Source organism: Xanthomonas sp. 60, assembly GCF_011761925.1.
Genome location: NZ_JAASQW010000001.1, coordinates 682,056 through 739,726, shown reverse-complemented (window position 1 = coordinate 739,726; position 57,671 = coordinate 682,056). Strand labels below are relative to the sequence as shown.

The window sequence follows — 57,671 nt, the reverse complement described above, 5'->3', positions numbered from 1 at the left end:
ATCACCGATGGCATAGTCCTGCATGACATCCACCATGTGGAACTGAACGTCCACGTGCGAACCCACCAGCGTATTGGTGGCCACGGCCATGCGGCCGAAATCGCCGGGGAAGGCCTCGGCGGGCATGCGGTAGCTGATCGCCCCGGCCTCGTGGCGGGCGGCCATGTCCAGCTGTGCGCCGATCACCGCCTGCACGTTCTCGCGCACGCTGGCCATCGCGTGCCCGAGCTGGGTCAGCTCGTCCTTTCCACCCAGGCGGAAGTCCTGGTCAAGCTGGCCCTTGGCCATGCGTTCGGCCAGCAGCACCGCACGTGCCAAGGGCCCGGTCAGGCTGCGGGCGATCAGCAGCGAGGCCGCCACGCCGATCACCAGCGCCACCGTGCCTAGAGCGAGCAGCTGCCACAGGCTCCGCTCGCCGAGCGCGATGGCCGCCGCAGCGGCCTGCTGGCTTGCTGTCTGTTCGTGGGCCACCGCGTCGGACAGGGCCTTGTTCCAGCCGGTCGCGGCCTGCAGCACTTCGCCCAGGGTGAGCGTCACGGCGGCAGGGTAATCCCCCGCTTCCATCAGCGCGGCGGTCTGTCTGTTCAGCGGTCGGGCCAGCGCACGGCGCGCGGCGATGGCTTCGCCGAGCGCCCTGCTCGCCGCATCAGCCGGGAGCGCCTGGTACGCCGCCCAGCCGGCCTCGTACCGTGTGACCAGCTCGGCGATGCGCTGCTCGTCCGTCTCTCGACCTTCGCCCTGGCGGATCAGCATTTCGCGGCGGACCACCAGCATCTGGTTGTTGGCATCCAACAGGTCCGACAACAGGCGGACCTTGGCCACGTGCACGTTGACGACCTGTTCCATCGCCCGCTTCTGCACTGCAGTGGCCACGCCTCCGATCGCCACCACAGCCGCCACGAGCAGCAGCAGCAGGCCGAAGCCCAGACTCAGGCGCCAGACGACGCGGACGTTCCTCAACAGATTCATGGCGGGCACTACCTAGGGAAGGCCTGCTGTATCGGCGGCGTTGACGCCGTCTTTACATCTGCACGGGATTGCGCCGTCGAACCGTTCAGCTTGCTGGACCGGGTTGCCGGCCAGGCGAGGCGAGGCGTACGGGTCTGCGTCAGTGCTTACCGCGCGCGTGGCGCCTGCTCTTTCCGTTCACGCCCTGTGCGCCATGGTGAGCTTCGGCCTTTCCGGAGCTCTCCATGCACTCATCGCTCACCCTGCCCCGCTGCCTGCTGGGTCTGGCCCTGGCCGCTTCATGGCCTGCACTGGCGCAGACGTCGACGCCTGCACCCGTTGCCTCTGCGGCCTCTGATGCGGACACGGTCGATACCGCCGCCCGCTCGCTCCTGCATGCACAGGTGCTGCTCGACCGGGCCAACTTCTCGCCTGGCCAGATCGATGGCGAGGCCGGTTCCAACCAGCGCCGCGCGGTCTCGGGCTTCCAGGCCGCGCATTCAATCAAGGTGACCTGCGAGCTCGACGAGACCACCTGGCAGGCCTTGCTGAAAGACGACGCGGCGCCGCTGGCAACGCACGTCCTGACCGCGGAGGATGTGGCCGGCCCGTTCCGGCCGATCCCGGCCACACCCGCCGCGCAGGCCGCACAGGAGGCACTCGGCTTCACGTCCGTGGAAGAGAAACTCGGCGAGAAGTTCCACGCCTCTCCGGCGCTGCTCAAGGCCCTGAATCCCGGCGTCGATCTGTCCACAGCCGGCACCTCGATCCAGGTGCCGAACATCAGCACCACCGCATTGCCCAAGGCCGCCAGGATCGTTGTGGACAAATCCGACTCCACGCTGCAGCTGCTTGATGAAGGTGGAAAGGTCATTGCGCAGGTACCGGTCTCGTCAGGGAGCCAGCACGACCCCCTGCCCATCGGCGAATGGAAGGTCCTGGGCGTGGCGCGCAACCCCACCTTCCACTACAACCCGAAACTGTTCTGGGATGCAAAGAAGGGTGACAGCAAGGCAACGCTGCCGCCGGGCCCGAACAATCCCGTCGGCGCGGTCTGGATCGACCTCTCCAAGGCGCATTACGGCCTGCACGGTACGCCCGAGCCCGGCCACGTGGGCAAGACCGAATCGCATGGGTGCGTACGCATGACCAACTGGGATGCCGCACGCGTGGTCGACGCGGTCGGCCCGTCCACCCCGGTGCGGATGCAGGAGTGAACGCATGCGCATGATGCCCGTGGTGGCGGTGGGACTGGTTACGGGACTCGCCGTGGGCTGGTGGTTGTTCGGCAGCCACGGCCGTGCCGTGGATATCGCGCCGGTGGATCCCGCCGTGGCGCTGGCCGAATCGGCGAGCACCCCGGCGGTGGCGCCCACCGGTGCACCGCAGCGCGAGCAGGTGACGGTGCCCCCGGCTGCGGCCGCGGCCGCGGCACCCGGTGCGGTGCCTGCACCTGCTGCGCTCTCCGCCCCGACGACACGTGCAGCCGAGGGCAGTGGCCTGCTGCTGCCCGTGCAGGGCGTACAGCCCTCCGAGCTGCGGGATACCTTCACAGACGCGCGCAGCGAAGGCCGCGTGCACGATGCCATCGACATCCTGGCCCCGGCGGGCACGCCCGTGCTGGCCGTGGCCGATGGGCACGTGGAGAAACTCTTCGACAGCGAAAAAGGCGGACTGACGCTCTACCAGTTCACGCCCGACGGCGTGCACTGCTACTACTACGCCCACCTGCAGCGGTACGCCGAGGGGATCGTGGAAGGCAGGCAGATCCGCCGCGGCGAGGTGATCGGATACGTGGGCAGCACGGGCAACGCCGACCCCTCGGCGCCGCACCTGCATTTCGAGGTGCACGTGCTGGGGCCGGAAAAACAGTGGTGGAAAGGCGAGTCGATCAACCCCTATCCGCTGCTGAAAGCCCCGTAACGCGGCAGCAACCGCGCGTCCGGCATTGCCTGCTGCGCCTGCCGGCCACGCGCAGCTGCACGTGGCCGGACACGATGTTCAGGCCGGACGATCGGCGCGGTCCTGGACCCGCAGTTCGCCATTGTCTTCGCCGTCCCACCAGGTCACGCGGGACGCGCGTACGTGCAGCAGCACGATCCCCGGCGTTTCAATGCCCTGCGGGAACCAGCGCTCCAGATCGTCCACCCAGTGCTCGGCCAAAGCGGCCTTGTCGGTGTGCACGTGGCACCGTCCCTGCACCGCCACGAACAGCGGCGGCTTGCCGAGCAGCGACTTCGCACCGGTGAAGGAAAGGCTTACCTTCGGGTCGCGGCGCACGTCGGCCACCATGCGGGTGCTTTCATAGGTGTAGAACCAGCTGTCGCCGTCATACTCCACATCGCCGTTGTTGCTCATCGGCCGGGCCGCGAGCTCGCCGCCGTCGGTGAGGGTCTGGAACATGACGAAGTCGATCTCGGCCATCTTCTTGGCGAGGCTTTCGAGGGTGTGCGTGGTCATCAGTGAGGTCCGTTGGGCAGTGTCCACCGAGCATGGGCTGCGCATCGTGATTCCGCCGTGACATCGGCCGCCACCATCAAAAAAGCCCCGCTTTCGCGGGGCTTTTTCTTTGCATCAACCGTTCAGCCTCAGGCGAAGGGATCCTGCAGGATCATCGTGTGGTCGCGGTCCGGACCGGTGGACACGATGCTGATCGGGCAACCGGCCAGCTCTTCCAGCGAACGCAGGTAGGCGCGCGCAGCCGGCGGCAGGTTCTCCCACTCGGTGATCCCGTGGGTGTTCTCGGTCCAGCCCGGGAACTCCAGGTACACCGGCGTGCACTCCTCCCAGCCCTGGCCGTCCAGCGGCGCGTACTCGGTGCGCTTGCCGCGGTATTCGTAGGCGATGCAGATCTTCAGCTTTTCCATGCCGTCGAGCACGTCGAGCTTGGTGATGCACAGGCCGCTGATGCCGTTGATCGCCACCGCGCGCTTGAGCGCGACGATGTCCATCCAGCCGCAGCGACGCGGGCGGCCGGTCGATGCGCCGTACTCGGCACCGCGGTCACGGATGCCCTGGCCGATCTCATCGTCCAGCTCGGTCGGGAACGGGCCACCGCCCACGCGCGTGGCGTAGGCCTTGGCGATACCCAGCACATAGTCGATGGAATCGGCCCCCACGCCGGCACCGGCGAGTGCGCCGCCGACCGTGGTGTTGGAGCTGGTGACGTACGGATAGGTGCCGTGGTCGATGTCCAGCAGCGCACCCTGCGCACCTTCGAACAGCACGCGCTTGCCCTGCCTGCGCAGGTCATGGAGGATGCCGGCGACATCGGATTTCATCGGCTGCACGTACTCGCCGAAGGCCAGCGCCTCGTCGAAGGTCTTCTGGAAATCGACCGCGTCGGTGCCCAGGTACTTGGTCAGCACGAAGTTGTGGTAATCCATCGCCGTGCGCAGCAGCTCTTCCAGCTGGGCCGGATAGTGCAGATCGGCGATGCGGATGCCGCGGCGCGCGACCTTGTCTTCGTACGCCGGGCCGATGCCGCGGCCGGTGGTGCCGATGGCCTTGCCGCCGGCCGCGCGTTCGCGCGCCTGGTCCAGGGCGATGTGGTACGGCATGATCAGCGGCGCGGCCGGGGAGATCTTCAGGCGCGAACGGACTTCCACGCCGGAGGTTTCCAGCTCGGCGATTTCCTTCTGCAGCGCCGCCGGGGAGATCACCACGCCATTGCCGATCAGGCACAGCGCGTCTTCGCGCAGGATGCCCGAGGGAATCAGGTGCAGCACGGTCTTCTTGCCATTGATGACCAGCGTGTGGCCCGCGTTGTGGCCTCCTTGGAAACGCACTACGGCACCGATTTCCTCGGTCAGCAGATCAACGATCTTGCCCTTGCCTTCATCGCCCCACTGGGCACCGATTACTACGACAGACTGACCCATGACGGGCTCCTCGGATTGTGTGCGGCCATCGGGGCCGCGGACGGGTAGACCATGCCAGCAACAGGACGCCGCGAAATGGCAGCTCCAGCGGGGAGCAACCGGCGCCGCCCTGCCCGGACATGGAAAAAGCCGAACGGGAGGCCCGTCCGGCTTTTGTGCATTATCCGGGTTTCACCGGTCTGGTGCCACCCTGTGCGGCAGGCGGCTGAACGACCACGGCAGGCGCTCCGCAGCACGTCAGTGCCGCGCCCACCACAGCAGGCTCAGCCCTGACAACAGCACCAGTCCGCCGAAGGTCCGCAGGGCCGCGCCCGGCAGGTCCAGCAGGCGCAGTGCCATGCGCCTCCATGCCAGCGGTGCGACGAACAGCAGCAGGCCTTCCAGCACGGCCACCAGGCACAACGCCGCGAACAGGTCTTTCATGAAAGGCTCCGGAAAAGCACGGGGCCCGGACATGCCGGGCCCCGTGGAAGCACCGCCGCGTGGATCAGCGGTCGCTCTTGAGGTACTGCAGGAAGGGATCGTTCTTGTCCAGCACGATCACGCCGTTGCCATCGGTCATCGAGGCACGGTACGCCTCCAGGCTGCGGGTGAAGGCATAGAACGAAGGATCCGCCGAGCCGGCACGACCGTAGATGCGGGTCGCCTCGGCATCGCCCTCACCGCGCAGGCGCTGCGCATCGCGCTCGGCCTCGGCCACCAGCACCGTCGCCTCGCGGTCGGCCTGGGCGCGGATGGTCAACGACTGCTCCTCGCCTTCGGCGCGCAGCTTGGCGGCCTCCTGCTTACGCTGTGCGCGCATGCGCTCGTAGACATCGTTGATCACCTGGCTGTCGGTCGGCAGGTCGATCTGCTTGATGCGCAGGTCGATGATCTGCATGCCCAGGCCCTGCACGGCTTCGTTGATGCCGGTCAGCTGGTCGGCGATCAGCTCGCTGCGGTCGCCGGAGACCAGCTCGGTCAGCGAACGCGAGTTGATCTGGTTGCGCAGCGAATCGGTGATGATCGGGGCCAGGCGTGCATTGGCCACGCGCGGATCGCCGCCGGTGGCACGGAAGTAGTCACGCACGTTGGAGATGTACCCGATGGCGAAGAAGTCGACGCTGACGTCCTTCTGCTCGGCCGTGAAATACCGCGCCGGCGCGGTATCGAGCACCTGGAAGCGGCGATCGAACACCCGCACCGATTCCACCAGCGGCACCTTGAAGTGCAGGCCGGGCTTGATGTCGGCCCGCACCACTTTGCCCAGGTTGAGCACCATCGCGGTCTGGTCTTCGCGCACCACATACACCGAGCCCAGAAGGCCCAGCAGTACGGCCACGGCCAGCCCGATCCAAAGAGAATTCCTCATCGTGCGCCCTCCTCACGGCCGCTTGCTCGCCCGGTCGGGCGGCCTGTTGGCCGGCCCGGATCGGTGGTGACTGGGGACGCCGAACCGCTGCTGGAAGCCGGCAGCACCACGTCCGGCGTGGTCAGCGGCACCTGTGCGGCGTTGCCAGCGCGGCCGTCGCTGCCCAGCGGGACATACAGCACGTTGCGGCCATCGCCGCCGATGATCTTGCGGTTCTCCGAAAGCACCTGCTCGACCGTCTCCAGCCACAGGCGCTTGCGGGTCACCTCCGGCGCGCTCTGGTACTGCTGCTGCAGCAGGGTGAAGCGCTCGGCGTCACCCTCGGCACGCGAGACGACGGCCTGCTTGTAGCCTTCGGCCGTGGTGCGCGTGCGTGCCGACTGGCCGCGTGCTTCCGGCACGATCTTGGCCGCATAGGCCTGGGCTTCGTTGATCAGCCGCTCCTTGACCTGCTGCGCACCGTTGACCTCGTCGAAGGCAGGCTTCACCTCCTCCGGCGGACGCGCATCGGGCAGAGTGAGTCCGGTCACGGTCACGCCAGTGCGGTAGGCGCCGAGCAGTGTCTGCAGGCGCGTCTCGGCGGCGGTGGCCAGCGGGCCGCGGTTGTTGAGCACCGAGTTCAGATCGGCACGGCCGACCTCCTCGCGCACGGCACTCTGCGCGGACTGCTCCAGTACCTGGTTGGCATCGAAGGTGCCGAACAGGTACAGGCGCGGGTCATCGACGCGGTACTGCACGTTGATGGAGACGTTGACGATGTTCTCGTCGCGGGTCAGCACCGGGACCTGTGCGGAGAAGGTCTTGATCTCGGTGGCGTTGACCTTGGTGACCGATTCGATCGGCCACGGCAGCTTGAAGTTCGGGCCGGGCTGCAGGATTCGCGAGAACTGGCCGAAACGCAGGACGACGCCGCGCTGCTGCTCGCCGATCAGCTGGAAGCTGGAGAACAGCACCAGCAGCACCAAGGCGATCACCACCCAGCGGACGATTCCACCCTCGAAAAGGTCTTTCAGCGGTCCGGGAAATCCACCCCAGCCGCCACCGAAACCGCCGCCACCGCGAGGCTTGGACGGCCTGCGCTGGTTATCGTCGGAACCCTGTCCGCCCCTGTTCCCGCCGGGTGTATTCCAGGCCATGCACGCTCCATCAAGAAAGGGCCGCGCCGCAGGGTGCCTGCGACGCCGGCCGTAAACCGGTCCGGTGATTCTACAAGATGGGGCAGACGTTCACGATTGAAAGGGCTACCGTGTGGTTTTCTCCGTCAGCGAGCGTTCCCGATGACCCCGCCAGCCACGTTCACCGCGTTCCGCATCCACCAGGACGAGGGCGGCCATCGCAGCGGGCTTGAACCGCTGCGGGTGGATGATCTTTCTCCCGGCCAGGTGCTGGTGCGTGCGCAGTGGTCCTCGGTGAACTACAAAGATGCCCTCGCCGGCACCGGCAAGGGACGGATCCTGCGCCGGTTTCCGCTGGTCGGCGGCATCGATGTGGCGGGCACCGTGGTCGCCTCCACCGACCCGGCATGGCGCGAGGGCGACGCCGTGCTGGCCACCGGCTGCGGGCTGAGCGAGACCCGTGACGGGGGCTACAGCCCCTATGTCCGCCTGGAATCGAGTGCGGTCATCGCCCAGCCTTCGGCACTGACCGCGCGCGAAGCGATGGTGATCGGCACGGCCGGCTTCACGGCGGCGCTTGCGCTGCTGCGCATGCACGACAACCGGCTCACGCCCGGGCACGGTCCGCTCGCGGTGACCGGCGCCACCGGCGGCGTGGGCAGCCTGGCCATCGCCATCTTCAGCCGCGCCGGTCACGAGGTGCATGCCATCAGTGGCAAGCCGGCGCAGGCGGGCTGGCTGCGCTCGATCGGTGCATCGGAAGTGTTGCCGCGCGAAGCGCTCGGCGATACCCGTCCCTTGCAGACCGCGCGCTTTGCCGGCGGACTGGACAACGCCGGCGGCCCGATGCTGGCCAGCCTGCTGGCCCAGACCGTGCCCTACGGCAGCGTGGTCAGCGCCGGACTGGCCGCCGGGTCTTCGCTGGACATGACAGTCATGCCGTTCATCCTGCGCGGTGTGTCCCTGCTTGGTGTGTCGTCCTCCAATGCGCCGCGCGCGCTGCGCGAACAGGTGTGGACGCAGCTGGGCGGCGACTGGAAGCCGGACCACCTCGACCGCATCTGCACCGGCGAAGTGGACCTGCAGGGCCTTCCTGCGGTGTTCGAACGGATGCTCGGTGGCGGCTCGCAGGGTCGCACCGTCGTGCGGATCGACTGAGCGTCGCAGGGAAGCGACGGACGGTCGGCTGCGCGCTCGCCGGTGACATGATGCGCGCCGTACACTTCCGGCATCACCTGGGGACCGACATGGCACGCATCCTGATCGTCGATGATTCGCCTTCGCAGCTGCTGGGCATCCAGCGCATCGTCGAAAAACTGGGCCATGACATCCTGACCGCCACCGACGGCGCGGCCGGCGTGGCCGCCGCGCGCGCCGAGCTGCCCGACCTGGTCCTGATGGACGTGGTGATGCCCAATCTCAACGGATTCCAGGCCACCCGCACGCTGGCCCGAGACGAAGCCACGAGGCACATTCCGGTGATCCTGGTCACCACCAAGGACCAGGACACCGACCGCATGTGGGGCATGCGCCAGGGCGCCAAGGCCTACATCACCAAGCCATTTTCGGAAGACGAACTGTCCGAAGTACTGGAGCGCGTCTTCCTGCGCTGAGCGGGCGGGCGCCGGCGGTGGACCACGCCGGCGCGGCGCCGCAGCCCTCAGATCGACTCACCGAATGCCTGGGCAAGGGCGCGGTAGGCGTCCTTCTGCGTTTCCTCGGTGGCCGCCGGGGCGATGATCTCCAGCTCCACGATCTGATCGCCCTCCGGCGTCCCCGGCAGGCCGCGGCCGCGCAGGCGCAGCCGGCGACCGGCATCGGACCCGGCCGGAATGCGCAGCTCCACCGCGCCACCGAGCGTAGGGACGCTGATGCTGGTCCCGAGCGCGGCCTGCCACGGCGTGACCTGCAGCGTATGCAGGATGTTGCGCCCATCCACCTCGAACTGCGGGTGCGCGGCGTACTCCACTTCCAGCAGCAGGTTGCCGCCGTCGTTGCCCTGCCCGCCCAGCCGGATCACCTGCCCCGGCCGGATCCCCTTGGGCACGCGCACGTCCAGCTGCCGCCCATTGACGGTGATGCGCAGCGAGTCCCCTTTGTAGGCGGCCTCCAGCGGTACCGACAGGCGAGCGCGCGTATCGCGCGTCGGGGCCTGACCGCCGTGCCCGAATCCGGGCCCTCGGCCGCCACCGGCCGCACCCCGCTGGCGTGCGAACAGGCTCTCGAAGAAATCGCTGAAGCCGCCGCCGGCCCCGCTGTTGCCACCAAACACTTCCTCGAAGTTGAAGCCACCGCCGCCGCCGAAATCCGGCGGCACGTCGAAGTTGTCGCCCGGCCGGTAGCCCCGCGCGCGCAGCTGATCGTAGGCCGCGCGCTTCTGCGGATCGCGCAGGGCCTCGTACGCCTCGTTGACCGCCTTGAACTGCTCCTCGGCACCGGCCTCCTTGCTGACATCCGGATGGTACTTCCGTGCCAGCCGCCGGTAGGCCGTCTTGATCTCGGCATCGCCCGCGCCGGGTTCGACTCCCAGCGTGGCGTAGTAATCCTTGAACTCCATATGGCACCTCGACATGTTGCTGCCCCGCCTGACGCAGGGCTCTGGCGGCATTCTACCGCCGCCACGCGCAGGGGCCGTGCAGGAAGGTGGCAGGCGTGCGCTGTGCGGTTCAGCGCACGACGCTGAAACGCACGCGCGTCCAGGCACCATCAGCGGCGAGGGCGGTCAGGGTGTGCTCGCCCGGCTGCACGAACTCCTGCTGGAACGACTGCGCGCCGAGCGTGCGACCGATCAATCGGCCGTCCAGCAGCCAGTCGATCTCCTGCTCGCTGCCAAGCGCACGCAGCTGCAGCCGGGCACCGTGCGTGGCATTGGGCGCGCGCGCCAGGCGCGCGCCGTCGGCAAGGCCATCGATGTGCAGCGCGAGGCTGGCCTCGCGTCCGTCGTCGCGGCAGTCCGGTGCCAGCGGGGGCAGCCTCGACGCCTGCCGTGCCGCGTGCGACAGCCACGGCGACACCAGCGCCGGCCAGCGTGCCACTTCGGCGTCCACCTCCTGGTGCGCGCCGCTGCAGTCCGCCGACAGCCGCAGGCCCGTGCGCCCATCGGCGCGGTAGCGCTGGCGCCCGGCCTGCCAGCGCCGTGCATCGCGCTCGGCGAAGGTCGGCGGCACGTTGCCGTCCAGCACGAACGCATCCAGTCGACGCTGGCAGAGTGCCGGCGGCAATGCCGCGGCGGCTTCGCCGGTGGGCCAGCACACGGTTTCGGCCTGCACGGTCGGCGGGGCGGCCGCCGCGCTCGCATCGCCACGGTGCCGCGGCAGGCTGTCGACCACTTCGAACATCAGCGGCAGCGCGGTCACCGCACCGTACTGGCCAGGCAGCGGTGTGCCATCGGGCCGGCCCACCCACACACCGACAGTGTAGTGCCGCGTGCCGCCGATCGCCCACGCATCGCGGAAGCCATAACTGGTACCGGTTTTCCACGCCACGCGCGGGCGCGAGCTGACATCGAAGGCACCCATCGCATCGCCCGGGCGCGGGTTGCTCTCCAGCATCTCGCGCACGATCCACGCAGCGCCCGGGGACACCAGCCTGCGCTCCACCGTCGGGTCGTCCGGACGGTAGCGCACATGGCCGGCGATGCCATCGCGGTTGAGCGCGGCGAACGCACCGACCAGGTCTTCCAGCCGCGCACCGGTTCCGCCGAGGATCAGCGACAGGTTGGGCGTGGCCCCGCGCGGAAACTGCAGCGTGATCCCGGCGTGTGCCAGGCGCGCCGCGAAACGCGCGGGGCCGACCCGCTCGAGCAGGTCCACGGCCGGCACGTTGAGCGACAACCGCAGGGCCGTGGCCGCACTCACCGGCCCGTTGAACGCCGAGTCGAAGTTGCCGGGCCGGTAGCCGCCAAAACTCTGCGGCGCATCCACCAGCAGGCTCTCCGAATGGATCAACCCGTCATCAAGCGCCATGCCATAGAGGAATGGCTTGAGGGTGGAGCCCGGCGACCGCCACGCCTGCACCATGTCCACGTGCCCCAGCCGCTGGCGGTCGCCGAAGGCCAGCGTGCCCACATAGGCGCGTGCCTCCAGCGTGCGGTTGTCCACCACCAGCAGTGCGGCGGACGTGCGTTCGGGCAGCGTGGAGAAGTAGCTGGCCACGCGCTCTTCCAGCGTGCGCTGCAGCTGGATATCGATGCTGCTGCGGATCCGTGGCTCATCCCGGTGGGCGGCCTGCAGGCGTTGCGCCAGCAGCGCGGCATGCAGGGGCGGCCGCAGCGAGCGCGTCACCACCGTTTCCACACGCGCATCTTCGACCTGCCCGGCGCTCCAGGTACCCTGCTGCTGCAAGCGCACCAGCAGCTTGTCACGCGCGCGCTGCGCGGCCTCCGGATGACGGTCCGGACGCAGCCGGCTGGGCGCCTGTGGCAGCACCGCCAGCAATGCCGCCTCGGCATGCGAGAGCTGCGCCGCGGACTTGCCGAGGTAGGCCCAGCTCGCCGCTTCCACGCCTTCGATGGTGCCGCCGTAGGGTGCGCGCTCCAGGTAGAGCTGCAGGATCTGCGCCTTGGACAGGTGCGCTTCCAGCTGCACCGCGCGCAGCATCTGCTTGAGCTTGCCCCAGGGCGTGCGCGAATGCGGATCCAGGATCCGGGCGACCTGCATGCTCAGCGTGGAGCCACCCGACACGATGCGCCCGTGCCGCAGCAGCTGGCCACCGGCACGCAGCAGCGCCACGGGATTGATGCCCGGATGCCACCAGAACCAGCGGTCCTCGTAACCCAGCAGGGCCTGCAGGAACAGGGGTGATACCTGCGCGGCCGACGCCGGGTAGCGCCAGACGCCTTCGGCGTCGGCGAAGGCGCGCAGCGGCGTACCGTCGCGCGCGGTGACCAGCGTACTGGTATCACGGCGCTGCGGCAGCGGGGGCGGGAACGCTAGATCCAGCGCCAGCAGCCCCAGCAGCAACGCCGCCAGCCCCCAGCGCAGGCACACCAGGGGCGTGGGGCGAAGGCGCCCCGGACTGCTCACCAGCGCAGGTGGCCGCTGCCGGCCGCCCCTCCCGGAGCGCGCGGCCTCACGGCTGCACGACCGTGATCGTCGTTGGGGAGCTGCGTCCCACGCCACGCAGCTGCGGCCGGTACATGTCTTCGACCAGCGACGGGGGCACGGTATAGGTGCCCGGCGTCACCGCACGCACCAGGTAGAACACGGTCGCCTTGCTGCCACGCGTGAGGTTCAGCGCCGCCACGTAGCGGTCGTCGCGGAACTCTTCGTGTTTCACGTCGGCCGCATCGCGGCGGCTGCTGATGCCGATGCCATCGACCACCACATCCGCCCACTGCTTGGCATCGCCCAGATTGAAGTTCTCGATCTCCAGGCCCGCCGGCAGCAGGTCGGTCAGCAGTGCATCCGGGATGCTGCTGTCAGGCGTCACGCTCACGCGCACGATCAGCACTTCGCCTTCCTTCAGCGGCCGCGGTGTCCACGGTTTACCGTCGGTGCCGAACCAGCTGCGCTCCACGCCAATGGTGCTCGAATCGGGTGCCGGCGGGGTGCGCGGGATACCTGCCACGTCGATGCTGGCGAACATCGGCGGCTCGCCGCTGGGAGCGAAGCGCACACCACGCGACAGCTGCCCTGCATCGAAACTCTGGCCGAACAGGCGTCGTTCGGCGATCGGCTGCGACTGCCCACCGATCTCGAGCGTGCCGGCCACGCGCTTGTTCTGGCCTGCCGCCAGCGCTTTGCCGAGGCGTGCGATCGCCACCTGTTCCTGCGTGCTCAACCACAGCCAGCCGCTGTTGCGGCGTGCGTCCAGCGCGCGCCCCAGGTCCACCGAGCGTGCATCCCACGCCGGCCGCGCCAGCCCGTGCTCATGGGTGAGGGCGATCATCAACGCGTCATCGCGGATGGCGCTGCCGTAGTCACCGAAGTAACCGGGGCGTTCGCTGCTCGGCTTGGCAAAGCCCGCCGCGATCGCCGCTTCACCGCGCTTGCGATCGCCCTGCAGCGACAACGCGATCCCAAGGTGCACCAGCGGCAGTCCACCAATGGCCTTGGCGCGCTCGTTGTCGTACAGGGTGCGCAGCGTCCCCAGCGGTGCGCGGTTGACACGTGCCAGCACGTAGCCGGCATAGGCCTGGTTGGCGAACTTCAGGTTGTCCCGGCGATCCTGTCCGTAGAACGGGTTGCCGCCGGACAGCATGTCCTCGCTCAGGCGGTTGAGGGCCTTCTGCAGTACCGCATCGGGGACGGCGAAACCGGCTTCGCGGGCATCGAGCAGGAAGCCGGTGATATAGGGCGTGAGCCACGGATTGACGTAGCCGTCGTCGTCCCACATCGAGAAGTTGCCGTTGGCGACCTGCATCGAAGCCAGCCGCCCGAAAGCACCTTCCATGCGTTCGCGCCGGGTCTTCGCATCCAGCCCGTCGGCTCCCAGCATCGTCGAGGTCGCCTGGTCCAGGATCAGCGCCGCGTAGCCCTTGCTGGTGGTCTGCTCGGCGCAGCCATAGGGGTAGTTCAATGCCCCCTGCAGCGCGCTGGCGAACGGGATCGGCGGCAACGGGCTGACCAGCAGCCGTGCGGTGACCGACGCCGGCATCAGCCCGTCCAGCAGGCCGGCATCCAGGCTGACCGGCGCCAGCGGATCGAGCGTGCGCACCTGCGAGCGCAGCACCTGCGGCCAGGCCGCACGAACCGGCAGATCGTAGCGGCGGTCGGCCTTGAAGCCATTGCCCTCCACCCGCACGCGCACCTGGGCCACCTGGTGTCCCTCGCGCGCGCTCAGCGGGAAGTTCAGCGTGGTCTTGGCATCGGCCGCCAGCGCCACGCTGCGCGTGCCCTCGCCCAGTGACAGCGGACCGTCGGCGTCCACCTGGACGTTGAAGTGGCCCGGCCTGCCGGTGAAGTTCTGCACATCCAGGGTCACCGTGCTGCGGTCGCCCGGGGCCAGTACGCGCGGCATGCTCGCTTCGGCCAGCAGCGGGGCGCGTACCACCGTCTCCACGTCGCGTCGACCGTACTGGTCATCGCTGTAGACCAGCGCGGAAACCCGCAGCGTCCCGTTGAAGTCAGGCACCTTGAGGCTGATGCGCGCGTTGCCACGGGCATCGAGGCGCACTGGCCCGGCAAACAGGTCCACCGTCTGCACGCGGGCAGTGGGCCGCTTGGCCTGGGGCAAGGCCTGCAGCGCCATGTCGCCGCCGAACTTCAGCTTGCCGCTGCTGCCGTCGAAACTTTCGATCACCCGGCTGTAGATGTCATACGCATCGATGCCCAGGCGGCGCTGCGCGAAGAAATGCGCCGCTGCGTCGGGCACCGGGAAGCGGGTGATGTTGAGGATGCCCACGTCCACCGCGGACACGGTCACATGGGCCACCTTGCCGGCCAGCTGCGGCGCACTCACGGTCACCGGCAGGCCCTGCCCCGGTCGCATCTGCTTCGGTGCCACCAGCCCGACCGCCACGCTGCGCGCACGGCGGTCCATCGGCACGTGCACCACGCCCACCGCGCGCGCCGGCGTCACCTTGCTCGGGGCGCTGCCGCCGCGGAACACCAGCGCGGTGATGTACACGTCATGGCGCTCCCAGTCCGCGGTCACCGGGATCTTGAACGTGCTGCCCGGCTTGGCGTCGATGTCCTGCACGTAGATCATGCGGTCGGTCTCGACCATCAGCACGCCTCGGCCGGCATGCGGGGGCGTGACCGTGACTTCCAACGTGTCGCCGGCCTTGTAGCCGGTCTTGTCCAGCCCGAGCTTCACCTTGTCCGGACGTGCATCCAGTCCACGGTTATCGTCGCCCCAGCTCCAGCCGGCGCGGAACGGATAGCGGCTGGTGAGGCCGGTGGAGGGATCGAACACATCCACGCGGTACTCGCCCCACTCCACCGGGACATCAAAGGCCACCGCCGCGCTGCCGGCATCGAGCGTGCGCGTGTCCTTGTTCTCGAAGCGGCGGGTGAAATCGTAGTCCCAGCGGTTGTCGTTGAACGTCCAGTGGTAGTCGCGCAGTTCACGTACCAGGGTGATCTTCAGGCCTTTGGCCGGCTGCGGGCGCCCCGCCGCATCCACGCGCGTCAGCTCGAAGCGTGCCGTGCCGTTGGCATCGGCACCGTCCTCCGGATTGAACAGCGGCCGTACGCCCACCAGCGCTGCAGCCGGCCACAGCACCCGCTTCAGGGTGCGGGTGACCGTACGCCCACCGGTCTCATACAGGCTGCCGGACAACACCACCGCCACCGGCGTCTTCGCCTTGGCTGCTTCCTCGGGCAGGTCCACGTCCTGCTTCAGCACGCCGTCTGCCGGCAGCTCGGTATCCACCACGTCCTTGGCTTCGCGCGGCAGCGCCACGGTGGCATCGCCGAAGAAGTACCCCGGAAGCCCCTCCACCGGATGCTGTTCCACGGCCACCCCCAGACGCGCGGTGAACCGGTTGCCATCGGCCGGCGCACCATACAGGTACGCGCCACTGGCCTGCAGGCGCAGCGCATCCCCTGGAGCCAGCTGCTTCTGCGGGCTGTCCAGGTCCAGCTTCATGCGCTCGGGGAGGAACTCCTCGATCCGCAGCGTCATGCCCTGGATGGCGTCCCTGCTGGCCGGATCGGTGCGGAACTCGACCTGCCAGCGGCCGGTCGGCGCATCGGCGGGAATGCGCTGTTCGAAACTGAAGTAGCCCTGTTCGCCGGGCTGCAGGCGGGTCTCGCGGAACACCTTGCCGTCGGGCTGTTTCAGGCGCAGGAACACCGGCTGGGCCTTGCCCTCCCTGCTGGCCACCGGCTTGCCATCGTTGTCGCGCAGCAGCGCCGACAGCCGCACCGTTTCGCCAGGGCGATACAGGTCGCGTCCTGACCAGGCGAAAACATCGAACCAGGCGTTGTCACGCCCGGCCACGGCGAACTCGCTCAGGTCCAGCGCCGGCTGGTTGAAAGGCAGGAAGCTGGTGTCCTTGCCACTGCCCGCCACCAGCACGTGGCTGGCGTCGAGCGTGTAATCCAGCAGCGCGTTGCCGTTGGCATCGGTGCTGCCCTTCAGCACCACCTCGCCCTTGCCATCCAGCACGCGCAGGTCCACCTTCTTGAGCGGCACGCCGTCCTTCAACGATGCGGCATGGACGAACAGCGTGTCCTTGTAGGCGCGCGTGTGCAGGCCGATGTCGCTGACACTGAAGAAAGCGGTATCGAACTCGCCATCGAACGCGCCGGTGCGCTTGAGCACCGCGAAATAAAGTCCGGGTTCCTGCAGCTCCTTGATGTCCTGCGTCGGCAGGTAGGTCAGCACGCGCTCGTTCTGCTTGCCGCCGAGGATGAAGCGGTTGACGTACACCGGCTCGGCCAGCGTGCTGATCGGCGTGCGTTCGTCGTAATCGCTGTCGAGCTCCCAGCTGCCGCGCCGTCCCCCGCGCTGGTACTGGCTGAAGAACATCGGCAGCGATTTCTCGCGCACGCGCAGGAACTCCACGTCCACTTCGGGCACGTTGACCGAGACCACGGGCAGGCCGCGGCTGTCGCGCGCCGGCAGCACGCTGCCCTGCGAGGCAAAGCCCGCCACCGGCTTGAGCTCGCCGCTGAAGACCTTCTGCCGCAGCTCCTTGCCAAGGCGGCTGCCATCGGCGGCCAGCAGATCGGCCGAAACCACCAGCGAATAGTCCTTGGCCGGTTCCACGAACGGGTAACGCAGGGTGCGGCCGTCGTCGGACAGCGTCCAGCTGCTTTCGTCGTTGCCGACCTTCTCCTCGAAGCGCAGCAGCGTGTCGAAATCCTGCGTGCCGACCAGCGGACGCGAGAATTCCAGTGCGAGCGAAAGCCCGTCGTTCTTCTGGTCGGGCCAGGCGCGCAGCAGGGTGAAGCCGGTGACCGCCTCGGCCTTGGCCGCGATGGCCTCGCCGGTGGGGGCAGGCAGCTGGCCCGATTCGTTGCGTCCGCAGCCGGTCAGCAGGCTCAACAAGCCTCCGGTCACCAGGGCGGCTGCCCATCCCCACTGCCGAACCCGCGACGGACCACCCATGGCATCACTCCCTGATCAAGGCGCGCATTATGCGGCCAGACCCTCCGGGCATGGAAATCGCCCGGGCCGCGCGCCACGACAGGCCACCCCGGGGACTCAGGCCGGCACGCGCACCTGGCCTTCCATCAAGACCCGCGCGCTGCGGCTCATGATGGCCTTGGTCACCGTCCACTGCCCCTCATGGAGCTGCGCCTGCGCGCCCACGCGCAGGGTGCCTGACGGGTGGCCGAAGGTCACCGCTTCGCGCGCCCCCCCGCCGGCGGCGAGATTCACCAGCGTGCCCGGGATCGCCGCCGCGGTGCCGATGGCGACCGCGGCCGTGCCCATCATCGCGTGGTGCAGCTTGCCCATCGACAGCGCCCGCACATGCAGATCGATCGACGAGGCCGGGATCGCCTTGCCACTGGAGGAAACAAAATCCTGCGCAGGTGCGACGAACGCCACCTTCGGGGTGTGCTGGCGGGTCGCCGCCTGCTCCAACCGGCTGATCAGCCCCATGCGCAGCGCACCGTGCGCGCGGATCTTTTCGAACCGTTCCAGCGCGGCGGGATCTTCATTGATGGCCGGCTGCAGCTCGGTGCCCCGGTATCCCAGATCGGCCGCGTCGAGGAAGATCGTGGGAATGCCCGCGGTGATCATGGTCACCTTGAAAGTGCCCACCCCCGGCACCTCCAGATCATCGACGGGGTTGCCGGTGGGGAACAGCGCACCGGCATCGCCATCATCGGAAGGGTCGAGGAACTCCAGCTGGATCTCCGCCGCCGGGAAGGTCACGCCGTCGAGCTCGAAGTCTCCCAGCTCCTGCACCTGGCCATCGCGCATCGGCACGTGCGCGATGATCGTGCGGCCGATGTTGGCCTGCCAGATCCGCACCGTGCACAGGCCATCGCGCGGCACCCGGGCCGGATCGATGAGGCCGTTGCTGATCGCGAACGGTCCGACCGCCGTGCTGAGGTTGCCGCAGTTGCCGCTCCAGTCCACGAACGGCGTGTCGATGGACACCTGCCCGTAGAGGTAGTCGACATCATGCTCCGGGACCGACGGCGCGGCGATGATCACGCACTTGCTGGTGCTGGACGTCGCCCCGCCCATGCCGTCGGTGTGCTTGCCATAGGGATCGGGCGAGCCGATCACGCGCATCAGCAGCGCATCGCGGTCCGGGCCCGGAACCTGCGCCGCAGCGGGAAGGTCCTGCAGGCGGAAGAACACGCCCTTGCTGGTGCCACCGCGCATGTAGGTGGCTGGAATGCGTTGCTGGGGAAGCGGGATCATGCAGTAGCCTCGAACAGTTCAATGCAGGGAGCGCCGGCAGGCCGGCGCGGAAGCAGGACAGCCGGTGCGGCGTCAGACGACCTGCGTGGCCTCCAGGAAATCCTGGGCGAACCGCTGCAGCACACCGCCGGCTTCGTAGATGGAAACCTCCTCGGCGGTATCCAGCCGGCAGGTCACCGGCACCACCACCTGGCTGCCATCACGACGCTGCACCACCAGGGTCAGCTCGGCACGCGGCACGCGCTCGCCCTGCACGTCGAAGGTCTCCGTACCGTCGATGCCCAGGGTGAGGCGGTTGACGCCCTCCTTGAACTCCAGCGGCAGCACGCCCATGCCGATCAGGTTGGTGCGGTGGATGCGTTCGAAGCCCTCGGCGACGATCGCCTCCACGCCCGCCAGGCGCACGCCCTTGGCCGCCCAGTCGCGCGAGCTGCCCTGGCCGTAATCCGCACCGGCGATGATGATCAGCGGCTGGCGCCGCTGCATGTAGGTTTCGATGGCTTCCCACATCCGCATCACCTGGCCTTCCGGCTCCACCCGCGCCAGCGAGCCCTGCACCACCTGTCCGTCCACCACCGCCATCTCGTTGATCAGCTTGGGATTGGCGAACGTGGCGCGCTGCGCGGTGAGATGGTCGCCGCGATGGGTGGCGTAGGAATTGAAGTCTTCCTCGGGCAGGCCCATCCTGGCCAGGTACTCGCCGGCCGCACTGCTGGCGAGGATCGCGTTGGACGGCGAGAGATGATCTGTGGTGATGTTGTCACCGAGCACGGCCAGCGGCCGCATGCCGGTCAGTCCGCGCACGCCGGCCAGCGCACCCTCCCAGTACGGCGGGCGACGGATGTAGGTGCTCTGCGGACGCCACGCGTACAACGGGCTGACCGGTGCACCGTGCTCGACGGTGATGGTGAACATCGGATCGTAGACCTTGCGGAACTGCGCCGGCTTGACGCTCGCCTTGACCACCGCATCGATCTCCTCATCGCTGGGCCAGAGGTCCTTGAGGGTGATGGGTGCGCCGTCGGCATCCACGCCGAGCGCGTCCTTCTCGATGTCGAACCGGATCGTCCCTGCGATGGCATAGGCCACCACCAGCGCCGGCGAGGCCAGGAAGGCCTGCTTGGCGTACGGGTGGATGCGTCCGTCGAAATTGCGGTTGCCCGACAGCACGGCCGTGGCGTACAGGTCGCGGTCGATGATCTCCTGCTGGATCGCCGGGTCCAGCGCACCGCTCATGCCATTGCAGGTGGTGCAGGCGAAGCCGACGATGCCAAAGCCCATCTGCTCCAGGTCGCCCAGCAGCCCGGCCTCCTCCAGGTACAGCTGCACGGCCTTCGACCCGGGCGCCAGCGAGCTCTTCACCCACGGCTTGCGCTGCAGGCCCGCACGGTTGGCGTTGCGCGCCAGCAGGCCAGCGCCGATGACGTTGCGCGGATTGCTGGTATTGGTGCAGCTGGTGATGGCCGCGATGATCACCGCGCCATCGGGCATGTGGCCCTCGGCCTGCTCGATCCGGCCGGAGGCCAGCTTGGCCTCATCGGACACACCGCGCGCGGCCAGCTCACTGGTGGGCAGGCGACGGTGCGGGTTGGACGGACCGGCCATGTTGCGCACCACGCTGGCCAGGTCGAACTGCAGCACGCGCTCGTACTGCACCTGGGCGAGATCGTCCGACCACAGCCCGGCCTGCCGCGCGTAGGTCTCCACCAGCTGCACCTGCGCGTCCTCGCGGCCGGTCAGGCGCAGGTAGTCCAGGGTCTGTTCGTCGATGGAGAACATCGCCGCGGTGGCGCCGAACTCGGGCGTCATGTTGGAGATGGTGGCGCGGTCACCGATGCTCAGCGCCGAGGCACCTTCGCCGAAGAACTCGATCCATGCCCCGACCACGCGGGCCGCGCGCAGGAACTCGGTAAGTGCCAGCACGATGTCGGTGCAGGTGATGCCCGGCTGCGGACGACCGGTCAGCTCCACGCCGACGGTATCCGGCAGGCGCATCCACGAGGCGCGGCCAAGCATCACGCTTTCCGCCTCCAGGCCGCCCACGCCGATGGCGATCACGCCCAGCGCATCCACGTGCGGGGTGTGGCTGTCGGTGCCGACGCAGGTATCCGGGAAGGCCACCCCGTCGCGCACCTGCACCACCGGCGACATCTTCTCCAGGTTGATCTGATGCATGATGCCGTTGCCGGGCGGAATCACCTCCACGTTCCTGAACGCTTTGCGCGTCCAGTTGATGAAGTGGAAGCGGTCCTCGTTGCGGCGATCCTCGACCGCGCGGTTCTTCTCGAACGCTGCGCGATCAGAGCCGGCGTGCTCCACCGCCAGCGAGTGATCGACGATCAGCTGGGTGGGCACCACGGGGTTGATCTGCGCCGGGTCACCGCCGGCTTCGGCGATGGCATCACGCAGGCCGGCCAGATCCACCAGGGCGGTCTGGCCAAGGATGTCATGGCACACCACGCGCGCGGGAAACCAGGGGAAATCCAGGTCACGGCGGCGTTCGATCAGCTGGCGCAGCGAGGCCTCCAGCGTGGCCGGATCGCATCGGCGGACGAGGTTTTCCGCGAGCACCCGCGAGGTGTACGGCAGCGTGGCGAACGCCCCCGGCTGCAGCGCGTCCACGGCGGCGCGGGCATCGAAATAATCCAGCGAAGTGCCGGGAAGGTTCTTGCGGTATTGGCTGTTCATGGCTGGCAGAAGACTCTTGGGCGGGCCGGGCACCACGCAGCGGCGGAGCGCCGCCGGCGTGCTGCAGCGGAGCCGGGCCGGCGTGACCGGCCCGCTCCGCAACGCACCTGGATCAGGCGCGCTTGTCGATCGGGACGAAGCTCTGGTCTTCGGGACCGGTGTAGTTCGCGCTGGGGCGGATGATCTTGCCGTCGATGCGCTGTTCGATGATGTGCGCGCTCCAGCCCGAGGTGCGTGCGATGACGAACAGCGGGGTGAACATCGCCGTGGGCACGCCCATCATGTGGTAGCTGACGGCGCTGAACCAATCCAGGTTCGGGAACATCTTCTTGACGTCCCACATCACCGATTCCAGGCGCTCGGCGATGTCATACATCTTCATGCTGGACTGTTCTTCGGAGAGCTCGCGGGCCACGTCCTTGATCACCTTGTTGCGCGGATCGGAGACGGTGTAGACGGGATGCCCGAAGCCGATCACCACTTCCTTGCGCTCCACGCGCGCCCTGATGTCCGCCTCGGCGTCGTCCGGCGAGTCGTAGCGCTTCTGCACTTCGAACGCCACTTCATTGGCGCCACCGTGCTTGGGGCCGCGCAGCGCACCGATGCCACCGGCAATGGCGCTGTACATGTCGCTGCCGGTGCCGGCGATGACGCGGCAGGCGAAGGTGGAGGCGTTGAACTCGTGCTCGGCGTACAGGATCAGCGAGGTATGCATCGCCTTGACCCACGATTCCTGCGGCTTCTCGCCGTGCAGCAGGTGCAGGAAATGACCGCCGATGGAGTCGTCGTCGGTCTCCACGTCGATGGCGCGACCGTTATGGCTCCAGTGGTACCAGTACAGCAGCATCGAGCCCAGGCAGGCCATCAGCTTGTCGGCGATGTCACGCGCGCCGGGATGGTTGTGGTCGTCCTTCTCCGGCGCCACGCAGCCGAGCACCGACACGCCGGTGCGCATGACGTCCATCGGGTGCGCCGAGGGCGGCAGTTCCTCCAGCGCCGCCTTGACCGCAGCGGGAATCCCGCGCAGCGAGCGCAGCTTGGCCTTGTAGCCCTTCAGCTCGGCACGCGTGGGCAGCTTGCCGTGCACCAGCAGGTAGGCGATCTCCTCGAACTCGCTGGTCGTGGCCAGGTCCAGGATGTCATAGCCGCGGTAATGCAGGTCGTTGCCACTGCGGCCGACGGTGCACAGCGCGGTGTTGCCGGCGGCGGTGCCGGACAGGGCGACGGATTTCTTCGGCTTGAAGGCCGGTGCGGCGGTTGTATCGTTCATGGTGTTCCTCCCGGAATACGTGGTGCAGGTTACTTCCTGGCGGCGAACAGCGCATCGAGCTGCTGCTCGAAGGCGTGGTAGCCGATACGGTCGTAGAGTTCGTTGCGCGTCTGCATGGTGTCCACCACGCCGCGCTGGTGGCCGTCGCGGCGGACGGCCTCATAGACGGTCTCGGCGGCCTTGTTGGCCGCACGGAAGGCCGACAGCGGGAACAGCTGGATCGCCACGCCGGCCGAGGCCAGTTCATCGCGGCTGAACAGCGGCGTGGCGCCGAACTCGGTGATGTTGGCCAGCACCGGCACCTTCACCGCATCGACAAAGCGGCGGTAGGTCTCCAGATCGTACGCGGCCTCGGCGAAGATGCCGTCGGCACCGGCCTCGACGCAGGCGATGGCGCGCTCGATGGCCGCATCCACGCCATCAACCTGGATGGCGTCGGTGCGCGCGATCAGGAAGAACGCCGCATCGGTCTTCGCGTCCGCTGCCGCCTTGACCCGGTCCACCATCTCGCCCTGCGGCACGATTTCCTTGCCAGGACGGTGGCCGCAACGCTTGGCGCCCACCTGGTCTTCGATGTGGCAGGCGCCGGCACCTGCCTTGATCAGCGATTTGACCGTACGGGCGATGTTGAAGGCGCTCGGACCAAAGCCGGTATCGATGTCCACCATCAGCGGCAGGTCGCAGACGTCGGTGATCCGGCGCACGTCGATCAGCACGTCTTCCAGCGTGTTGATGCCCAGGTCAGGCAGCCCGAGTGACCCGGCCGCCACGCCGCCACCGGACAGGTAGATGGCGCGGTATCCGGCGCGTTTGGCGAGCAGCGCATGGTTGGCGTTGATCGCGCCGATGACCTGCAAGGGCGACTCGGCCGCGAGCGCTTCACGGAAACGGGCACCGGCGGAGGGGGCGACGTTGGGAGACATGCGGCATTCCAGAAGGGGTTCATAGAGAACGGAGCAAAAGGCGTGCCAACCGTAACGCGTTGATTTTCCGGACTCCAATGATCCCGCAATGAAACATTTGAAACACTGCAACATGATGTAACATGAAACACGTTACGAACTTGGCAGAGCTACCTTGCACCCCGCCTATCCACCGAGCGACGACCCCGGCGCGCTGCCGACCCTCTGGACCGTCAGCGTTTCGCGCCTGACCGGACTGCTGGGCGACGTCATCCCCGAGTTCGCCGACCGCGCGCGCATCGAACAGATCAATCTCGGCTTCGAGGAGGCCGTGGATGTGATCGGCAGACGGCTGCGGCGCGAGCACTGCGACGTGGTGATCGCCGGTGGCTCGAATGCCGCGTGGCTGCGCGGTCGCCTGGACATCCCGCTGGTGACCATCCAGGCCAATGGCTTCGATCTGATGGAAGCACTGGCCCGTGCACGCCGCATCGCACCGCGCATCGGACTGGTCACCCATGCATCGGATGTTCCGAGCTTCGCCGGATTCCAGAGCAGTTTCGGACTGGACATCGCGCACCGTCGGTTCGTCACCCGCGAAGATGCGCGTGACTGCATCGGCGACCTGCGTGCCAGCGGCATCGAAGTCATCGTCGGCACCGGCATGGCCATCGACCATGCCGAACAGGCCGGGCTGCCGGGCGTCCTGCTGTACTCGGCCGACTCGGTCCGGCAGGCCTTCGATCACGCCCTTGAACTCACGCGCACCCTGGCGCGTTCGGGTGCCCGCACGCATCGACCGCAGCGTCGCCCCGGCGTGCAGGCGCGTGACCCTGTCCTGCTTGGCGACAGCGCGGCGATGCTGCGCGTGCGCGAACACATCGCGTTGTACGCGCCGCACGACAGCACGGTGCTGATCAGCGGTGACACCGGTACCGGCAAGGAGCTGGTCGCCCGCCAGCTGCACGTGGCGAGCGGCCGCAAGGGGCGGCTGGTGGCCCTCAACTGCGGTGCCCTGAGCGAATCCCTCCTGGAGGCCGAACTCTTCGGCCATACCGATGGTGCCTTCACCGGCGCGCGCCGTGGCGGCCGCATGGGCCTGGTCGAGGCGGCCGACGGTGGCACGCTGTTCCTGGACGAGATCGGCGAGCTGCCGGTGCCGCTGCAGACCCGCCTGCTGCGGGTGCTGGAAGAACGCGAAGTGCTGCGGGTGGGCGCGACCGAACCGACTCCCGTGACCCTGCGCGTCGTGGCGGCCACCCTGCAGTCACTGGAGCAGCAGGTGCAGGCCGGCCAGTTCCGGCGCGATCTCTACTACCGGCTTGCCACGCTGCGCATCGAGCTGCCGCCGCTGCGCGCGCGGCGCGAGGATATCGAACCACTGGCGCGCCACTTTTTCCAGCAACGTACCGGCGCGGAGCTGCCGCTCGACGATGACGCACGGGCCACGCTGGTCAATGCACCGTGGCCGGGCAACGTGCGTGAGCTGCGCAACCTGGTCGACCGGCTGCGCATCCACTGGCAACCGGCCGAGGGCCGGCTCGATCGCGCCCGTCTGCTGGCGCTGGCCCCCGAGCTGGAAGACCGGGATGTGATGTGGCGCGGCACCGCCCAGGGCACCGGCCAACGTCCCGCTCCCGCCGAGCTGCAGCAGCTGCTCACGCGCCACCGCAATGACCGCGAGGGCATGGCACGGACACTCGGTGTTTCACGCACCACGTTGTGGCGCTGGCTGAGGGCGGCCGGGCTGGCCTGACCGGATGAAGCCGCTAGCGCCGCTGCGGCCGCGTCCAGAGCGCATCAAGCGCCAGACAGCCACTGCCGGCCTGTGCGATCCACAGCAGCAGCACGGCCAGCGGGACTTCGGACAGATAGAAGAACCAGCTCAACCAGTCCAGGACGCCCAGCCCCGCCGGAATGCGCGCAACGCCATCGGTCAGCGCGGCCACGATGCAGATCGCCGCCAGCAGCAGTGCGGAGGGCCGGCTGAGCAGGCCCAGCACCAGCAGCGCGCCGGCGATCCACTCGATGCCGCCCAGCAGCGGCGCACTGACGTCCGGCCACGGAATGCCGACCTCCTGCAAGGTGGCCACCATGCGCTCACGGCCCGGCGCGGTGAACAGCTTGTTCCATCCGGACACGCTGAACATCACCCCGGCCACGCAACGCGCTGCCAGCAGCAGCGCCCCCTCCGCGCCACGCCGCGGCGTCGCAGGGCCCATCAACATCTGCATTGGTTCCATCGGCGACGTCCATCAGGGAAAAGCGCAGCACTCTGGGAGAATAGAGCCCGCTGCAGCCTGAAGCAGGCCGCGGCGGCCCCTGCCACGGCGCGCTCAGGCAGCGACCGGCAGTCCATTCGCGTCAACCCGGCTCCTCGCCGTGTTCTCAGGGAAAGAGCATCCGCTTGCTCCACGCGCCCCCTGCACCGGGCGCTCCTGCGGCTTCGTAGCACCAGCGTTCGTGCAGGCGGAACTGCGCGCCATACCAGAACTCGATCCGCGCCGGCACCACGCGCAGCCCGCTCCAGCCCGGCGGGCGCGGCACATCGCGGTCCTGGAAGCGGGCCTCCATCTCGGCCACGCGCGCATCGAACGCCTCGCGCGATGCCAGCGTGCGTGACTGCAACGATGCCCACGCGCCGATCTGGCTCAGGCGCGGACGGCTGGCAAAATAGGCATCGGCCTCGGCCTCGTCCACCTGCTCCACGTCACCTTCGATCCGCACCTGAATGCCGGCCTCACGCAGGCTGCGCCACAGGAACAGCAGCGCAGCGCGCGGGTTGTCGTGCAGGTCGCGTCCCTTGTCACTGTCCAGATGCGTGTAGAAGACGAACCCACGGGCATCGAATGCCTTCAGCAGCACCGTCCGCGCGGAGGGCCGCCCGTGCGCATCGGCGGTGGCCACGGTCATCGCGTTGGGCTCCACCTCGGTGCTGCCCCGGGCTTCCTCGAACAAGGTGGCGAAGGTGGCGAGGGCTTCGGCGTAGAGATCACTCATGGCGGTTCTTCGATCGGCGGTTTGGCGGTATTGTGGCCGCATGGCTGCTGCTGCGTACATGCCCCCGGCAAAAGGGTTTCCCCAGGCGCTCGCCGAGCAGGCGCTGGACGAAGCGCTCGGCTGTGGCGCCGCCGTGCCCGTGCTGGCGATCAGCGGCGTCCAGGGCAGTGGCAAGTCCACCCTTGCCGCGCAGATCGTAGCCTGCGCCTCGGCACGTGGACTGCATGCAGCGGCGCTGTCCATCGATGACGTCTACCTGACCCGGGCCCAGCGCCAGCACCTGGCGCGCGATGTGCACCCCCTGCTGCTCACACGCGGCCCCCCGGGCACGCACGATCTGCCTCTGGCCCATGCCGTGCTGGATGCCGTCGCCGCCCGCCAGCCGGTCGCGTTGCCGCGCTTTGACAAACTTTCCGATGAACGTCTGCCCGCAGCCGCCTGGGCGCACCTCGACGCCCCCCTGGATCTGCTGGTCTTCGAGGGCTGGTTCCTGGGCACGCCGGCCGAACAGCGTGCTGCCCTGGAACAGCCGATCAACGCCCTGGAGCGCGAGGGCGATGCGGATGGCGGCTGGCGCCAGTGGTGCAATGAGGCGCTTGCCGCTCACTACCCGGCGTTGTGGCAGCGCTGCGACCGGCTGTGGTTCCTGCAGCCGCCGGATTTCACCGTGGTACCGCGCTGGCGCTGGCAGCAGGAGCAGCACCTGCAGGCTGTGCAGCCCGGACGTACCGGCATGAGCCGCGCACAACTGGAGCGCTTCGTGCAGTACTACGAGCGGGTCAGCCGCCAGGCGCTGCGCACGCTGCCGGCACTGGCTGACCGTAGCATTCTGCTGGATCGCCAGCGTGGCGTACTCGGCGTGCGTTAAGAGGCCCACGCCCCTTGCGTAGCGCAATCTGTCGCACCCGACCCATCTCCTTCGTGGCTTCGCGGCAGCGCACCTTTCTCTCCAGCCGTTGCGCTCAGCATTGACGAGCCGTTCGCGTCGCCAGATGACGGTTGATGCCGCTCCGTGGCGGTTGTTTCGCTAATGCGCGTTTGTATGGGGTGGACACAATTCCCGCGTCCTACTGTCGCCCGGGCCGCACTCCGTGGCGCCCTTCATGGTTGATCGTGCACATCCTGCCTCCCGGCGTCTCCTGCTCACGCATTGTCAGCGCCTTCCAGCGCGGTCGCCGGTCCTACGCGCCTGCCGCCGCGCTGCGCCTGCCCAAGGCCGTCCGCAATCTGCCGGTGGCGCCGCCGCCGCGGCAACCGACCTGCCATGGTCCGCTCCGGGACACCATCACCGCACTGGCCGCGATGGCGTTTCCCCCGTCGTCGCCCGATGCCCGGCCCTGCGCTTTCGACGCTGCCTCCCTGCGCGCACTGCGCCATGCGTGTGAGGCCCTGCTTGAAAGTCCCAAGGCGCCAGCCACCGAATTGCAGAAACGGCGCCTGCAGGCGTTGTCCGACCATGCCCGGCTGGGCCTGCGGCAGGTCCAGGTGGCCATGCGGGAACAGCAGCTGCGCGAGCGCGCGCGCGGCATCGATCGGCCGGGCGCACGCTCCGGCACTGCGATGGCGTTCTCGTTGGGAATGGAAGCTGGGCTGCCCGGGGCCGTCGCACTGGGCACCACCCTCAGCGTGGGCACCGGCGGCCTCCGCTCCTGCTTTGAAACCCTGGAGTATGCGGAGGGCAGCGAACATCGCGCGGCAGTGTCTGCACACATCGGCGCCGGTGTACCGGCCATCGGGTTGGGCCTTTCGGCGAGGGCGGCGTTCGGCGCCAGCCGCACGCACTATGACGGAGCGGTCACCGCGGACGAGTTCGCGCAGGTACGGGCACGCGAACGCGTGGCCGCGCCGCTGCGCGCGCGTCTGCTGCAGCGGCTGCGCGGCGTGTTCAATCCGCAGCGACGGGAGCCTGTCGACCGGATTGCGAAGGCGGCCCGCGCGGTGGTCCGGTGGGAGGCGCTGATGCCCGCCCTGTTGGGCAATGACGCACTGCACGCCGGGGCCACGAGAAACCTTCCCAACCAGGCCCTGCTCCCCGCGCCAACGCCGATGCTGGATGTATGGATCGACGGAACAACGCGACAGTTTTCCGCAGGCGCGCGCTTTGCAGGACTCGATGCCGGCGTGCAGTACGCGCGGACACGGCAGGCCGTGGGACTGGAGGTCCCCTGCTGGCTGCCCAGCACACCGCTCGACGAGGAGCAGCGCGTCGCGCTTGAACGCAGCCTGCATGAAAAACTGCAGGCTGAGCTTCTCGGCAAGCGCTCTCTCAGCGAGGTACTGTCCTTGCCCCCAAGCACCACGGCAACGCCCGGGGAGATGCTGCAGCAGGTCCGCCATCAGTTCGACCACCTGCAACAACTGCGCATAACCGCTGAACTCGGTCCAGGCCAGGCACGGGCGCAGGCGAAGAAGATCTGCCAAGCCATGTGTGCACAGTGGAATGCCCGGGACCTGCAGACCACACTTGCACGGATGCTTGAACTGGTGCATTGGATCGCACTCGGCACCGAAACCGCCGACACGGCCCAATGCCCGGTGCGCAAGCAAGCCGCCGCACTGGCCGACGACATCCGCAGCTCGCCGGCGATGCGGCAGGATGCCCAAGCGCTGCGCAGAACGCATGCGTGCATCCACATGTACCAGCACTTCGATACCCGCCTGGTGCAGGTGGACCTGGGTGCCGCCTTGCCGGGCATCATGCCTGGCGCTTCGCTGCAGGTCGCCCACACACGACAGCACAATTACAACCCCCTGCGGACGGGACACTACATCGAGGCCTCGCTCAGCCTCAGCGCGCCGGTCGAAGCCTCCGCGCTCTGGCAGACCCTGCAGCAGCGGATCCCACCGCTGGCGGGCTCGCACATGCCGGGCGACTTTGGCGTCCTGCTGCACGAAGCGATCGCCGACGAGTTCAGCGCCGGCGCGACGGCTACCCTCACGCTGCGCTTCTTCAAGCCGGCGTTCCAGGACGAATCCGGATTCGATGCCGCCGCCGCCGGCATGCACCTGCAGCAGGTGACGTGCCGCAGCACCGCCTCGCTGGGCTTGAGTGCCACCCTCCCCCTTCCCGGCACTGGCCTGGCAGGCGCGACGGCGGGGGCCTCCATCGTCCACGAACGGGCTCGGCCACTGCGCGAGGACGTGTTCTGCAGCGGCACGTTGACCGCGCTCCTGCTGCGATACCAGTCGCTGCTGGGCCAGGGGCTTGCGCCCGCTGCGGCTTGGCGGGTGATGCTCGACAATCACGCTGGCAGCCTGCGGCGCCTGGCCGAGGCGCTCGCTGCCCCACGCGGCAGCGCCCGTGCAGAGGCCGAATACTGGCTGGACAAGACCGGCCGCGACCCCGCGGACGTGGACTGGACCTCTCTGGATTACACGCCTGTAGACCGCACGCCTCCGGAACGCTGGCGTGCCAGGCGGTCCTCGGCGGAAAGCCTGCCAGCCGAGCCAGCCGCGAGCGAGCCCGCCCCTCCCCCGCTGCAGGTTCTGCTGGACTCGGTGCTGCTGGGCGTCAATGCGGCACAGAAACGCTCATCGATGCGCTCGCCGCTGCAGCTGCACGGCGCGCGCATGAAGATGCCGCGGTTCTGAACGGTCGCACGGCGCGGCAACCACGCCGGCACGGCCCGTGCAAGCGGGCCGGATGGTAGGATCGTGGCCGATGAATCCCGCACCGAACCTGATCCTGATCGGCCCGATGGGCGCCGGTAAAACCTGCATCGGCCGCCGTCTGGCCGAACGCTTCACGCTGGACTTCATCGACGTGGACCAGGCGATCGTGGCCGATGCCGGCGCCAGCATCGCGGACATCTTCGAGCACGCCGGCGAAGCCGGTTTCCGCCAGCAGGAGCGCGCTTCACTGGCGCGCATCCTGCGTGGCCGCGGCCAGCTGGTCTCCACCGGCGGCGGTGCGGTGCTGGATGCGGACAACCGCACGCTGATCGCCGCCAGCGGATTCGTGGTCTTCCTCCGCGTCAGCGTGCCCGCCCAGCTTGAACGGCTTGCCCGTGACCGTGCGCGCCCGCTCCTGCAGCGCCCCGACCGCGAGCAGGTCCTGCATGCCCTCGCGGCACAGCGCGATCCGCTTTACCACGCGATGGCCGATCTCACCCTCGATACCGACCTTTTCACCGCTGCCGAAGCCACTGCGCACCTGGTCGTGCGCGTGGCCGGCCAATGGCAGCGACAGGATCTTTCCGCATGACACACGCTTCCCTGCTGCAGGTCGCCGTTGCCGGCGAGCTGCCCTACACCATCACCATCGGCGCCGGCGCGCTGGCCGACGGTGCGGCGCTCGCTGCGCCCATCCGCGGGCGCCATGTGCTGCTGGTCAGCGACAGCGAGGTGGCACCGCGCTATCTCGCCCAGGTGCGCGCCACCCTGCTCGCGGCCCGGCCGGACCTGCTCATCGGCACGCACGTACTGGCCGCCGGCGAGGCGTCCAAGACGCTGGCCGAGCTTGGCCACGCCATCGACGCGCTCGCTGCGCTCGGCGCCACCCGCGATGCCTGCGTCTTCGCACTCGGCGGTGGCGTGGTGGGTGACCTGGCCGGCTTCGCCGCCGCCTGCTGGATGCGGGGCGTGGACTGCGTGCAGCTGCCCACCTCGCTGCTGGCGATGGTGGATTCTTCAGTGGGCGGCAAGACCGCCGTGGACATTCCGGCGGGCAAGAACCTGGTCGGTGCGTTTCACCCGCCCCGCGCCGTCTTCGCCGATACCCGCGTGCTCGCCACACTGCCCGCGCGCGAGCTGCGCGCCGGCCTGGCCGAAGTAGTGAAGTACGGCGCGCTGGGCGATGCCGGTTTCTTCGCCTGGCTGGAACGGCACGCCCAGGCGCTGGTCGCAGGCGACGCGCCGCTGCTGGCCGAAGCCATCGCACGCAGCTGCACGCACAAGGCTGCGATCGTTGCGCGTGATCCGCTGGAGAAGGGCGAGCGTGCCCTGCTCAACCTCGGCCACACCTTCGGCCACGCCATCGAGACCGAGCAGGGGTATTCCGCGCCGGGCCGCGATGCACTCAACCACGGCGAGGCCGTGGCGGTCGGCATGGTGCTGGCTGCCCGGCTGTCCGCCGCGCTGGGCCGCGCTCCCGGCGCCGACGCCGAGCGCCTGCAGGCGCTACTGCAGCGCCTGGAGCTGCCCGTGGCGATCCCCGCCGGCCTGCAGCCGCAGGCGCTGCTGGGGCGCATGCGGCTGGACAAGAAGAACGTGGCCGGACGACTTCGCCTGGTGCTGTGGAACGGGCTGGGCCGCGCCGAGGTCGTGCCGGACGTCGACGAGGCGGCGGTCCTGGCGGTGCTCGCCTCCGCCTGACGCCCACGGATGCGGCGTTCAGGCTTGCGCACGCCGCCGCTGGCTTGGCCCCTTACAATCGGCGCCATGCACGTTTACCTGCAACACCCTGACGCCGGGCACGAAGCTCCCCGGTTCCTGCGCCTGTCCCTGCAACCGGACCTGTTCGGCGGCTGGGAACTGCTGCGCGAAAGCGGCCGTGTGGGCGGCCGCTCGCAGCTGCGGCGCGAACTTCATCTGCAGGCCGACGAAGCCCATGCGGCCTTTGCCAAGGCACGCGATGGCGAACTGCACCGCGGCGCTGTCCTCGTTTCCAGCAGCGACTGACCGCGCTGCCTCTCCCTCTTCCAAGGATCTCCCGACGTGACCACTCCTCTCCGCAACGATCGCCTGCTGCGCGCCCTGCGCCGCGAACCGGTGGACCGCACACCCGTGTGGCTGATGCGCCAGGCCGGGCGTTACCTGCCGGAGTACCGCGCCACCCGCGCCCAGGCCGGCAGCTTCCTGGCCATGGCCAAGAACCCCGAGCTGGCCTGCGAAGTGACACTGCAGCCGCTGCGGCGCTTTCCGCTGGATGCCGCGATCCTGTTCTCCGATATCCTCACCGTTCCCGATGCCATGGGGCTGGAGCTGTACTTCGTCGAAGGCGAAGGTCCGAAGTTCCGCCACCCCGTGCGTGATGCCGCAGCCATCGCGCGGTTGGGCGTGCCGGACATGGAGCAGGACCTGGGCTATGTGATGGATGCGGTGCGGGTCATCCGCCGCGAGCTTGATGGGCAGGTGCCGCTGATCGGTTTTTCCGGCAGCCCCTGGACGCTGGCCTGCTACATGGTGGAAGGCGGTGGCAGCAAGGATTTCGCGCGCATCAAGGCAATGGCGCTGAACGACCCGCAGGCGCTGCACCGGTTGCTCGAGGTGGTCACGCAGGCGGTGATCGCCTACCTCGGCGCGCAGCGCGCGGCCGGCGCGCAGGCGCTGCAGGTATTCGATACGTGGGGTGGCGTGTTGTCGCCAGGGATGTACCGCGAGTTCTCGCTGCGTTACCTGCAGCGCATCGCCGAAGGCCTGGAACGCGGTGAAGGCAGCGAACGCACGCCGTTGATCCTGTTCGGCAAGGGCACTGGCCTGCACCTGGAAGCACTCTCGCATACCGGCGCCGACGCGCTGGGGCTGGACTGGACCCTGGACCTGGACGAGGCGGTGCGCCGCACGGGCGGACGGGTGGCGCTGCAGGGCAACCTGGATCCGACGACGCTTTACGCCGGTCCGGAGGCCATCGCCGCCGCCGCAGCACGTGTGCTGGACACCTACGCGGCGGGCAATGGGGGATCGCGCGAGGGGCATGTGTTCAACCTGGGGCACGGCATGTCGCCGGACATGGATCCACTGAGCGTGCAGGTGCTGGTGGAAGCGGTGCACCGCCACAGCGCGCGCTGACGCGCGGGGGGAGCGGCAAACGCCGCTCCCGCAGGCCTCGTCCCGGGCCCCGCACGCTCCTCCCGTCCCGCTGGCGGCAGGCGGCCGGCCGGTTGCTTTCCAGGGTTGCCCGGTTACCTGACAGGGTTAGACGGCAAACTGTTGATCGCACTGTGACCGCGGCTGCGCGATCATGGACGCCCCTGCGCCATGGTCCGCTCATGACTTCCACCTACGCTGCCATCCGACCACTGCTGTGGCTGGTTTCGCTGGCGATCTTCATGCAGATGCTGGACGCCACCATCGTCAACACGGCGCTGCCGGCGATGGCGCGCAGCCTGGGCGAGAGTCCGCTGCAGATGCAGTCGGTGGTGTTCAGCTACGCGCTGGCGGTGGCGACCTTCATTCCCGCCTCCGGTTGGATCGCCGACCGCTTCGGCACGCGGCGCGTGTTCCTGGTGGCCATCATCGTGTTCACCCTCGGTTCGCTGGCCTGCGGCCTGGCGCAGTCACTGCATCAGCTGGTCGCCGCGCGCGTGCTGCAGGGCATCGGCGGTGCGATGCTGCTCCCGGTGGGCCGCCTTGCGGTGATGCGCTCGGTTTCGCGCGAGGAGTTCCTGCGTGCCATGAGCTTCATCGCCATTCCCGCGCTCATCGGCCCGTTGATCGGGCCGACGCTGGGGGGCTGGCTGGTGGAGGTCGCCTCGTGGCACTGGGTGTTCCTGATCAACCTGCCGATCGGCGTGATCGGGTACTTCGCGGCCCTGAAGCTGATGCCCGACCACTACGCCGCCACGCGCAGCCGTTTCGATCTGCGCGGCTACGCCATGCTGGCCTTCGGCATGGTGGTGCTTTCACTGGCGCTGGATGGCATCTCCGGCCTCGGCACGCCCCACGCACTGGTAATGCTGATGACCGTGGCCGGCCTGGCCGCGCTGGTCGGCTACTGGCTGCACGCGGCCAATTCCACGGCGCCGTTGTTCTCGCTGTCGTTGTTCCGCGTGCCGAGTTACCGGATCGGAATCCTCGGCAACCTGTTCTCGCGTATCGGCAGCGGCGCGATGCCGCTGCTGATCCCCCTGCTGCTGCAGGTCGGCATGGGCATGAGCCCGATGCGCGCCGGTCTGATGATGGTCCCGGTGGCCGCCGCCGGCATGGTGGCCAAGCAGATGGCGGTGCGCCTGGTGGAACGCTTCGGTTACCGGCGCGTGCTGATGGTCAACACCGTGCTGGTCGGCCTGGCGATGGCCAGCTTCGCGCTGATGGCACCGGATCAGCCGCTGGGCTGGCGGCTGCTGCAGCTGGCACTGTTCGGTGCCGTGAACTCGCTGCAGTTCACCGTCATGAACACCGTGACACTGCGCGATCTGGACCGCGAGTTCGCCAGTCCGGGCAACAGCCTGCTTTCAATGGTGATGATGCTCGCCGCCGGCTTCGGCGCGGCCGCGGCCGGCAGCCTGCTCAGCGCCTTCGGTTCGCACCTCACCGACAACGCAACCGCTGCCCTGCATGCCACCTTCATCAGTGTCGGGGCGATCACCTTGACCTCCACGCTGATCTTCTGGCAACTGCCCGACACCGGCCCCAACCCACGCAAGGTGGAAGAAGTCGCCGAATAGGCGCAGGTTCCTGCCTGCGCGCCCGCTCGGGCTGCGTCAGGGCCCGGTGCGCGGCAACACGCGCGCGATGGCTTCGGTAAGCAGCGCGCCGGTGACTGGCTTGCGCAGGAAACCCTGCATGCCGGCGGCATGCAGGCGGTCGCCCAGATCCAGATCAGTGCGCGCGGTCACGGCGATGAGCGGCAGGGCGTGGCCTTGGTTGCGCAGGTGGCCGGCGAGCTCGACACCATCCAGTCCGGGCAGGTCCAGGTCCAGCAGGCCTACATCGAACCGCGAGGTGGCCACCTCGCGCATGGCCGCCAGCGCGTGGGGCGCGTGCACCACCTCATGACCGCGGGCAGTCATCAGGCCGCTGATGACTTCGGCAACGGTGGGATCATCCTCCACCAGCAGGATGCGCAACGCGCCCTGGCCGGCGGTGTCGAGCGCGGCGTCCTCACCCGTGTGCGCGGTGGCGTCGGGCATTGCTGCCGCCCCCGGCTGCTGCGGCAACGGCAGGTCGACCACGAAACGCGCGCCGCGTCCCAGCTGGCTCTCCACTGCGATCGAACCGCCCATGGCGACCGCAAGTTCGCGGCTGATGGCCAGACCGAGTCCACTTCCCCCGTACTGCGCCGCAGTACGGGCGCCGTCGGCCTGTTCAAAGCGCCGGAACAGACGCTGCTGATGCTCGCTGCTGATTCCCGGCCCGGTATCGATCACCTCGAAGCGCAGCCCCTGGCCATCGTCATACAACCGGGCGTTGAGCGTGATGCGGCCACGCTGGGTGAACTTCACCGCGTTACCGACCAGATTGAGCAGGATCTGCCGCACGCGCATGGCATCGCCGATCGCCACGCGCCCTTCCGGCACCTCGTTGTACACCACGAACTGCAATTGCTTCTGCCGCGCAAGCGGTTCCATCAGCGTGCGTACATCCTGCAACAGCGCATGCATCACGAACGGGCGTGACTGCAGTTCAAGCCGGCCCGATTCGATGCGCGCGAGGTCGAGCGCGTCGTTGACCAGCAGCAGCAGGTGCTCGCCCGCCATGCGGATGGATTCGGTGTAACCCTTCTGGCGCGCGTCCAGCGAGGAGGACAGCAGCAGTTCGGTCATGCCAAGCACGCCGGTCATGGGGGTCCGCACCTCATGCCCGAGGTTGGCCAGGAAGCGGGTCTTGGCCGCCGACGCCTGCTCGGCGACCTCCTGCTTGTGCAGCGCCATCTGGTAGGCATGGCGACGCTGCAGCCGGCGACGGTACAGCCAGGCGAACAGGCCCAGCAGCAGCGCCGAAGCAACCACCAGCACCAGCACCCCCGTGGCGCTGCGCCACCACGGCGGCATGACCTGGAAGCGCAGGGGTTCGATCGCCGACCACACGTGGTCCGCCGAACGTGCCTGCACCTCCAGTTCGTAGTGGCCGGGCGGCAGGCGTGAGAACACCCGTTCGCCGGTCACACCGCCATCGACCCAGTCCGGATCGTAGCCGGCGAGGCGGAAGCGGTAATAGTTCGAGGCGGCGTCGCTGAAGGACAGCAGCCGCGCCACGATGTGGAGGTCGCGGTCACCGTCGGCGACGACCACCTCAGCGTCGTGGGTGAGATCCACCACACGCTCGCCGCGACTGACCTCGACCCGCTCGATGACCAGCGGCGCCTGCACCACCGCCGGCCGCACCTGGGCGGGGTTGAACAGCACCACCCCTGCCGGGGTCCCGGCGGCCATGCGCCCGTCGCGCGCGCGTACCAGCGTGTTCTCGCGGAACTCCTGGCTCGGCAATCCATCGTGCACGCCGTAGAGGCGAACGCTGCCGGCCTTGGGATCGATGCGCATCAGCCCGCGCAGGCTGGTGGCCCACACCAGGCCCTCGGCATCCACGGCCAGCGCGTTGGCCGCCAGGGCCGGGAAGCCCTGCGCGCGACCGATCACCATGCCCCGCTGCAAGGCGCTGCCATCCCACCGCCACTGGCTGATCTGGGCGTCGCGCGCAAGCCATAGCGTGCTGTCGGCCGCCAGATGCAGGGCGTGCACGGCGCCTCCGGGGGCACCAGCAACGTCCACGAAGGCCCTGGCAGCCGGGTCCCACGCCCGCAGCCCGCGGCTGCTGGCCAGCCAGGCGCGCCCGTCAGGACCGCAGATGATCGCCGTGTTGAGCTGTCCAGCCTGGAGGCCCTGGTCGCCGGCCGCGCTCTGGAACTTCAACCGTCCCTCCTCGTCGCGCGCCTGCACGCCACTGGCGGTGAGCGTCCAGACCGTATCGCCGCACAGTGCCAGATCGATGATGGTGCCTTCCAGCACCTGGCCGCGGCTGCCGTCACGGCCCCAGCGGCGCAGCTCGCGGCTGCGCGGGTCATAGCGCAGCAGCGCGTCCAGCGAGCCTATCCACACGCGTCCGCGCCGGTCTTCGGCCACGCTGCTGAGCCAGTGATTGCCGTTGACGAAGGTCAGGTGCTGTTCCACCGCGCCGGTGGCCGGGTCGAACCGGTCCAGCGCACCGTGCGTGCCCACGGTCCAGAGGCCACCGCTGGCGCTGGCCGCCGTGCCAAGCACATAGCCGTTGCGCAGCGAGGAGGGATCGTCTTCCAGGCGCGGCAGCACGGAAAACTGCCACCAGCGCGGCAGCAGATGCCACAGCCCGGCATTGGTGCTGGCCAGCCAGATGCCCCCTTCGCGGTCCTGGAACGCGCCGCTCCAGTTCGGCCGCACCGGGCCACGCGCCAGTGCGCTGTACAGCGGCACCTGCTGGAAGCGCCCATCCACGCCCCGCCCCAGGCCCGAACGGGTATCCAGCCAATAGCTCCCCTGCGCGTCGTGGAGCACCATCCCCAGCACCTGGTCGCCCTGCGGCACTGTCCACGGCTGCGCCTCGAAGCGTCCGTCCGGGCGTCGCACCACCGCACCGGAGAGCGTGTTGATCCACAGACTGCCATCGCCATCAGCGGTCAGCCCATTGACGGTCACCTCGGCCAGCAGGGGCGTGCTGATGCGTTCGAAGCCTTCGCCGGTCCACCGCGCAATGCCCCGTTTGGTGCCGATCCACAGCGTGCCATCGGCCTGCGTGGCAAGGAACGGCACACTGCGCGACGGCAGGCTGTGCGGGTCGCCGGCTTCGGGCAGGAAGCGCTGCACATGGTCATCGTCATCGATGCGATACAGGCCGCCTTCGGCGGTACCGAACCACACCGCACCGTCAGGCGTGCCGGCCACGCTCCACACCGTGTTGCTGGTCATCAGCGGCTGCGTGGCGCGATCGTAGAAATGCAGCGTACGGCGGTCGGCGGACATCCGGATCAGCCCGGCGTTCTCGGTGCCGATCCATAGCCGGTTGCGTGTGTCTGCCAGGACCGTCCAGATTCGGTTGTCGCGCAGCCCGTCTTCTGCACGCCAGACGCGGTAGTTGCGGCCATCGAAGCGCGCCAGCCCATCGTTGGTCGCGATCCACAGGTAGCCGAGGCGGTCCTCTTCCATGCGGTTGACCGTGTTGGAAGGCAGGCCATCGAACACGGTCAGCTGGCGGGGGGTGGGCGGCACGGGCTGGGCCCATGCCACGGCCGCAGCCAGCCAACCCACCATGACCCCTGCCAACGCCCGCGACACCGTCATCCGTGGCTCTCCTCGAAACCAGGTCCGCCCACCGCATGCAGGCGCGGGCGCGGGCACCATGGTACCTGCGCCCGCGATGGCCGCCGCGCTCCCGGGCGGAATGACGACTGATCGCGTCACGTGGCAGCGCGGCGGGACCGCGCACGCGCAATCGCCTCTGCCAGCAGGTCACCCGTGACCGGCTTGCGCAGGAAACCATCGAACCCCGATGCCAGCACATGCTGCTCGGCATAGGCGTCCGAACGCGCCGTCACCGCCACCAGCGGGAAACCATGCCCGAGCGCTCGCAGCTGCTGCGCCAGCGCGATGCCATCCAGTGCGGGCAGGTCCAGGTCAAGCAGGCCGACGTCGAAGGTGGCCGCGCTGACTTCGGCCAGCGCAGCGAGCCCGTGCGGCACGTGCACCACCGCATGGCCGCGCATCCCGAGCAGGCCCACCACCACCGCCGCCACCGTGGGATCGTCCTCCACCAGCAGGATCCGCAGCGCCGAAGCGACATCGTCGCCGGGCGCCTCGTCCATCGTGGTCCAGGCACCGTCGAGTGCCCAGGGCAGCGGCAGGATGACCCTGAAGCGCGCACCATGGCCGGGCCGGCTCTCCACCTCGATGCGGCCGCCCATCGCGACAGCCAGTTCCTGGCAGATCGCCAGTCCCAGTCCGGTACCGCCGTAGCGTGACGCGGTGCGGGGCCCCTCGGCCTGCTCGAAGCGCTGGAACAGCCGCACCTGCTGATCACTGTTGATGCCCGGCCCGGTGTCGAACACCTCCAGACAAAGGCCGGCTTCGGCATCGAGGGTGCGCACGCCGAAGCCCACATGGCCGCGTTCGGTGAACTTGATCGCATTGCCCAGCAGGTTCATCAGGATCTGCCGGATGCGCATCTCGTCACCGGTCGCGCGCAGCCCCGCAGGCGTCGCGCGCTCTCGCACGAAGCCGAGGCGGTGCTGCCGGGCCAGCGGCTCCATCAGTCCCTGCACCTGGTCAAGCAGCAGTTCCAGGTCGAACACCGCGATTTCCAGCTCCAGCCGGCCCGCCTCGATGCGCGCCAGATCAAGGGTGTCGTTGACCAGCCGGAGCAGGTGCAGGCCGGCCTGGTGGATGGCCGTGGCATAACCGTTCTGGCGCTCGTCCAGCGGCGTGGCCAGCAGCAGTTCGCTCATCCCCAGCACACCGGTCATGGGCGTGCGCACCTCGTGGCCGAGGGTGGCCAGAAAGCGGCTCTTGGCTTCGGAGGCATGCTCGGCAAGCTGCTGCTTGTGCAGCGTCAGCTGCCATTGCTGGCGACGGCGCAGGCGCGTGCGCAACGACCAGGCCAATGCGGCCAGCGCCAGCACCAGGCCCAGCGCATAAAGCAGCAGTGCCGGGGTGCTGCGCCACCACGGCGGCACCACCTGCACCTTGAGCAGGACCGGCAGGGTCCAGGCGCCCTCTCCCGCCCGCGCCTGGATTTCCACGGTGTACCGTCCCGCAGGCAGGCGCGACCACGTGCGTTCGCCCTCCGTGGTGGTGACCCAGTTCGCATCGTAGCCCTGCACGCGGAACCGGTATTGCCGCGTTCCCGCACTGGCGAAGGACAGCAGGCGGGCCTCGATCTGCAGATCGCGGTCGTCCGGCCCCAGCCGCGTCGGCTGCGACGGATCGAGCGCCTGCCAGTGTCCGGCGTCCTCGCGCCTTACGCGCATCGCGCTGACCACCAGATGCGAGGTCGGCAGCCCGGTGTCCCCCTGCGCCGGATCAAATCCGACCAGGCCAGACTGTGTCACCGCAAGCACGCGTCCACCTGCGTCCACCGCCGGTGGGCGTCCGGTGAACTCACTGTCCGGCAGGCCATCGCGCTCGTCGTGGATGCGCAGCCGGCGCTGCTGTGGATCCCAGCGCAGCAGTCCGCGCGGGCTGGTGGCCCAGACCTGCCCGGCGCGCGCAACGACCAGCCCCCCCATGCTCACCGGTGGCAAGCCGTGCTCGGCGCCGATGCGCTCCACCAGCGTGAGCGCCATCCCATCCCAGCGATAGCGTTCCAGGGCCCCCATCCGGGCCAGCCAGAGGAACCCGGCGCCCTCCCAGGCCAGGTCGTAGATCGGGCCGGCGTTGACGCCGGGGACGGGCAGGAACGTGTCAGCGTGCAGACGCAGGATGCCCATGTCGCCGACGATCCACGGCTGTCCGCGGTCATCCAGGCGGATCTGTTCGATGGGCGCGCCATCGGGTGCGAGGGTGGTGCTGGCGAACTCGCGCAGCACGCGCCCGCGGCCATCGCGCTGCTGCAGGCCATGGTTCATCACTGACAGCCACACCGTGCCGTCGGGTGCCTGCCGCATCAGGTCGATGCGCTGGCGCAGATCGGCGCCACCGCGCACCAGCCAGTCCGTGTGGCGGCCGCGGCGTGGATCATAGACCGTGATGCGGCCCGCACGCCCCAGCCAGACGGTGCCGTCCGGCCGCGGCAGTACCGACCACACCGCACCGCTGCCGATGCGCGAATCGTCCACCAGCAGGGAAAGCGTGCCCTGCGCATCGAGCCGGTAGACGGCGTGGGCCGCGCCCACCAGGAAGCCCTGACCATCACTGGCCGCGCTGAGCAGATACTGGCTGTCCAGCGGCTTTCCATCCAGCTGCGACCACGTGGAAAAGCGCCGCCAGTCCGGCGGCAGGTACGCCACCCCCTGGGTCAACAGCGCGATCCACAGGCCGCCTTCGTGGTCCTGCAGCATGTCCAGCACGCCGCTGTGGGCGGTGAGGAAGCCGCTGCCCCGATCACCTTCCAGGCGCCGCAGCTGCGCCGCGTCGCCGCGCAGCAGACCATCGGAGGTGCCCAGCCAGTACCCTCCCAGCCGGTCGGCCAGCACGAAGGCCGAGCGCATGGCAGGCGTGTCCGGCCAGGGCGGCCGCTTGACCTGATCGTCGGTGCCGATCTCGAACAGACCCTCGTCCTGCGTCCCGGCCCACACCACGCCGCGCCCATCCTGGCTCAGGCGGACCACCGCGGCGGCCCCCAGCACCGCAGACCCGATGCGGTCGAAGCCGGTGCCGTTCCAGCGCGCGACACCGGCACCCGTGCCGAACCAGACGCGCCCGCGGTCATCGACCAGACTGGCGTAGACCGTGTCGTCGGGGAGGCTGGCCGCATCGTCGGCCGCATGCCGGAACGTGTGTACCCCGCCTTGCCGATCGCGCCGGCACAGTCCATTGGCATTGGTACCGATCCACAGCGCACCGGCCTGTTCGGCCAGCGTCCACACCTGGCCTTCGCACACGCGGTTGACGGCCTCCACGGTTTCGAAGCGGTCGCGCGCCGGGCCCATCGTCACCAGGCCGACCCCGTTGATCCCCAGCCACAGACGGTCGCTGGCGTCGACCAGCAGCGTCTCGATCTCGTTGCCAGGCAGCGCGCCGGGCTGCGCGGGATCATGCCGCCAGCTGTGCAGCTTCAAGCCGTCATAGCGCGCCAATCCGCCATCGGTCGCGGCCCAGATGTGCCCCTTCTGGTCCTGGGCGAGGGCCAGGACCATGCGTGAAGGCAGGCCGTCGGCCGTACCCAGTCGCTGCAGGCGCGGCGTCTCCAGCGGGGTCTGGGCCGTCACGGCCGACACGTGCAGCACCCCGAGCACGAGGGCAAGCATTACCCGCAGCCACCTTCCCTGGATCATCAACCGCCCATTCCATTCCACCCCCAGTTGACGCGATTGTCACACAGCGCAGTGGGCATGACCGCGCCGCGCAAGCGAACAGCGATGTCGCATCCACCCCGGCTCTTCACGCCCTCCGGCGCCTCTGCCACGATCTGTTGCAGCCATGGCACTGCTGGAAGCCCCGACTGCGTGCGTATGATCCGTCCATCCACTCCGGAGATCCGATGTGCTCCCGCGCTCACTGATAGTCCTGCCCCTGCTGGTGCTGCTCGGCACGCTGCCCACGGCCGCCCGTGCCGAGCCGTCTAGCTATCGCCTGGATCCTGTCCATACGCGCGTACTGTTCACGGTCGAACATGCCGGCTTCTCCAGCGCGTTGGGCACGGTGTCCGGCAGCGAAGGCACGCTGCGGTTCGATCCGGACGACTGGGCCAGCGCGTGGCTGGACGTCGAAGTGCCCCTGGCACGCCTTGATCTGGGCGACCGCAAGTGGAACGAGGCGACGCTGGCGAAAAACCTGCTCGATGGCGAGCGCTTTCCGACAGCGCGCTTCGTCTCCGAGCGCATCGAACCGGTGGATGCGCGGCATGCGCGCGTCATCGGCCTGCTGACCCTGCGTGGCGTCACCCGCGAAGTGGTGATGGACGTGGAACTCAACGCGGTCAAGCGCCATCCACTCCCCCCCTTCCGCCGCACGGCAGGCTTCTCGGCGACGGCCACCCTCAGCCGCAGTGCGTTCGGGATCACGGCCTGGTCCAGCATGATCGGTGACACGGTCGATCTTCGCATCGAGGCAGAAGCGGTGCTCGACCGCAACGCGGCGGCGCCGGAAACTTCTTCCCCGTCGCCGCAGTCGCAGTCCACTTCCCCCCAGGACACCTCATCATGACCCTGCGCAATCCCGCCGACCGCTGGGGCCACGTCAGCCAGGCACTGCACTGGCTCATCGCCGCGTTGATCCTCACCTTGGGCGTGGTCGGGCTGACAATGGGCGAACTGCCCAGGACGCCGAAGTATTTCTGGGTCTACACCGCGCACAAGTCGCTGGGCATCACCGTGCTGGCGCTGGTCGTGCTGCGCCTGGCCTGGCGCCTGGCGGCCGGCAGGCCCGAGCCCGTCCCCGGTACGCCCAGCTGGCAGGAACGCATCGCCGCGGCCACACACGGCCTGCTGTACGTGCTGATGTTCGCCCTTCCCCTGTCCGGCTGGCTGTACGACTCGGCCAGCGGCCTGCGCCCCTTCCGCTGGTTCGGCCTGGTCGATGTGCCCAAGCTCAGTGGACCGGACCCGCAGGCGGTCGCGGTGTCGCATGCCATCCACGAATATGGGTTCTGGCTGCTGATCGCCGTGGTCCTGGCCCATGCCGGCGCGGCCCTGTTCCATCATTTCCACCAGCGCGACACCACCCTGGTCCGCATGCTGCCCAGCGGCTGGATCGCGCCTCCCCAGAAGGATTGATCGATGACCCCCAAGTTCAGCTCCCCCGCGGCCGTGGCCGCCGCCCTGGTCGGCCTGCTCGCCGCCACCGCACCGGCAGTGGCCGCCGATTATGTGCAGGCCCCGGGCTCCACTCTCGCCTTCGGCACCAAGTACGACGGTGAAGTGTTCACCGGCACCTTCCCCGGGTTCGAGACGAAGGTCAGCTTCGATCCGGCCAACCCGGCGGCCGGCCACCTGGAAGTGACCATTCCGCTGGCCAGCGCGCGCAGCGGAAATGCCGACCGTGATTCCACGCTGCAGGGCGCGGATTTCTTCAATGTCGGACAGTTCGCCCAGGCCACCTACAAGGCCACCGGGTTCCGTGCGCTGGGCAAGGACCAGTACGCGGCCGACGGCACGCTGCAGCTGCGCGGGGTAAGCAAGCCGGTCACGTTGACCTTCACCTGGACACCGGGCACTCAGCCGGTGCTGACCGGCAAGGCCACGGTCAAGCGCCTGGACTTCGGCGTGGGCGGCGGCGATTGGGCCGATACCGGCACCATCCCGAACGAAACCGCGATCAGCACCCGCGTGGTGTTGAAGGCGAAGTAAGCGAACAGGGCCCGCCCTGCCCGGCTGCACGGCGAAAGCCACCGCGCGGGGCCGCGCTCTACGGCAGCCAGGCCTCCACCGCTGGCACGTCGAACGGCCAATCCAGCTCGCTAGCACTGGCGGGATGGCGCAGCACCGGAACGCGCCCGCCGTAACGCGCTTCCAGCCCGGCGTCGCCATCGATGAACACCGATTCAAAAGCGGGCGCACGCGCCCGGGACAGCACGGCCAGGGCCAGGTCACACAGGTGGCAGTCGTCGCGCTGGTACAGGATGAACAAGACGCCCTCCACGGATCGGCATGCTGCGCCGCAGCCACGGGCGGGCGGCGGCAACCGGTAGACTAGCGCCTTTCCCGGTACCTGCGGCACGGCATCCATGGCAGTCAGCACCTTCGACGTCTTCAAGATCGGCATCGGCCCGAGCTCCTCGCATACCGTCGGTCCGATGAAGGCGGCCGAGCGCTTCGTGCACCGGTGGCTGCTCGACCCCGGCCGTCTGCAGGACGTGGCCCGCATCCGCGCCGATGTGTACGGCTCGCTGGCACTCACCGGCCGCGGCCACGGCACCGATACCGCCGTATTGCTAGGGCTTGAAGGCCAGCGTCCGAACCTGATCGATCCGGACATCATCCCGACCACCCTTGCGCGCATCCGCGGCAGCAAACGCATCAACCTGATGGGCCAGCACGAGATCGCCTTCGACGAGAAGCGCGACCTGGGCATGAACAAGCGCCAGAAGCTGCCCTACCACACCAATGGCATGCGCTTCACCGCCTACGATGGCGCGGGGGAGGTCATCGCCACGCGCGATTACTACTCCGTCGGCGGCGGCTTCGTGGTCAACCAGGATGATGCGGCCGATGATCGCATCGTGCCGGACGAAACCCCGCTGCCCTACCCGTTCAGGAGCGGCGATGAACTGCTCGCGCAGACCGCGCGCAGTGGCCTGACCATCGCGCAGATGATGTTCGAGAACGAGAAATCCTGGCGCAGCGAAGACGAGATCCGCCAGAGCCTGCGCGAGATCTGGCAGGCCATGCAGGCCTGCGTGTCGCGCGGCATCCGCCAGGATGGCGTGCTCCCCGGTGGCCTGAAGGTCGGCCGCCGCGCACCGGTGCTGTACCGCGAACTCTCCTCCAAGCCGGAAGCGGCCATGCGTGATCCGCTGACCACGCTGGACTGGGTGAACCTGTACGCACTGGCGGTCAATGAAGAAAACGCGGCAGGTGGCCGCGTGGTCACCGCGCCCACCAACGGCGCGGCGGGCGTGCTGCCGGCGGTGCTGCATTACTTCGACCGTTTCTGCCCGGGCGCCACCGAACAGCGCATCTTCGATTTCCTGCTCACCTCGGCGGCGATCGGCATCCTGTACAAGGAAAATGCCTCCATTTCCGGCGCTGAAGTAGGCTGCCAGGGCGAAGTCGGCGTGGCCTGTTCGATGGCCGCCGGTGGCCTGGTCGCCGCGCTCGGCGGCAACCCGAGCCAGATCGAGAACGCGGCCGAAATCGGCATGGAGCACAACCTCGGGCTGACCTGCGACCCGATCGGCGGCCTGGTGCAGATTCCATGCATCGAGCGCAACGCGATGGGCGCGGTGAAGGCGATCAATGCTTCGCGCATGGCCATGCGCGGCGATGGCAAGCACAAGGTTTCGCTCGACAAGGTCATCAAGACCATGCGCGATACCGGCCGCGACATGCAGGACAAGTACAAGGAAACCAGCCGCGGTGGCCTGGCCGTGAATGTGATCGAGTGCTGAGCGCTGCGGCGCGCCCGTCATCGCATCCGCGGTAGGCTCGGTATTTATCGATCGGAGCCCCCCCATGCGCCTGCTGGCCACTGCACTGCTCGCCTGCCTTCCCCTCACCGGCCTTGCGGCCGAGGTCTATGGTCCCCGCCTCGAAGGCTTCACGTATCCGCACCCGGTGAAGACCTTCGCGCTGCAGTCGCAGCAGGCCCACCTGGAGATGGCCTATCTGGATCTGGCGCCCGTCGGCCGCACCGCCGGCACGGTGGTGCTGCTGCATGGCAAGAATTTCTGCGCCGCCACGTGGGAGGCCTCCCTGCAGCCGCTGCGCGAGGCCGGCTACCGGGTCATCGCGCCGGACCAGATCGGCTTCTGCAAATCCAGCAAGCCCGAGCGTTACCAGTATTCGTTCGGCCAGCTGGCGGCCAACACGCACGCGCTGCTGCAATCTCTCGGCGTGGAGCGCGCGCACATCGTCGGCCACTCGATGGGCGGCATGCTCGCGGCACGCTATGCCCTGCTGTACCCGCAACAGACGCAGAGCCTTGCGCTGGTCAACCCGATCGGCCTGGAGGACTGGCAGGCCCTGGGTGTGCCCTGGCGCAGCGTGGACGCGTGGTATGCCAACGAACTCAAGACCGGTTTCGAGAGCATCAAGCGCTACCAGTTGGACGTGTACTACAACGGTGACTGGCAGCCGCGCTTCGAGCGCTGGGCACGCATGCAGGCCGGCATGTATGCCGGCGCCGGCAGGGAGGCGGTGGCCTGGAGCCAGGCGCTGACCTCGGACATGGTGTTCAACCAGCCGGTGGTGCACGAGCTTCCGCGCATTGCGGTGCCCACCACGCTGCTCATCGGACAGAAGGACCGCACGGCCATCGGCCGCGATCTGGCGCCGCCCGCATTGAAGGCGGTGCTGGGCAACTACCCGGCGCTGGGCAAGGCGGCTGCCGCGGCCATACCCGGTGCGCAGCTGGTGGAGTTCGCCGAGCTGGGACACTCGCCGCAGGTACAGGATCCCGACCAGTTCAACGCGGCGCTGTTGAAGGCACTCAGCGCCGCACGATGAGAAGTGAGCGGGGCAGGCCCCTGCCTGCCCCGGCCCATCACCGGGTCAGCGTGCGATGCCCAGCAGTGACACGTTGCTGAAATCGCTCTCGCCCACTACGCGCAGGTACCAGGTGCCCGGCTGCGGACGGCTCACCACGATTGCCTCGGCATTGCCCGGCCTGATCGAGCGGTACTGCGCGTTTTCAACGCTGGGTTCGATGCCCGCGGAGGCATACAGACTGACATTGCCCGTGCCTCCCAGCGAACGCAGGTTGAGGCTGGTCGTGCCGGCCGGTACATCGAACACGTAGAGCCGCGACTGGCCCGCCGCACCTGCCTGGCCGCTCAGCAGCGTGTTGTTCTCCAATGTCGGCTTCGGCAGTTCCGGCAGCGGCTTGCCCATCGCCAGCTGCACCGCGCGGTAGGCATCGACCAGGCCCGCACCCAGCGGCTGGTCGGCCGGCGGCTGCACCGTGAACGGACGGACCGATCGCACCAGGACATCGCGTACCTGATCGGGGGTCAGCGGATCCTGGCCCGCCTTGACCGCCGCAGACTGCACCAGGGCAGCCACAGCGGCCACGTGCGGCGACGCCATGGAGGTGCCGGTCAGGCCCACCAGAACGTTGTCGCCGTTGGCGACAGTGGACCCCCCATCACCGGTGGACCAGATGGCCCCGCGTGAGACGGGAATGCTGCGGTCGATGTCACCGCCCGGCCCGGCCAGAGCGACGATGCTGCCATAGTTGCTGTAGCTCGCCTTGGCTCCGGTGAATCCGGTCGCGCCCACGGCAATGACCCCCGTGCAGCTGGCCGGGGAGAAGAGCGCCGCATCGCTGCTGCTGTTGCCCGCCGCCACCACGATCGTGGTGCCCCGACCGCGCGCCGCATCGATGGCTTCCTGCAGCGCGGGTTCTTCCGAACAGGCGCCCTGGCCGCCCAGGCTGAGGTTGATCACCTCGGCCGGCGTGGCGTTGTCCGGCACGTCCTCGACCTGCCCGCCAGAGGCCCAGACGATCGCATCGGCGATGTCGGAGGTGAAACCGCCGCAGCGTCCGAGGACGCGAACCGGTTGCACCCGCGCACCGTAGGCGGCCCCTGCGATGCCTTTGCCATTGTTGGCGACCGCCGCAACGGTCCCGGCAACGTGCGTGCCATGCCAGGAACTTGTGCTTGGGCTGCACAGGGTTCCATCGCTCCAGTCACCGGGATCGGTGGGGTCGGGATCCCGCCCATCGCCGTCGACGGCGATATCAGGCGAGTCATCGTCCTGCCCGTAGGAGGACACCATGTCATAGCCCGGCACGAGGTTGGCGGCCAGGTCCACGTGCTGCAATACGCCGGTGTCCAGCACCGCCACCACGAGGCCTTCGCCGCTGCTGTCATCCCACGCAGCGGGGGCATGGATGCCGCCCAGGGTGTTGAGCGTGTCCCACTGGTAGACCGGCAGCTGCGGATCGTTCGGCAGGGTGTCCAGCGCGTACATGCGGCGATCCACCTGCGCGTACTGCACACTCGGATCCTGTTTCAGCTGCTGCAGGAAGCGTTCGCTCTCGGCCGTGCTCATCGGCCGAGCGGCGAGCACCACATCGGCGCCCTGCGCGGTTCTGCGCAGCGACGTCATGTGCGGCACGCCGCCGCGCGCGCTGCCTGGCACACTGCGCTGCGCAGCCGCCGAAAGCGTCAAGGCGGCCTGCTGGCGATCGCGGGCCTGTGCCGTACCGGGCCGGTACTTGACGATGAAGCGCTGCACGCTGGACGGTGCGGTGGCCGGGATGTGGCGCGGGCCGTGGATGATGTCGGCGGCACTGGCGTCCACGCCGGCCGCAAGGCCCATGGCGATGGCGGCAGCCAACAGGGAACCGCGCAGCAGGGAAGGCTTGTTCATGTCCATCTCTCCAGAAAACAAACGGAAGGAAGGGCCGCCGATCACAGGACCGGTGGCCCTGTGAATCACAGATCGATACCGAAGCCCACACCGGCCGAGCGGTCGTCACCGCTGAACGCACCGCCGATGCTGAAACTGGCGCGCTCGCCGATCTGCTTGCCGTAGCCCACCGAAAGGGCCTGCTCCCCGTTCTGCCAGCCGGCGCCGGCCGCGATGCGACCTCGCGGGCTCCGGCTTCCGGCCGCGTTGATGGCCATGTTCATCATGGCCGAGCTCATCGCGCCCTGGCGGTCGATCCGGCGATCCTGCAGACCCAGGCGACGGTCCAGCTCACGCGTGGTTTCGGTGAAGCGGTCATCCAGGGTCTGGAAACGGCTGTCTGTGTAGCTGCGTGCCGAGGACAATGTCTGCGCATCGCCGGCCTGCATCTGACCCACGTTGGCTGCATCGGTCGCCGCGACGCCGTTGGCCACATTGCTGACGCGGCGTTCGTTGCCCGCGCTGCCCACCGAGACGGTATCGGCCTCCGTAGCGATCGAGCCCTGGCCGATCGCCACCGCACCACTGGCCGTGGCGCTGGCGCCTTGGCCGAGCGCGGTCGACCCCGCCGCGCCCGCGCGGCTGTCGGCGCCCACGGCCACCGCGTTGCTGGCGTCGCTTCCAACGCTGCTGTTGCTGCCTATTGCGGTTCCGTTGCTTCCTTCGGCGCTGGCGCCTCCACCGACCGCGGTATCGCTGACGTCCTGTGCAAGGCTGCCCTCGCCCAGCGCCAGCCCGTCGCCCGATCCCACCGGCACGCTGCCGGCCCCGCCATTGCCCGGGCCCGGGCCCGCGCCCGCGCCGAGCTCAAGCTGGCTGACACGCGAATCGAGGCCGGTGAGCGCATTGTCCAGCGCGCTGAACGCCCCGCCGACCGTGCCCAGGCGCTGGCCCTGCACGGTGTAGACCGGACTGATCAGCATGCCGTCGCTGCCCAGTGCGGCGCCGCCACCCAGCACGCTGGCCACACTGTCGAGCTGGGCCACATTGACCGCGTCGGATGACATCGTGCCAGCCCGCAGGTTGCGCAGGGTGGTGCCGTCAGCACCCGCCAGCGTCGCCGTCGACTTGTCGGTCCCGTCGTAGCGCACGACGCTTTCGGCGAGCTCGCCGATATCACCGCCGACGGAGGCCACCACCGCATCGAGCTGACGCTTGTTGACCGCATCGGTCGCTGCCGTGCCATCGGCGACGTTCGTCAATTGACGTTCCGCTCCCACCGATCCGAACGACACGCTGTTGGCGCGGTCGGCTACCGCGCCGGTGCCGAGCGCCGTTGCGTTGACAGCAGTCGCTTTGGCATCCGTGCCAATGGCGATCGCGCCTGTAGCGCTGGCCAAGGCGTAGCTGCCCTGCGCCATGGACTGCCAGCCGCTGGCCAGGGCGTAGGTGCCCTGCGCCATGGACTGCCAGCCGGAGGCTTCCGCGTAAAGGCCTTGGGCCATGGCCATTGCGTTGCTGGCCTTGGCCCACTGGCCGATGGCGCTGGAGATGGGTCCACTGGCTTCAGCGAAGGGGCCAATGGCCATGGAATAGTTGCCGTCTGCCCTGCTGGAATACCCCAGCGCGGTGCTCATGTCGCCATTTCCCTGTGCGTGCCAGCCAAATACCTGCGCCGACTCACCCGCGGCGAGCGAGTTGTACCCCACGGCCATGCCCCGGACCCCGGTGGCCCTGCTGTAAGCGCCGATCGCCACGCTGAGGCCACCTGTTGCCGAGGCGTTGAAGCCGGCGGCTGTCGTCTGTGCCGCCGTCGCGTTGGCTGCGGCGCCCACGGCCACCGAATAGCCCCCCGTGGCCTGGGCACCTGCGCCATAGGCCGAAGCGCCCGGGCCACTGGCGATGGTGCTCAGCTCGACGGGCACATTGTTGATCAGGCCGGCGTAACTGCCACCGGTGGCCGTGCTGAACTCGCCCGTTGCGCTGGTGCCCTGGCCAATGGCCGTCGTGTTGGTGCTTGTCGCGCTGCTGTTGCCCCCGATGCTCACCGCGCCGTCGCCGAATGCCAGCGCCTGGGCACCGGAGGCCACCGCCCCGGTTCCGAACGCACTGGCCTGGTAGCCGCTGGCCAAGGCCCCGTCACCGTCGGCATTGGCCCCCGCGCCAATCGCACCGGCTCCCTGGCCACGGGCCTGCGCATCGTCGCTGCCATCGTCCGCGCCCTCCACGGCCAGGTAGCGCACGTTGCCGGCCTGGTCCTGTACGGCCTGCAGCTGGGCGAGATTGACCGCGTCGGTCGCCTGTGTCCCAGCGGCGACATTGGTGATCTGCCGTTCGCTGCCAGCGCTGCCCACCGACACTGTGCCGGCTCGATCGGCGACCGAGTAACTGCCCAAGGCCACCGCGTCCGCTTCCCATGCCATGGCCTCGGTGCCGAGAGCCACCCCGTTTTCCGCCACGCCTTGGCTGTCCTGTCCGATGGCGATCGACTTGCGTCCCGCCGAGACCGCGGCGGCGCCCAACGCAAGGCCCCCCACGCCGCCGGCCTGTGCACCGGCCCCCAGCGCGACACTGTTGAGGCCACTGGCGGCGGTGGTGAACGGCAGACAGAATTCTTCACAGACAAGTTGCCCGCCGATGGCCACGCCGCCGTCGCCGCTTGCGGAAGACACATAGCCGATGGCAATGCCCCGCCAGCCTTCGGCCTGGGCGCCCATGCCCTGCGCCACCGAACCGGCACCGCCGGCCCAGGCCTGCGGCCCGAACGCACTGGAAAAATCGCCATCGCTGATCGCACCCGCGCCGACGGCGACGCTGGACGGCGCATCGGCAACCGCCGCCGTGCCCAGTGCGATTGAAGAATTGCCGTTGGCCTGCGCCTCTCCTCCCAGAGCCAAAGCCGCATAACCGCGGGCAGTGGAGAGCGAACCCAGTGCCACCGCGCCGGCGCCCTGTGCCGTGCTGGCATCACCCAGCGCGATGGCCGAGTCCGCCGTTGCCACAGCGCCGTAACCCTGCGCCATCGCCCGCTGTGCGGTGGCTGTCGCGCCCGTGCCCACCGCAACGCTGCCTTCACCCTGCGCAAGCGCCGTGGCCCCCACGGCCGTGGCGTAATCGGCGCCCGCGTGGGCACCGCGGCCCAGTGCACTTGCATCCGTGCCGAACGCCCCACTGTCATCGCCCACGGCCGTGCCGCCATCACCATCGGCCACGCTGCTGCGGCCTGCCGCCAGCGTGCCTTCGCCGACCGCCACCGCCTGGCTGCCCAGCGCAAGGGCGCCGGTCCCCTCCGCACCTGCCAGGCTGCCGATCGCAACGGCCTGCGAACCATTGGCATACGTCGCCTCGCCAATATCGGGCTGGCCGTTGCCGTTGAGATCAGTCCATTCCCCGCCTCCGAGAGCGACCGCGCCGTCGCCCACGGCGGCGGCGGCGTGGCCGACGGCCGTGGCAAAATCGCCGTCGCTCATCGCCTCGCTGCCCAGCGTGGCCGCTCCGTTCCCGACGGCGACTGCGTAGCTGCCCACGGCAACGGTGAAGTCCCCGCCGGCGGCCACGGTATTGGCACCGATCGCCACGCCCGCCTCGCCGTTGGTGGCCGCACCGAAACCAGCCGCGACACTTCCCGGCCCCAGCGCCTGTGCATTGGCCCCCACGGCCGTGGAGCCCTGCCCGGCGGCGTAGCTCAGGGCGCCCAGCGCGGTGGCGGCCTGATCGCCTTCGGCCGCCGCGCTGGCGCCCAGCGCGGTATTGCCCAGGCCAACGGCCAGGGCGCTCTGGCCGATCGCCGTCCCGGCATCGGCATAGGCCTGCGCGTTCTGTCCGAACGCGCTCGCGCCGATGCCCACGGCCTGCGCCAGCGACCCCACCGCAGTGGTCGAGTTGCCTTCGGCGTAGGCCTGCACACCGAGTGCGAGCGCACCGGTGCCGCTGGCGATGGCATCGTCGGTGCCGTCAGCCGCCCCATCGATCTGCAGATACGCGCGGGTGGACTTGCAGGTCACGTCATCATCGGCACATTCGGCGAGCTCCGTCGGCGCTGCCGCCATGACCCCCAGTGGCAGCAGTGTCGCTGCGGCCACCACCACGCGCAGGCGACGCGCGCCATTGCGACGACGACGCGCCAGCTCCGACACGACGACCCACTGGCCCAGGGCACGATTCCACACCCGCCCGAAAATCTTGTTCATGCAGCACCTCTCTCCTGATGCGAATGACAAAGCGAAGCTCTCCCGTCCGCGCACAGCCGAGGGCTGACGGAACTGGAAAAGACGCTTCAAAGACGGCCCGATGACGTGTCTGCGGTGCGCTGGGGCACCACCGCCATCGCGGCGCTGACTGAACGTACGGTTCAGCGACGTGCGCTGTCACGCACGCCATATCACCGATTTCTCACTGGGTTCTCACGCTCACCAGACCCCCTTGAAACCGCACGTTCGCCGCCTCGTGAAGGTGCGCTGCGAACGTGGGTAGGCTGCGGCATACATCGCCGGAAACGGCGAGCCCTCGGCCTGCTCTGGCTGGCTGCGGAGTCACGCTGCATTCCGGTCGACACGCCGGGCGCGACGTACACCCGGGTCGGGCCGTCGGCCGGTCTGTCGGTCAACGCACGGGGGTGATTGCAGACCCGCGCCGGGGTAGTGATCGACATGGCGATGCCGTGGGCGCACCCCGCGGTTGACCGTCATCGGCCACGGTACCGGCCGGGATGCACGGATCAGGGCACGGGTCCTCGCCCTCTTGCCCAGCACGAAGCCGTGCGGTCGCGGTCTGGAGCCCGCCCGTCCCACGCGCACGAGGGTCCGACGCGGCCAGTGGCATCATCGCCGTCAACGTCGGCGTGGATCGCGACTGGTATCTGCGGCTGCAGATGCCCTCGGCTCAGGGCGTGAACACGTAGCCTTCGCCATGCACCGCCGCCAGCGGCAGCGGCGTACCGCACGCCTCGACCACCTTGCGGCGCAGGCGATGGATCAGCGAATCCAGGCGGTGCGTATCGAATGCGTAGACATCGGCGGTCAACGCGGCGATCAGTGCATCGCGGGCCACCACTTCGCCGGCCTCGCCGTACAGGCGGTGCACCACAGGGCGTTCGCTCTTGGTCAGTGCCACCGCGCGGCCATCAGGCGCCAGCAGCCGCCAGCCACCAGCATCCAGGCGCCAGCGCGCGGTCCCGGCCGTGTCGCTGCTGGTCCGCGCTGCCGCGCCCGTGCCCAGGCGGCGCCCCAGGCTGTGCAACGTGGCGGCGAGTACGCCGACCTCCACGGGCTTGACCAGATAGGCATCTGCCCCATCCACCAGCCCGCGGATGCGGTCACGGCTGTCCTGGCGCCCGGTCAGCATCACCACGCCCAGTGCCGGGTGCTGGTGCCGCAACGACTGCGCCACGTTGAAACCGTCATCATCAGGGAGCCCGACATCCAGGACGACGATATCGGGGACCGACGTGGCCAGCAGCGTGCGCAGGGCGGCCGCGGTCGCCAGTCCGGTCACCTCGAACCCATGCTCGCGCAGGCGCGGCAGCAGGATCCGTTCGCGCAGCAACACGTCGTCTTCCAATACGGCAATCCGCAATGCAGAAATATCAGGCTCGTTCACGTCGATCCGCCAGCGTTACGGGCCATCGATGGTAATCAATCTTTCCCGCGCTATCGGATAGGACGGGTCTCACGTGTGATGCGAAGTACGTCGTCCAGCAACGCGGCCGCCGTGACGTCCGCGCCCGCGCCAGGTCCTTGCACCACCAACGGCTGCGCGGCATACCGATCGCTGTGGATCACCACCCGGTTGTCGGTGCCGGCCCCGCCGGCCAGGGGATCATCCCGATCAACGATACGCAGTCCCACCCGCGCGCCGTCGCGATCAAATCCTCCGATGAAACGCAGGCAGCCCTGCGTTGCCTGGGCCTGCCTCCACAGAGCCAGCAGCGGCACGTCCAGCGGCTCGTACGCGGCAGGCACGGCCGGAGACGACAGCCTGGCCAGCGCCGGCGGCACCAGCGAGCTCACTTCCACCTGGTCCACATCCAGTGCGATGCCACTGGCGCGGGCCAGGATCAACAGCTTGCGCCGTACGTCTTCGCCGGAAAGATCAACGCGCGGATCCGGCTCCGTATAGCCGGCGCGAAGCGCCTCGCTCACCCACGCCGAGAAGGGACGCTGCCCGTCGTAATGGTGGAACAGCCAGGCCAGCGAGCCTGACAGCACCCCTTCCACGCGCCGGATGCGGTCACCGCCGGCCACCAGCGCGCGCACGCTGCTCAACAGGGGAAGCCCGGCGCCCACCGTGGCGCCGTCGCCGTACCTCGCGCCACTGCGCCGGCAGGCCTCGGCGATGGCCTGTGCGCGCGCCAGTTGGGCGCCCTGCCCGAGCTTGTTGGCGGTGACCACGTGCACCCCACGCGCCAGCCACGGCGCATGGCGCTCGGCGACCGTATCGCATGCGGTGGCGTCCACCACCAGATCGCCTTGCTGCAGGCCGTCGGCTTCTGTCCAGCGCGAGGACGCCGCCCCCGCCCGCAACGCCGCATTGGCCTGCTGCAGCGCCTTCGCCGGGCTGTCATCGCAGTGGCGCGCGGTGCGTGAATTGGCCAGCCACGCCAGCGTGGGCAGCGCCAGCCCACGTTCGTGCAGCGCCTGGTGACGCTGCACGAACGCGGTGCCTACCGTGCCGGTACCCAGCAGGACGAGCCGGCCTGCAGGAGCGCTGGCCCGGGCCACCACCGCGTTCATGCATCCACCTGTTCGCGGCGCACCACGCGGACAGCGGGATGGGCCACGGCCTGGGCGCGCTGCAGGCCCGCGCGCAGGTCGGCGAGCAGATCCTGCTCGCTCTCGATGCCGACCGACAACCGCAGCAGGCCATCACTGATCCCTGCGGCCGCACGTGCCTCAGCGCTCATCGCCGCATGGGTCATGGTGGCCGGATGGGCCACCAGGCTCTCCACGCCGCCCAGGGACTCGGCCAGCGTGAAGTACTGCAGCCCTTCGACGAACGCGCGTACCGCCGCATGCGGATCGGCGCCCTCGCCGGTCGCCAGCTCGAAGGAGAGCATGGCGCCAAAGCCACGCTGTTGCCGGGCCGCGACCGCATGCCCCGGATGCTCGGCCAGGCCGGGGTAGAAGACCTGGCGCACGGCCGGATGCGCTGCCAGCAGGGCCACGATGGCGGCGGTGTTTTCCTGGTGCACGCGCAGGCGCGCATCGAGCGTGCGCAGGCCACGCAGGGTCAGGAACGCATCGAACGGCGAACCGGTCAGGCCCAGCGCATTGGCCCACCACGTGAGCTGCTGCGCAAGCGCCTCATCGCGGGCCACCACTGCGCCGCCGACCACGTCGCTGTGGCCGTTGATGTACTTGGTGGTGGAATGCAGCACCAGATCAGCGCCCAGCGACAACGGCTGCTGCAGTGCCGGTGACAGGAACGTGTTGTCCACCACCACGCGCGCACCGGCCGCGTGGGCCTGCTCGATGACCAGGCGCAGGTCGGTGATGCGCAGCAGCGGATTGGACGGCGTTTCCACCAGCACCAGCGCCGGCCGGCCGGCCAGCGCCCGGGCCAGGGCGTTCGGATCGGTGAGATCGGCGGTCACCAGTTTGAACTGCCCCTTCGACGCCAGCGCATTGAACAGCCGCCAGCTGCCGCCGTAGGCGTCGTGCGGCACGACCAGGGTGTCTTCCGGCCCCAGCAGGGCCTGCAGCACCAGGTTGATCGCGCCCATGCCGGTGGCCGTCACCACGGCCCCGGCACCACCTTCCAGTTCGGCCAGGGCCTCGCCGAGCAGGTCGCGGGTGGGATTGCCGCTGCGGGTGTAGTCGTACTGGCGCTTGACCCCGAACCCTTCGAAGCTGAAGTTCGACGACAGCACGATGGGCGGTGTCACCGCACCATGAGCGGTATCGCGATCGATGCCGGCGCGTACGGCGGCGGTGGTGCGCGAACAGGGAACCAGGGCGCGCGGCGCGCTGTTGGACGGAGGGCTCATGCAGGGACTCCCGGGGTGCGGATGGCGGAGGCAAGGATCGCGTCGATGCGATCTGTTTCCTTGAGGAAGGCGTCGTGGCCGTAGGGCGAACGGAGCACGCGCAGACTGCCGCGCGGGCCGAGCCCTTCGACCAGCGCGACGAGGTCGGCCAGCGGCACCAGGCGATCCCCCTCGACGGCGACTACGACGCAGGGGCAGAGCAACGCGGAGGGGTCGATGCGGTGCAGGTCGATGGATTCGGACAGGCGCAGCCAGGCGGTCACCGGCGTGCGCGCCACGTACTGCGCGGCGGCGGCATCGAGGTAGTCCTCGGCGGCCACCCGGACGCGTCCGTTGATGACTTCCGGCGCGGCATCGAAGCGCTCGTTGAATTCTTCCGGCGTGCGGTAGCTGAGCATGGCGAACTGGCGTGCCAGTGCGAGCCCGTTTTCGTCGCTGCACTGCAGTTGGCCCAGCGCCACGGCGCGGCGTTGCAGGGCACGCCACGCAGCGGCATACGGGTGCGCGCGATGCGCACCGCTGACCAGCACCAGCCGCGCCACGCGGTCGCGGTGGCGCAGGCCGAACTGCTGGGCCACCAGCGCGCCATAGGAGTAACCGACGAACGCCTGCAACTGCTCGATCCCGAGATGGTCCAGCACCCGTGCCAGGGCATCGGCCTGGTCGGCGGTATCGATGGGCACATCGAGCGTGCCGTCGGCGCCGAGGAAATCAATGCCCAGCACCCGCCGCCGCTGCGGGTCGAGCGCACGGCCCGGCCCGATCAGTCCTTCGACCCAGCCCCGCTCGGGAAAGGCGGCGCTGGCGGCCGCGTGCCGGTTGGCGCTGATGCCGCCTGCAAGGGCGATCACCGGCGCGTCCCGCGGTCCGCTGCATTCGTAGCGAAGGCATACCCGCCGTGGGCCGGCATGGCGCAGGTCGAGCATCACCTCGAGCTCGCCCCGCAGGCCATGCACACGATCCTCGACCGGCACGCTGAGGGGGACGAAAGGTTCGACGGGAGAAACACGGGGTTGGGTGGCGA

41 protein-coding genes (2 of these 41 cut by a window edge) are annotated in these 57,671 nt (G+C 68.9%); 17 read left to right on the top strand and 24 right to left on the bottom strand.

The features are described from left to right. On the bottom strand, positions 1–969 hold the beginning of the coding sequence (locus FHY09_RS03385; RefSeq protein ID WP_166924108.1) for a methyl-accepting chemotaxis protein. Its footprint begins 1,119 nt before the window's first position; the window shows 969 of its 2,088 coding nt (coding positions 1–969); it begins with the start codon at positions 967–969; its stop codon lies beyond the left edge, outside the window. Positions 970–1,193: 224 nt separating this feature from the next. Between FHY09_RS03385 and FHY09_RS03380 the strand changes: the two genes are divergently transcribed. After that, on the top strand, positions 1,194–2,165 hold the full coding sequence (locus tag FHY09_RS03380) for a L,D-transpeptidase family protein (RefSeq protein WP_166924106.1): 972 nt from the start codon (positions 1,194–1,196) through the stop codon (positions 2,163–2,165). 4 nt (positions 2,166–2,169) lie between these two features. After that, positions 2,170–2,871: a M23 family metallopeptidase gene (locus FHY09_RS03375; RefSeq protein ID WP_166924104.1), complete on the top strand. Its 702-nt coding sequence runs from the start codon at positions 2,170–2,172 to the stop codon at positions 2,869–2,871. A 78-nt stretch (positions 2,872–2,949) separates the two neighbouring features. On the opposite strand, the gene FHY09_RS03370 is transcribed toward FHY09_RS03375, so the two are convergent. From FHY09_RS03370 to hflK, 5 genes are all read right to left on the bottom strand, one after another. After that, complete coding sequence (locus FHY09_RS03370; protein ID WP_166924102.1) at positions 2,950–3,408, bottom strand: pyridoxamine 5'-phosphate oxidase family protein; 459 nt, start codon at positions 3,406–3,408, stop codon at positions 2,950–2,952. A 128-nt stretch (positions 3,409–3,536) separates the two neighbouring features. Then, positions 3,537–4,829, bottom strand: a complete 1,293-nt coding sequence (locus FHY09_RS03365; protein WP_166924100.1) for an adenylosuccinate synthase — start codon at positions 4,827–4,829, stop codon at positions 3,537–3,539. A gap of 237 nt (positions 4,830–5,066) precedes the next feature. Beyond that, entirely contained in the window at positions 5,067–5,252 is a 186-nt protein-coding gene (locus tag FHY09_RS03360; protein WP_166924099.1) for a DUF2065 family protein, read from the bottom strand. A gap of 64 nt (positions 5,253–5,316) precedes the next feature. Then, positions 5,317–6,180: a protease modulator HflC gene (gene hflC / locus FHY09_RS03355; RefSeq protein ID WP_166924098.1), complete on the bottom strand. Its 864-nt coding sequence runs from the start codon at positions 6,178–6,180 to the stop codon at positions 5,317–5,319. Next, a complete protein-coding gene (hflK, locus tag FHY09_RS03350; protein WP_166924097.1) occupies positions 6,177–7,316 on the bottom strand; it encodes an FtsH protease activity modulator HflK in 1,140 nt (379 codons plus the stop codon). Before hflK ends, hflC begins: the two co-directional genes overlap by 4 nt. Before the next feature lie 141 nt (positions 7,317–7,457). On the opposite strand from hflK, the gene FHY09_RS03345 reads away from it, so the two are divergent. Both FHY09_RS03345 and pilH read left to right on the top strand, forming a co-directional pair. Next, positions 7,458–8,453, top strand: a complete 996-nt coding sequence (locus FHY09_RS03345) for a YhdH/YhfP family quinone oxidoreductase (protein WP_166924096.1) — start codon at positions 7,458–7,460, stop codon at positions 8,451–8,453. 89 nt (positions 8,454–8,542) lie between these two features. Then, positions 8,543–8,908 carry a twitching motility response regulator PilH gene (gene pilH, locus FHY09_RS03340; RefSeq protein WP_166924388.1) on the top strand — a complete coding sequence of 122 codons (366 nt, stop codon included), beginning with the start codon at positions 8,543–8,545 and terminating at the stop codon, positions 8,906–8,908. Positions 8,909–8,955: 47 nt separating this feature from the next. On the opposite strand, the gene FHY09_RS03335 is transcribed toward pilH, so the two are convergent. The 7 genes from FHY09_RS03335 to prpB all read right to left on the bottom strand — a co-directional run bounded on the left by FHY09_RS03335 (position 8,956) and on the right by prpB (position 23,447). Continuing rightward, on the bottom strand, positions 8,956–9,852 hold the full coding sequence (locus FHY09_RS03335) for a DnaJ C-terminal domain-containing protein (protein WP_166924385.1): 897 nt from the start codon (positions 9,850–9,852) through the stop codon (positions 8,956–8,958). A gap of 109 nt (positions 9,853–9,961) precedes the next feature. Next, positions 9,962–12,319 carry a penicillin-binding protein 1C gene (gene pbpC / locus FHY09_RS03330; RefSeq protein ID WP_456362691.1) on the bottom strand — a complete coding sequence of 786 codons (2,358 nt, stop codon included), beginning with the start codon at positions 12,317–12,319 and terminating at the stop codon, positions 9,962–9,964. A gap of 46 nt (positions 12,320–12,365) precedes the next feature. Further along, positions 12,366–17,294, bottom strand: a complete 4,929-nt coding sequence (locus tag FHY09_RS03325) for an alpha-2-macroglobulin family protein (protein WP_166924095.1) — start codon at positions 17,292–17,294, stop codon at positions 12,366–12,368. Positions 17,295–17,390: 96 nt separating this feature from the next. Next, positions 17,391–18,566 carry a 2-methylaconitate cis-trans isomerase PrpF gene (gene prpF / locus FHY09_RS03320; RefSeq protein WP_166924094.1) on the bottom strand — a complete coding sequence of 392 codons (1,176 nt, stop codon included), beginning with the start codon at positions 18,564–18,566 and terminating at the stop codon, positions 17,391–17,393. Between the two features lie 72 nt (positions 18,567–18,638). Further along, the gene (acnD, locus tag FHY09_RS03315) at positions 18,639–21,254 is read right to left on the bottom strand and encodes a Fe/S-dependent 2-methylisocitrate dehydratase AcnD (protein ID WP_166924092.1); all 2,616 of its coding nucleotides are present in this window, start codon (positions 21,252–21,254) and stop codon (positions 18,639–18,641) included. Positions 21,255–21,366: 112 nt separating this feature from the next. Beyond that, a complete protein-coding gene (prpC, locus tag FHY09_RS03310) occupies positions 21,367–22,524 on the bottom strand; it encodes a bifunctional 2-methylcitrate synthase/citrate synthase (RefSeq protein WP_166924090.1) in 1,158 nt (385 codons plus the stop codon). Between the two features lie 29 nt (positions 22,525–22,553). Next, positions 22,554–23,447, bottom strand: a complete 894-nt coding sequence (prpB, locus tag FHY09_RS03305; protein ID WP_166924087.1) for a methylisocitrate lyase — start codon at positions 23,445–23,447, stop codon at positions 22,554–22,556. A 154-nt stretch (positions 23,448–23,601) separates the two neighbouring features. Between prpB and prpR the strand changes: the two genes are divergently transcribed. Further along, positions 23,602–25,182 carry a propionate catabolism operon regulatory protein PrpR gene (prpR, locus tag FHY09_RS03300; protein WP_166924085.1) on the top strand — a complete coding sequence of 527 codons (1,581 nt, stop codon included), beginning with the start codon at positions 23,602–23,604 and terminating at the stop codon, positions 25,180–25,182. Positions 25,183–25,195: 13 nt separating this feature from the next. On the opposite strand, the gene FHY09_RS03295 is transcribed toward prpR, so the two are convergent. Both FHY09_RS03295 and pdxH read right to left on the bottom strand, forming a co-directional pair. After that, the gene (locus FHY09_RS03295) at positions 25,196–25,669 is read right to left on the bottom strand and encodes a DoxX family protein (RefSeq protein ID WP_166924083.1); all 474 of its coding nucleotides are present in this window, start codon (positions 25,667–25,669) and stop codon (positions 25,196–25,198) included. A 145-nt stretch (positions 25,670–25,814) separates the two neighbouring features. After that, positions 25,815–26,426 (bottom strand): pyridoxamine 5'-phosphate oxidase, encoded by a 612-nt coding sequence (pdxH, locus tag FHY09_RS03290; RefSeq protein WP_456362690.1) that lies wholly within the window; start codon positions 26,424–26,426, stop codon positions 25,815–25,817. Between the two features lie 40 nt (positions 26,427–26,466). Between pdxH and FHY09_RS03285 the strand changes: the two genes are divergently transcribed. The 7 genes from FHY09_RS03285 to mdtD all read left to right on the top strand — a co-directional run bounded on the left by FHY09_RS03285 (position 26,467) and on the right by mdtD (position 34,753). Continuing rightward, positions 26,467–27,294 carry a nucleoside/nucleotide kinase family protein gene (locus FHY09_RS03285; protein ID WP_166924078.1) on the top strand — a complete coding sequence of 276 codons (828 nt, stop codon included), beginning with the start codon at positions 26,467–26,469 and terminating at the stop codon, positions 27,292–27,294. Between the two features lie 245 nt (positions 27,295–27,539). Then, a complete protein-coding gene (locus FHY09_RS03280) occupies positions 27,540–30,017 on the top strand; it encodes a hypothetical protein (RefSeq protein WP_166924076.1) in 2,478 nt (825 codons plus the stop codon). Positions 30,018–30,087: 70 nt separating this feature from the next. Next, on the top strand, positions 30,088–30,630 hold the full coding sequence (locus tag FHY09_RS03275; RefSeq protein ID WP_166924073.1) for a shikimate kinase: 543 nt from the start codon (positions 30,088–30,090) through the stop codon (positions 30,628–30,630). After that, positions 30,627–31,739 carry a 3-dehydroquinate synthase gene (gene aroB, locus FHY09_RS03270; protein ID WP_166924070.1) on the top strand — a complete coding sequence of 371 codons (1,113 nt, stop codon included), beginning with the start codon at positions 30,627–30,629 and terminating at the stop codon, positions 31,737–31,739. Before FHY09_RS03275 ends, aroB begins: the two co-directional genes overlap by 4 nt. A gap of 66 nt (positions 31,740–31,805) precedes the next feature. After that, positions 31,806–32,045, top strand: coding sequence for a WGR domain-containing protein (locus FHY09_RS03265; protein WP_166924067.1), 240 nt, complete (start codon positions 31,806–31,808; stop codon positions 32,043–32,045). Between the two features lie 36 nt (positions 32,046–32,081). Further along, entirely contained in the window at positions 32,082–33,155 is a 1,074-nt protein-coding gene (hemE, locus tag FHY09_RS03260; protein WP_166924064.1) for a uroporphyrinogen decarboxylase, read from the top strand. 200 nt (positions 33,156–33,355) lie between these two features. After that, the gene (gene mdtD, locus FHY09_RS03255; protein WP_166924061.1) at positions 33,356–34,753 is read left to right on the top strand and encodes a multidrug transporter subunit MdtD; all 1,398 of its coding nucleotides are present in this window, start codon (positions 33,356–33,358) and stop codon (positions 34,751–34,753) included. A 36-nt stretch (positions 34,754–34,789) separates the two neighbouring features. Here the strand turns inward: mdtD and FHY09_RS03250 are convergent, their stop codons facing one another. After that, the gene (locus FHY09_RS03250; protein WP_166924058.1) at positions 34,790–38,338 is read right to left on the bottom strand and encodes a hybrid sensor histidine kinase/response regulator; all 3,549 of its coding nucleotides are present in this window, start codon (positions 38,336–38,338) and stop codon (positions 34,790–34,792) included. Between the two features lie 116 nt (positions 38,339–38,454). Continuing rightward, positions 38,455–41,985, bottom strand: coding sequence for an ATP-binding protein (locus FHY09_RS03245; protein WP_166924056.1), 3,531 nt, complete (start codon positions 41,983–41,985; stop codon positions 38,455–38,457). Positions 41,986–42,193: 208 nt separating this feature from the next. Between FHY09_RS03245 and FHY09_RS03240 the strand changes: the two genes are divergently transcribed. Genes FHY09_RS03240 through FHY09_RS03230 form a run of 3 tightly spaced genes read left to right on the top strand, consistent with a single transcriptional unit; the run spans position 42,194 to position 43,998 of the window. Further along, complete coding sequence (locus tag FHY09_RS03240) at positions 42,194–42,856, top strand: YceI family protein (protein WP_456362689.1); 663 nt, start codon at positions 42,194–42,196, stop codon at positions 42,854–42,856. Continuing rightward, positions 42,853–43,425 carry a cytochrome b gene (locus tag FHY09_RS03235; protein ID WP_166924054.1) on the top strand — a complete coding sequence of 191 codons (573 nt, stop codon included), beginning with the start codon at positions 42,853–42,855 and terminating at the stop codon, positions 43,423–43,425. Before FHY09_RS03240 ends, FHY09_RS03235 begins: the two co-directional genes overlap by 4 nt. 3 nt (positions 43,426–43,428) lie before the next feature. After that, positions 43,429–43,998, top strand: coding sequence for a YceI family protein (locus FHY09_RS03230; RefSeq protein ID WP_166924052.1), 570 nt, complete (start codon positions 43,429–43,431; stop codon positions 43,996–43,998). Positions 43,999–44,056: 58 nt separating this feature from the next. On the opposite strand, the gene FHY09_RS03225 is transcribed toward FHY09_RS03230, so the two are convergent. Then, positions 44,057–44,278, bottom strand: coding sequence for a glutaredoxin family protein (locus FHY09_RS03225; RefSeq protein WP_166924050.1), 222 nt, complete (start codon positions 44,276–44,278; stop codon positions 44,057–44,059). Between the two features lie 97 nt (positions 44,279–44,375). Between FHY09_RS03225 and FHY09_RS03220 the strand changes: the two genes are divergently transcribed. Together FHY09_RS03220 and FHY09_RS03215 are read left to right on the top strand one after the other, a co-directional pair. Continuing rightward, complete coding sequence (locus tag FHY09_RS03220) at positions 44,376–45,758, top strand: L-serine ammonia-lyase (RefSeq protein ID WP_166924048.1); 1,383 nt, start codon at positions 44,376–44,378, stop codon at positions 45,756–45,758. Positions 45,759–45,822: 64 nt separating this feature from the next. Further along, positions 45,823–46,815, top strand: coding sequence for an alpha/beta fold hydrolase (locus tag FHY09_RS03215; protein ID WP_166924046.1), 993 nt, complete (start codon positions 45,823–45,825; stop codon positions 46,813–46,815). 45 nt (positions 46,816–46,860) lie between these two features. Here FHY09_RS03215 and FHY09_RS03210 read toward each other — a convergent pair whose 3' ends face one another. From FHY09_RS03210 to metX, 6 genes are all read right to left on the bottom strand, one after another. Then, positions 46,861–48,684 (bottom strand): S8 family peptidase, encoded by a 1,824-nt coding sequence (locus tag FHY09_RS03210; RefSeq protein ID WP_456362688.1) that lies wholly within the window; start codon positions 48,682–48,684, stop codon positions 46,861–46,863. Positions 48,685–48,749: 65 nt separating this feature from the next. After that, entirely contained in the window at positions 48,750–52,853 is a 4,104-nt protein-coding gene (locus tag FHY09_RS03205; protein ID WP_166924043.1) for an ESPR-type extended signal peptide-containing protein, read from the bottom strand. Between the two features lie 691 nt (positions 52,854–53,544). Next, entirely contained in the window at positions 53,545–54,261 is a 717-nt protein-coding gene (locus FHY09_RS03200; RefSeq protein ID WP_456362687.1) for a response regulator transcription factor, read from the bottom strand. A 50-nt stretch (positions 54,262–54,311) separates the two neighbouring features. Beyond that, on the bottom strand, positions 54,312–55,394 hold the full coding sequence (locus FHY09_RS03195; RefSeq protein WP_166924041.1) for a homoserine dehydrogenase family protein: 1,083 nt from the start codon (positions 55,392–55,394) through the stop codon (positions 54,312–54,314). Continuing rightward, positions 55,391–56,647: an O-succinylhomoserine (thiol)-lyase gene (locus tag FHY09_RS03190; RefSeq protein WP_166924039.1), complete on the bottom strand. Its 1,257-nt coding sequence runs from the start codon at positions 56,645–56,647 to the stop codon at positions 55,391–55,393. Before FHY09_RS03190 ends, FHY09_RS03195 begins: the two co-directional genes overlap by 4 nt. Further along, a protein-coding gene (gene metX, locus FHY09_RS03185; RefSeq protein ID WP_166924037.1) for a homoserine O-succinyltransferase MetX crosses the window boundary here: on the bottom strand, positions 56,644–57,671 show its 3' portion. It continues 7 nt past the right edge of the window; 1,028 of the gene's 1,035 nt are visible here — the last part of the coding sequence; its start codon lies beyond the right edge, outside the window — the gene reads right to left on this strand; it ends in the stop codon at positions 56,644–56,646. The genes FHY09_RS03190 and metX overlap by 4 nt, the downstream gene beginning before the upstream one ends.

Coding starts and splice junctions, on each gene's coding strand:
- FHY09_RS03380 (WP_166924106.1), top strand. CDS start 1,194: ATGCACTCATCGCTCACCCTGCCCCGCTGCCTGCTGGGTCTGGCCCTG.
- FHY09_RS03375 (WP_166924104.1), top strand. CDS start 2,170: ATGCGCATGATGCCCGTGGTGGCGGTGGGACTGGTTACGGGACTCGCC.
- FHY09_RS03370 (WP_166924102.1), bottom strand. CDS start 3,408: ATGACCACGCACACCCTCGAAAGCCTCGCCAAGAAGATGGCCGAGATC.
- FHY09_RS03365 (WP_166924100.1), bottom strand. CDS start 4,829: ATGGGTCAGTCTGTCGTAGTAATCGGTGCCCAGTGGGGCGATGAAGGC.
- FHY09_RS03360 (WP_166924099.1), bottom strand. CDS start 5,252: ATGAAAGACCTGTTCGCGGCGTTGTGCCTGGTGGCCGTGCTGGAAGGC.
- hflC (WP_166924098.1), bottom strand. CDS start 6,180: ATGAGGAATTCTCTTTGGATCGGGCTGGCCGTGGCCGTACTGCTGGGC.
- hflK (WP_166924097.1), bottom strand. CDS start 7,316: ATGGCCTGGAATACACCCGGCGGGAACAGGGGCGGACAGGGTTCCGAC.
- FHY09_RS03345 (WP_166924096.1), top strand. CDS start 7,458: ATGACCCCGCCAGCCACGTTCACCGCGTTCCGCATCCACCAGGACGAG.
- pilH (WP_166924388.1), top strand. CDS start 8,543: ATGGCACGCATCCTGATCGTCGATGATTCGCCTTCGCAGCTGCTGGGC.
- FHY09_RS03335 (WP_166924385.1), bottom strand. CDS start 9,852: ATGGAGTTCAAGGATTACTACGCCACGCTGGGAGTCGAACCCGGCGCG.
- FHY09_RS03325 (WP_166924095.1), bottom strand. CDS start 17,294: ATGGGTGGTCCGTCGCGGGTTCGGCAGTGGGGATGGGCAGCCGCCCTG.
- prpF (WP_166924094.1), bottom strand. CDS start 18,566: ATGATCCCGCTTCCCCAGCAACGCATTCCAGCCACCTACATGCGCGGT.
- acnD (WP_166924092.1), bottom strand. CDS start 21,254: ATGAACAGCCAATACCGCAAGAACCTTCCCGGCACTTCGCTGGATTAT.
- prpC (WP_166924090.1), bottom strand. CDS start 22,524: ATGAACGATACAACCGCCGCACCGGCCTTCAAGCCGAAGAAATCCGTC.
- prpB (WP_166924087.1), bottom strand. CDS start 23,447: ATGTCTCCCAACGTCGCCCCCTCCGCCGGTGCCCGTTTCCGTGAAGCG.
- FHY09_RS03295 (WP_166924083.1), bottom strand. CDS start 25,669: ATGGAACCAATGCAGATGTTGATGGGCCCTGCGACGCCGCGGCGTGGC.
- pdxH (WP_456362690.1), bottom strand. CDS start 26,426: ATGAGTGATCTCTACGCCGAAGCCCTCGCCACCTTCGCCACCTTGTTC.
- FHY09_RS03285 (WP_166924078.1), top strand. CDS start 26,467: ATGGCTGCTGCTGCGTACATGCCCCCGGCAAAAGGGTTTCCCCAGGCG.
- FHY09_RS03275 (WP_166924073.1), top strand. CDS start 30,088: ATGAATCCCGCACCGAACCTGATCCTGATCGGCCCGATGGGCGCCGGT.
- aroB (WP_166924070.1), top strand. CDS start 30,627: ATGACACACGCTTCCCTGCTGCAGGTCGCCGTTGCCGGCGAGCTGCCC.
- FHY09_RS03265 (WP_166924067.1), top strand. CDS start 31,806: ATGCACGTTTACCTGCAACACCCTGACGCCGGGCACGAAGCTCCCCGG.
- mdtD (WP_166924061.1), top strand. CDS start 33,356: ATGACTTCCACCTACGCTGCCATCCGACCACTGCTGTGGCTGGTTTCG.
- FHY09_RS03250 (WP_166924058.1), bottom strand. CDS start 38,338: ATGACGGTGTCGCGGGCGTTGGCAGGGGTCATGGTGGGTTGGCTGGCT.
- FHY09_RS03245 (WP_166924056.1), bottom strand. CDS start 41,985: ATGATCCAGGGAAGGTGGCTGCGGGTAATGCTTGCCCTCGTGCTCGGG.
- FHY09_RS03235 (WP_166924054.1), top strand. CDS start 42,853: ATGACCCTGCGCAATCCCGCCGACCGCTGGGGCCACGTCAGCCAGGCA.
- FHY09_RS03230 (WP_166924052.1), top strand. CDS start 43,429: ATGACCCCCAAGTTCAGCTCCCCCGCGGCCGTGGCCGCCGCCCTGGTC.
- FHY09_RS03220 (WP_166924048.1), top strand. CDS start 44,376: ATGGCAGTCAGCACCTTCGACGTCTTCAAGATCGGCATCGGCCCGAGC.
- FHY09_RS03215 (WP_166924046.1), top strand. CDS start 45,823: ATGCGCCTGCTGGCCACTGCACTGCTCGCCTGCCTTCCCCTCACCGGC.
- FHY09_RS03210 (WP_456362688.1), bottom strand. CDS start 48,684: ATGAACAAGCCTTCCCTGCTGCGCGGTTCCCTGTTGGCTGCCGCCATC.
- FHY09_RS03205 (WP_166924043.1), bottom strand. CDS start 52,853: ATGAACAAGATTTTCGGGCGGGTGTGGAATCGTGCCCTGGGCCAGTGG.
- FHY09_RS03195 (WP_166924041.1), bottom strand. CDS start 55,394: ATGAACGCGGTGGTGGCCCGGGCCAGCGCTCCTGCAGGCCGGCTCGTC.
- FHY09_RS03190 (WP_166924039.1), bottom strand. CDS start 56,647: ATGAGCCCTCCGTCCAACAGCGCGCCGCGCGCCCTGGTTCCCTGTTCG.